Source organism: Sphingomonas sp. NPDC092440, assembly GCF_044754985.1.
In the GTDB taxonomy this organism is placed as follows: Bacteria; Pseudomonadota; Alphaproteobacteria; order Sphingomonadales; family Sphingomonadaceae; genus Sphingomonas.
In genome coordinates this window covers 230,671-282,451 of record NZ_JBIVQA010000003.1, presented here as the reverse complement: position 1 = coordinate 282,451, position 51,781 = coordinate 230,671, and the positions used below count along the sequence as shown (strand labels likewise).

The 51,781-nt window shown below is 67.9% G+C and carries 67 protein-coding genes and 2 other RNA genes (2 of these 69 running past the window's edge); 28 read left to right on the top strand and 41 right to left on the bottom strand.

All coding sequences use genetic code 11. From position 1 onward, the window contains the following. From ACIQCS_RS06765 to ffh, 8 genes are all read right to left on the bottom strand, one after another. On the bottom strand, nt 1–182 hold the beginning of the coding sequence (locus tag ACIQCS_RS06765; protein WP_345851268.1) for a TIGR04222 domain-containing membrane protein. The gene continues 646 nt to the left of window position 1, outside the view; only the first 182 of its 828 coding nucleotides appear in the window; its start codon is at nt 180–182; the stop codon falls past the left edge of the window. Between the two features lie 6 nt (nt 183–188). Beyond that, nucleotides 189–767 carry a hypothetical protein gene (locus tag ACIQCS_RS06760; protein ID WP_345851267.1) on the bottom strand — a complete coding sequence of 193 codons (579 nt, stop codon included), beginning with the start codon at nt 765–767 and terminating at the stop codon, nt 189–191. Nucleotides 768–826: 59 nt separating this feature from the next. Beyond that, complete coding sequence (locus ACIQCS_RS06755; RefSeq protein WP_345851265.1) at nt 827–2,344, bottom strand: serine hydrolase domain-containing protein; 1,518 nt, start codon at nt 2,342–2,344, stop codon at nt 827–829. Nucleotides 2,345–2,384: 40 nt separating this feature from the next. Continuing rightward, nucleotides 2,385–2,681 carry a hypothetical protein gene (locus tag ACIQCS_RS06750; RefSeq protein WP_345851264.1) on the bottom strand — a complete coding sequence of 99 codons (297 nt, stop codon included), beginning with the start codon at nt 2,679–2,681 and terminating at the stop codon, nt 2,385–2,387. Nucleotides 2,682–2,756: 75 nt separating this feature from the next. Next, the gene (locus ACIQCS_RS06745) at nt 2,757–3,482 is read right to left on the bottom strand and encodes a metallophosphoesterase family protein (protein WP_345851263.1); all 726 of its coding nucleotides are present in this window, start codon (nt 3,480–3,482) and stop codon (nt 2,757–2,759) included. Then, complete coding sequence (rimM, locus tag ACIQCS_RS06740) at nt 3,479–3,970, bottom strand: ribosome maturation factor RimM (protein ID WP_280278614.1); 492 nt, start codon at nt 3,968–3,970, stop codon at nt 3,479–3,481. Before rimM ends, ACIQCS_RS06745 begins: the two co-directional genes overlap by 4 nt. A gap of 3 nt (nt 3,971–3,973) precedes the next feature. Next, a complete protein-coding gene (gene rpsP, locus ACIQCS_RS06735) occupies nt 3,974–4,516 on the bottom strand; it encodes a 30S ribosomal protein S16 (protein WP_345851262.1) in 543 nt (180 codons plus the stop codon). Between the two features lie 89 nt (nt 4,517–4,605). Further along, entirely contained in the window at nt 4,606–6,108 is a 1,503-nt protein-coding gene (gene ffh / locus ACIQCS_RS06730; RefSeq protein WP_345851261.1) for a signal recognition particle protein, read from the bottom strand. Between the two features lie 300 nt (nt 6,109–6,408). Here ffh and ACIQCS_RS06725 point away from each other — a divergent pair, with 300 nt between their 5' ends. Further along, entirely contained in the window at nt 6,409–8,040 is a 1,632-nt protein-coding gene (locus tag ACIQCS_RS06725; RefSeq protein ID WP_345851260.1) for an EAL domain-containing protein, read from the top strand. A gap of 51 nt (nt 8,041–8,091) precedes the next feature. Here ACIQCS_RS06725 and ACIQCS_RS06720 read toward each other — a convergent pair whose 3' ends face one another. After that, on the bottom strand, nt 8,092–8,532 hold the full coding sequence (locus ACIQCS_RS06720) for a VapA/VapB family virulence-associated protein (protein ID WP_345851259.1): 441 nt from the start codon (nt 8,530–8,532) through the stop codon (nt 8,092–8,094). A 281-nt stretch (nt 8,533–8,813) separates the two neighbouring features. On the opposite strand from ACIQCS_RS06720, the gene ACIQCS_RS06715 reads away from it, so the two are divergent. Beyond that, nucleotides 8,814–9,752: a hypothetical protein gene (locus tag ACIQCS_RS06715; protein ID WP_345851258.1), complete on the top strand. Its 939-nt coding sequence runs from the start codon at nt 8,814–8,816 to the stop codon at nt 9,750–9,752. On the opposite strand, the gene ACIQCS_RS06710 is transcribed toward ACIQCS_RS06715, so the two are convergent. After that, on the bottom strand, nt 9,727–10,302 hold the full coding sequence (locus ACIQCS_RS06710; RefSeq protein WP_345851257.1) for a DUF924 family protein: 576 nt from the start codon (nt 10,300–10,302) through the stop codon (nt 9,727–9,729). The genes ACIQCS_RS06715 and ACIQCS_RS06710 overlap by 26 nt on opposite strands. Between ACIQCS_RS06710 and mtaB the strand changes: the two genes are divergently transcribed. The 4 genes from mtaB to ACIQCS_RS06690 are packed head-to-tail and all read left to right on the top strand — an operon-like array spanning nt 10,303 to nt 14,814. Then, nucleotides 10,303–11,520 (top strand): tRNA (N(6)-L-threonylcarbamoyladenosine(37)-C(2))-methylthiotransferase MtaB, encoded by a 1,218-nt coding sequence (mtaB, locus tag ACIQCS_RS06705; protein WP_345851256.1) that lies wholly within the window; start codon nt 10,303–10,305, stop codon nt 11,518–11,520. Continuing rightward, nucleotides 11,517–12,452 (top strand): signal recognition particle-docking protein FtsY, encoded by a 936-nt coding sequence (gene ftsY / locus ACIQCS_RS06700; RefSeq protein ID WP_345851255.1) that lies wholly within the window; start codon nt 11,517–11,519, stop codon nt 12,450–12,452. Before mtaB ends, ftsY begins: the two co-directional genes overlap by 4 nt. Continuing rightward, on the top strand, nt 12,445–13,059 hold the full coding sequence (locus tag ACIQCS_RS06695; protein ID WP_345851254.1) for a septation protein IspZ: 615 nt from the start codon (nt 12,445–12,447) through the stop codon (nt 13,057–13,059). The genes ftsY and ACIQCS_RS06695 overlap by 8 nt, the downstream gene beginning before the upstream one ends. A 9-nt stretch (nt 13,060–13,068) precedes the next feature. Then, complete coding sequence (locus ACIQCS_RS06690; RefSeq protein WP_345851253.1) at nt 13,069–14,814, top strand: chloride channel protein; 1,746 nt, start codon at nt 13,069–13,071, stop codon at nt 14,812–14,814. 62 nt (nt 14,815–14,876) lie between these two features. On the opposite strand, the gene ACIQCS_RS06685 is transcribed toward ACIQCS_RS06690, so the two are convergent. The 4 genes from ACIQCS_RS06685 to pspF all read right to left on the bottom strand — a co-directional run bounded on the left by ACIQCS_RS06685 (nt 14,877) and on the right by pspF (nt 17,659). Next, the gene (locus ACIQCS_RS06685; protein ID WP_345851252.1) at nt 14,877–15,224 is read right to left on the bottom strand and encodes a hypothetical protein; all 348 of its coding nucleotides are present in this window, start codon (nt 15,222–15,224) and stop codon (nt 14,877–14,879) included. Nucleotides 15,225–15,295: 71 nt separating this feature from the next. Continuing rightward, nucleotides 15,296–15,586, bottom strand: coding sequence for a hypothetical protein (locus ACIQCS_RS06680; protein ID WP_345851251.1), 291 nt, complete (start codon nt 15,584–15,586; stop codon nt 15,296–15,298). Between the two features lie 110 nt (nt 15,587–15,696). Next, on the bottom strand, nt 15,697–16,320 hold the full coding sequence (locus tag ACIQCS_RS06675) for a superoxide dismutase (RefSeq protein ID WP_280278601.1): 624 nt from the start codon (nt 16,318–16,320) through the stop codon (nt 15,697–15,699). A gap of 298 nt (nt 16,321–16,618) precedes the next feature. Further along, entirely contained in the window at nt 16,619–17,659 is a 1,041-nt protein-coding gene (pspF, locus tag ACIQCS_RS06670; protein ID WP_345851250.1) for a phage shock protein operon transcriptional activator, read from the bottom strand. Here pspF and ACIQCS_RS06665 point away from each other — a divergent pair. The 11 genes from ACIQCS_RS06665 (at nt 17,637) to ACIQCS_RS06615 (ending at nt 21,534) form a co-directional block, all read left to right on the top strand. Next, complete coding sequence (locus tag ACIQCS_RS06665; protein ID WP_401530380.1) at nt 17,637–17,945, top strand: hypothetical protein; 309 nt, start codon at nt 17,637–17,639, stop codon at nt 17,943–17,945. The genes pspF and ACIQCS_RS06665 overlap by 23 nt on opposite strands. Before the next feature lie 113 nt (nt 17,946–18,058). Next, nucleotides 18,059–18,727 (top strand): phage shock protein PspA, encoded by a 669-nt coding sequence (gene pspA / locus ACIQCS_RS06660; RefSeq protein ID WP_280278599.1) that lies wholly within the window; start codon nt 18,059–18,061, stop codon nt 18,725–18,727. Nucleotides 18,728–18,730: 3 nt separating this feature from the next. Then, a complete protein-coding gene (pspB, locus tag ACIQCS_RS06655; protein ID WP_280278598.1) occupies nt 18,731–19,003 on the top strand; it encodes an envelope stress response membrane protein PspB in 273 nt (90 codons plus the stop codon). 1 nt (nt 19,004) lies between these two features. Beyond that, nucleotides 19,005–19,379: an envelope stress response membrane protein PspC gene (gene pspC / locus ACIQCS_RS06650; protein WP_280278597.1), complete on the top strand. Its 375-nt coding sequence runs from the start codon at nt 19,005–19,007 to the stop codon at nt 19,377–19,379. A gap of 33 nt (nt 19,380–19,412) precedes the next feature. Continuing rightward, complete coding sequence (locus ACIQCS_RS06645; RefSeq protein ID WP_401530377.1) at nt 19,413–19,721, top strand: hypothetical protein; 309 nt, start codon at nt 19,413–19,415, stop codon at nt 19,719–19,721. A 25-nt stretch (nt 19,722–19,746) separates the two neighbouring features. Next, nucleotides 19,747–20,067 (top strand): hypothetical protein, encoded by a 321-nt coding sequence (locus tag ACIQCS_RS06640; RefSeq protein WP_345851248.1) that lies wholly within the window; start codon nt 19,747–19,749, stop codon nt 20,065–20,067. A gap of 16 nt (nt 20,068–20,083) precedes the next feature. Next, nucleotides 20,084–20,350: a hypothetical protein gene (locus ACIQCS_RS06635; RefSeq protein WP_345852089.1), complete on the top strand. Its 267-nt coding sequence runs from the start codon at nt 20,084–20,086 to the stop codon at nt 20,348–20,350. Between the two features lie 49 nt (nt 20,351–20,399). Next, a complete protein-coding gene (locus tag ACIQCS_RS06630; RefSeq protein WP_256924105.1) occupies nt 20,400–20,525 on the top strand; it encodes a hypothetical protein in 126 nt (41 codons plus the stop codon). A gap of 32 nt (nt 20,526–20,557) precedes the next feature. Beyond that, nucleotides 20,558–20,830 (top strand): hypothetical protein, encoded by a 273-nt coding sequence (locus ACIQCS_RS06625; protein ID WP_345851244.1) that lies wholly within the window; start codon nt 20,558–20,560, stop codon nt 20,828–20,830. Nucleotides 20,831–20,916: 86 nt separating this feature from the next. Further along, nucleotides 20,917–21,102 carry a hypothetical protein gene (locus ACIQCS_RS06620; RefSeq protein ID WP_345852087.1) on the top strand — a complete coding sequence of 62 codons (186 nt, stop codon included), beginning with the start codon at nt 20,917–20,919 and terminating at the stop codon, nt 21,100–21,102. Between the two features lie 24 nt (nt 21,103–21,126). Next, the gene (locus tag ACIQCS_RS06615; protein ID WP_345851242.1) at nt 21,127–21,534 is read left to right on the top strand and encodes a SufE family protein; all 408 of its coding nucleotides are present in this window, start codon (nt 21,127–21,129) and stop codon (nt 21,532–21,534) included. Between the two features lie 131 nt (nt 21,535–21,665). Here ACIQCS_RS06615 and ACIQCS_RS06610 read toward each other — a convergent pair whose 3' ends face one another. From ACIQCS_RS06610 to ACIQCS_RS06560, 11 genes are all read right to left on the bottom strand, one after another. Further along, entirely contained in the window at nt 21,666–21,971 is a 306-nt protein-coding gene (locus ACIQCS_RS06610) for a (2Fe-2S) ferredoxin domain-containing protein (protein WP_345851241.1), read from the bottom strand. Continuing rightward, a complete protein-coding gene (locus ACIQCS_RS06605) occupies nt 21,968–22,504 on the bottom strand; it encodes a J domain-containing protein (protein ID WP_345851240.1) in 537 nt (178 codons plus the stop codon). The genes ACIQCS_RS06610 and ACIQCS_RS06605 overlap by 4 nt, the downstream gene beginning before the upstream one ends. A gap of 58 nt (nt 22,505–22,562) precedes the next feature. After that, an RNA gene (gene rnpB, locus ACIQCS_RS06600) (RNase P RNA component class A) lies at nt 22,563–22,929 on the bottom strand. A 40-nt stretch (nt 22,930–22,969) separates the two neighbouring features. Further along, the gene (locus ACIQCS_RS06595) at nt 22,970–23,248 is read right to left on the bottom strand and encodes a hypothetical protein (RefSeq protein ID WP_345851239.1); all 279 of its coding nucleotides are present in this window, start codon (nt 23,246–23,248) and stop codon (nt 22,970–22,972) included. A gap of 96 nt (nt 23,249–23,344) precedes the next feature. Next, nucleotides 23,345–24,046, bottom strand: coding sequence for an N-acetylmuramoyl-L-alanine amidase (locus tag ACIQCS_RS06590; protein WP_345851237.1), 702 nt, complete (start codon nt 24,044–24,046; stop codon nt 23,345–23,347). A 32-nt stretch (nt 24,047–24,078) separates the two neighbouring features. After that, nucleotides 24,079–24,924: a protein-glutamate O-methyltransferase CheR gene (locus ACIQCS_RS06585; protein ID WP_345851236.1), complete on the bottom strand. Its 846-nt coding sequence runs from the start codon at nt 24,922–24,924 to the stop codon at nt 24,079–24,081. Continuing rightward, nucleotides 24,921–25,904 (bottom strand): chemotaxis protein CheB, encoded by a 984-nt coding sequence (locus tag ACIQCS_RS06580; RefSeq protein WP_401530508.1) that lies wholly within the window; start codon nt 25,902–25,904, stop codon nt 24,921–24,923. The genes ACIQCS_RS06585 and ACIQCS_RS06580 overlap by 4 nt, the downstream gene beginning before the upstream one ends. A 130-nt stretch (nt 25,905–26,034) precedes the next feature. Then, nucleotides 26,035–26,400 carry a response regulator gene (locus ACIQCS_RS06575; RefSeq protein ID WP_086129096.1) on the bottom strand — a complete coding sequence of 122 codons (366 nt, stop codon included), beginning with the start codon at nt 26,398–26,400 and terminating at the stop codon, nt 26,035–26,037. Between the two features lie 80 nt (nt 26,401–26,480). Beyond that, entirely contained in the window at nt 26,481–26,906 is a 426-nt protein-coding gene (locus tag ACIQCS_RS06570) for a chemotaxis protein CheW (RefSeq protein WP_345851231.1), read from the bottom strand. After that, nucleotides 26,906–29,230: a chemotaxis protein CheW gene (locus ACIQCS_RS06565; protein WP_345851230.1), complete on the bottom strand. Its 2,325-nt coding sequence runs from the start codon at nt 29,228–29,230 to the stop codon at nt 26,906–26,908. The genes ACIQCS_RS06570 and ACIQCS_RS06565 overlap by 1 nt, the downstream gene beginning before the upstream one ends. Nucleotides 29,231–29,288: 58 nt before the next feature. Then, on the bottom strand, nt 29,289–30,380 hold the full coding sequence (locus ACIQCS_RS06560) for a serine hydrolase domain-containing protein (protein WP_345851228.1): 1,092 nt from the start codon (nt 30,378–30,380) through the stop codon (nt 29,289–29,291). A gap of 186 nt (nt 30,381–30,566) precedes the next feature. On the opposite strand from ACIQCS_RS06560, the gene ACIQCS_RS06555 reads away from it, so the two are divergent. Next, a complete protein-coding gene (locus ACIQCS_RS06555; protein ID WP_345851226.1) occupies nt 30,567–31,925 on the top strand; it encodes a glycosyl hydrolase family 28-related protein in 1,359 nt (452 codons plus the stop codon). Nucleotides 31,926–31,988: 63 nt separating this feature from the next. Here the strand turns inward: ACIQCS_RS06555 and ACIQCS_RS06550 are convergent, their stop codons facing one another. Then, nucleotides 31,989–32,633, bottom strand: coding sequence for a histidine phosphotransferase family protein (locus ACIQCS_RS06550; RefSeq protein WP_086129092.1), 645 nt, complete (start codon nt 32,631–32,633; stop codon nt 31,989–31,991). 115 nt (nt 32,634–32,748) lie between these two features. Between ACIQCS_RS06550 and ACIQCS_RS06545 the strand changes: the two genes are divergently transcribed. Further along, complete coding sequence (locus ACIQCS_RS06545) at nt 32,749–34,059, top strand: serine hydrolase domain-containing protein (RefSeq protein WP_345851223.1); 1,311 nt, start codon at nt 32,749–32,751, stop codon at nt 34,057–34,059. On the opposite strand, the gene ACIQCS_RS06540 is transcribed toward ACIQCS_RS06545, so the two are convergent. Beyond that, complete coding sequence (locus ACIQCS_RS06540; protein ID WP_345852085.1) at nt 34,037–34,183, bottom strand: lmo0937 family membrane protein; 147 nt, start codon at nt 34,181–34,183, stop codon at nt 34,037–34,039. The genes ACIQCS_RS06545 and ACIQCS_RS06540 overlap by 23 nt on opposite strands. Before the next feature lie 151 nt (nt 34,184–34,334). Between ACIQCS_RS06540 and ACIQCS_RS06535 the strand changes: the two genes are divergently transcribed. From ACIQCS_RS06535 to ACIQCS_RS06525, 3 genes are all read left to right on the top strand, one after another. Then, nucleotides 34,335–36,320 (top strand): ATP-binding protein, encoded by a 1,986-nt coding sequence (locus ACIQCS_RS06535; RefSeq protein ID WP_345851221.1) that lies wholly within the window; start codon nt 34,335–34,337, stop codon nt 36,318–36,320. A gap of 72 nt (nt 36,321–36,392) precedes the next feature. Continuing rightward, a complete protein-coding gene (locus tag ACIQCS_RS06530) occupies nt 36,393–37,901 on the top strand; it encodes a PQQ-dependent sugar dehydrogenase (protein ID WP_401530367.1) in 1,509 nt (502 codons plus the stop codon). Nucleotides 37,902–38,061: 160 nt separating this feature from the next. Next, nucleotides 38,062–38,514, top strand: a complete 453-nt coding sequence (locus ACIQCS_RS06525) for a hypothetical protein (RefSeq protein ID WP_345851219.1) — start codon at nt 38,062–38,064, stop codon at nt 38,512–38,514. Between the two features lie 4 nt (nt 38,515–38,518). Here ACIQCS_RS06525 and ACIQCS_RS06520 read toward each other — a convergent pair whose 3' ends face one another. Next, nucleotides 38,519–38,899 carry a M67 family metallopeptidase gene (locus ACIQCS_RS06520; protein WP_345851218.1) on the bottom strand — a complete coding sequence of 127 codons (381 nt, stop codon included), beginning with the start codon at nt 38,897–38,899 and terminating at the stop codon, nt 38,519–38,521. 275 nt (nt 38,900–39,174) lie between these two features. On the opposite strand from ACIQCS_RS06520, the gene ACIQCS_RS06515 reads away from it, so the two are divergent. The 4 genes from ACIQCS_RS06515 to ACIQCS_RS06500 all read left to right on the top strand — a co-directional run bounded on the left by ACIQCS_RS06515 (nt 39,175) and on the right by ACIQCS_RS06500 (nt 42,467). Further along, entirely contained in the window at nt 39,175–40,122 is a 948-nt protein-coding gene (locus ACIQCS_RS06515; RefSeq protein WP_280278579.1) for an RluA family pseudouridine synthase, read from the top strand. A gap of 58 nt (nt 40,123–40,180) precedes the next feature. Continuing rightward, nucleotides 40,181–41,083, top strand: a complete 903-nt coding sequence (gene rpoH / locus ACIQCS_RS06510; RefSeq protein WP_086129404.1) for an RNA polymerase sigma factor RpoH — start codon at nt 40,181–40,183, stop codon at nt 41,081–41,083. 167 nt (nt 41,084–41,250) lie between these two features. Further along, complete coding sequence (gene mtgA / locus ACIQCS_RS06505; RefSeq protein ID WP_345852084.1) at nt 41,251–42,054, top strand: monofunctional biosynthetic peptidoglycan transglycosylase; 804 nt, start codon at nt 41,251–41,253, stop codon at nt 42,052–42,054. A 14-nt stretch (nt 42,055–42,068) separates the two neighbouring features. Next, nucleotides 42,069–42,467: an NUDIX domain-containing protein gene (locus ACIQCS_RS06500; protein WP_401530363.1), complete on the top strand. Its 399-nt coding sequence runs from the start codon at nt 42,069–42,071 to the stop codon at nt 42,465–42,467. 41 nt (nt 42,468–42,508) lie between these two features. On the opposite strand, the gene ACIQCS_RS06495 is transcribed toward ACIQCS_RS06500, so the two are convergent. From ACIQCS_RS06495 to ACIQCS_RS06485, 3 genes are read right to left on the bottom strand one after another with little or no spacing between them, the layout of a single operon-like run. Next, the gene (locus ACIQCS_RS06495) at nt 42,509–42,790 is read right to left on the bottom strand and encodes a hypothetical protein (protein ID WP_345851215.1); all 282 of its coding nucleotides are present in this window, start codon (nt 42,788–42,790) and stop codon (nt 42,509–42,511) included. Nucleotides 42,791–42,850: 60 nt separating this feature from the next. Further along, nucleotides 42,851–43,174: a YbaB/EbfC family nucleoid-associated protein gene (locus ACIQCS_RS06490; RefSeq protein ID WP_280278576.1), complete on the bottom strand. Its 324-nt coding sequence runs from the start codon at nt 43,172–43,174 to the stop codon at nt 42,851–42,853. A gap of 9 nt (nt 43,175–43,183) precedes the next feature. Continuing rightward, nucleotides 43,184–44,815 (bottom strand): DNA polymerase III subunit gamma/tau, encoded by a 1,632-nt coding sequence (locus tag ACIQCS_RS06485; RefSeq protein ID WP_345851213.1) that lies wholly within the window; start codon nt 44,813–44,815, stop codon nt 43,184–43,186. A gap of 74 nt (nt 44,816–44,889) precedes the next feature. On the opposite strand from ACIQCS_RS06485, the gene ACIQCS_RS06480 reads away from it, so the two are divergent. Next, the gene (locus tag ACIQCS_RS06480) at nt 44,890–45,975 is read left to right on the top strand and encodes a hypothetical protein (RefSeq protein WP_345851212.1); all 1,086 of its coding nucleotides are present in this window, start codon (nt 44,890–44,892) and stop codon (nt 45,973–45,975) included. A gap of 95 nt (nt 45,976–46,070) precedes the next feature. Here the strand turns inward: ACIQCS_RS06480 and ffs are convergent. The 5 genes from ffs to ACIQCS_RS06455 all read right to left on the bottom strand — a co-directional run bounded on the left by ffs (nt 46,071) and on the right by ACIQCS_RS06455 (nt 49,122). Further along, nucleotides 46,071–46,168, bottom strand: an RNA gene (gene ffs / locus ACIQCS_RS06475) — signal recognition particle sRNA small type. A gap of 83 nt (nt 46,169–46,251) precedes the next feature. Next, nucleotides 46,252–46,470, bottom strand: coding sequence for a hypothetical protein (locus tag ACIQCS_RS06470; protein ID WP_086129082.1), 219 nt, complete (start codon nt 46,468–46,470; stop codon nt 46,252–46,254). 155 nt (nt 46,471–46,625) lie between these two features. After that, a complete protein-coding gene (locus ACIQCS_RS06465; RefSeq protein ID WP_345851210.1) occupies nt 46,626–46,961 on the bottom strand; it encodes a 2Fe-2S iron-sulfur cluster-binding protein in 336 nt (111 codons plus the stop codon). Then, nucleotides 46,958–48,049, bottom strand: coding sequence for a cysteine desulfurase family protein (locus tag ACIQCS_RS06460; RefSeq protein WP_345851209.1), 1,092 nt, complete (start codon nt 48,047–48,049; stop codon nt 46,958–46,960). The genes ACIQCS_RS06465 and ACIQCS_RS06460 overlap by 4 nt, the downstream gene beginning before the upstream one ends. Beyond that, nucleotides 48,046–49,122, bottom strand: a complete 1,077-nt coding sequence (locus ACIQCS_RS06455) for an aminotransferase class V-fold PLP-dependent enzyme (protein WP_345851208.1) — start codon at nt 49,120–49,122, stop codon at nt 48,046–48,048. The genes ACIQCS_RS06460 and ACIQCS_RS06455 overlap by 4 nt, the downstream gene beginning before the upstream one ends. Before the next feature lie 97 nt (nt 49,123–49,219). Between ACIQCS_RS06455 and ACIQCS_RS06450 the strand changes: the two genes are divergently transcribed. Further along, complete coding sequence (locus tag ACIQCS_RS06450; RefSeq protein ID WP_086129079.1) at nt 49,220–49,876, top strand: alpha/beta hydrolase; 657 nt, start codon at nt 49,220–49,222, stop codon at nt 49,874–49,876. Between the two features lie 233 nt (nt 49,877–50,109). Here the strand turns inward: ACIQCS_RS06450 and ACIQCS_RS06445 are convergent, their stop codons facing one another. The 5 genes from ACIQCS_RS06445 to ACIQCS_RS06425 form a co-directional block, all read right to left on the bottom strand. Beyond that, a complete protein-coding gene (locus ACIQCS_RS06445) occupies nt 50,110–50,316 on the bottom strand; it encodes a DUF2093 domain-containing protein (RefSeq protein ID WP_345851206.1) in 207 nt (68 codons plus the stop codon). A 5-nt stretch (nt 50,317–50,321) separates the two neighbouring features. Next, nucleotides 50,322–51,197: an alpha/beta hydrolase gene (locus tag ACIQCS_RS06440; protein ID WP_345851205.1), complete on the bottom strand. Its 876-nt coding sequence runs from the start codon at nt 51,195–51,197 to the stop codon at nt 50,322–50,324. 195 nt (nt 51,198–51,392) lie between these two features. Further along, the gene (locus ACIQCS_RS06435) at nt 51,393–51,560 is read right to left on the bottom strand and encodes a hypothetical protein (RefSeq protein ID WP_345851203.1); all 168 of its coding nucleotides are present in this window, start codon (nt 51,558–51,560) and stop codon (nt 51,393–51,395) included. Then, entirely contained in the window at nt 51,560–51,736 is a 177-nt protein-coding gene (locus ACIQCS_RS06430; protein WP_345851201.1) for a hypothetical protein, read from the bottom strand. The genes ACIQCS_RS06435 and ACIQCS_RS06430 overlap by 1 nt, the downstream gene beginning before the upstream one ends. 4 nt (nt 51,737–51,740) lie before the next feature. Next, a protein-coding gene (locus ACIQCS_RS06425) for a pyridoxal-phosphate dependent enzyme (protein WP_345851200.1) crosses the window boundary here: on the bottom strand, nt 51,741–51,781 show its 3' portion. 928 nt of this gene lie beyond the right edge of the window; 41 of the gene's 969 nt are visible here — the last part of the coding sequence; its start codon lies beyond the right edge, outside the window; its stop codon occupies nt 51,741–51,743.

Below are 51,781 nucleotides of genomic sequence, written 5' to 3'. Positions count from 1 at the left end.
GCAAGGCGCGTGCCGCCGCCGGCCAGCCAGGCGAGATCGTCGGTATCGATGCGGCGCGGGGTACGGCCTTCGGGCCGAAGCCAGCGCGGGATGGTGAAGCCGGCGATGATGGTGAGGATCAGCAGCCCGCCATAGAGGATGAGAAACGGCCCGCCGGTGAGATCGAAGGGTCCGAGCGACATAAGGTCCTAGCTCCTCAGGAAATACCCCAGGACCAGGGCGGAGAGCACCGCGAACAGGATCGGCAGCGCGGTCCGGAATGGCCTCCGGGGTATGATGAATGCGTCGCGCGGATGCACGCGGCGCGCCTTGTGGTCCTCGAGCAGTCGCCGCCCCGCGTCGGGCCACAGATCCGCGGGCGGCGTGCCGAAGACCTGCTCGTAGCTGCGCAGCGTCTCGGCATATTGGGTGAAATAGCGATGCCCCTCCGCACGTCCGCCGGCGGTGGGGCCATGATGGAGCGCGCGGCCGAGCACTTCGGGACAGAAGCGCTCCCAGTAATCACGGCTATAGGTGAGGTGCAGGTGCCAGGCCTGGTCGACCTGGTCCGACGGCGTGACCGGATGTTCGGCGGTGACCGCGAGGAAGCAGAAGCGCTTATATTCCTCGATCACGCGCTCGGCCTCGGCGCCGGTCCAGCCATTCTCGCGCGCCAGCCGCGCCGCGAAGCTCAGCTCCGCATCCTCGGGACCGATGGTGTAGTGGGAAAGCGCCGTCCAGACCGGGTGTCCGGTAGCGGTTCGAGACAGACCGGGGGCCTTGCTCATCTGAATTCCCACTAACATAGTAGGTTTAAAATGTCAAGCACCCCGATCGCGTCGCCTGCTCACGGCTTCGCGGCGGGTTTCGGCCGGAAGCGCAAGGCCTGGATGGTAGCCGGCCGGGTCGGCGCCAGCAGCACCGTGCCGTCGAGCAGCCCCTTGTCGCAGTGCCAGCGAAAGGCGACGGAGAGCGCGCCGTTCGGAAACAGCGGCTCGGCCTTGCCCGTGCACGCGCCCAGCTGCGCCCGCAGACCCGCGAGATCGCTGCGCCATCCTTCGGCCGAACGGTCCATCAGGAAGTTCATCGCCAGGGCGGAGCCCGCGACGGAGACGTCGCCCGCCGCATAGATGGCGCGCGCGGTCTCCTGGGCCGCAACCTGTTCCGGGGTCGCCGGCGGCTCGGCGAACTGGAGCACTCCCGCCTTGTCGAGCGCGAACATCGCGTCCCAGGCCGTGCCCGCGGCACCGGTATAGGTGCGGTTGGTGAAGACGAAGATGCCGATGCCCGCCTCGGGCAGCAGCAGCATGTGCGAGCCATAGCCGGGATAGCCGCCGCCATGATGCAGCATCAGCCCGAGCTGGCAATCCTGCGAGACGCGCAAGCCCTTGCCATAGGCGGCGGCCTGCATGCAGTCGTCCTTGGCGACGGTGCCCATGCGCGGAGCCACGCGCATGAAGTTCAGCCCCTGCGCCAGCTCGCGCACCGTGGCGCGCTTGACCGGCCCGGCATCCAGCCCGTCGCGGGGCGGCCATGCCGAAAGCAGGAAGGCGATCCACTTGCCATAGTCATTGGCGCTCACCTGCAGCCCGCCCATCGGGCCGAAGGCGCCGTTGCGCATGGTCGGCTCCTCGCGCCATGCGCCGTCCTCGAAGCGATAGCCGATCGCACGACGCACGATCGGCCACTCGGACACTTCGAAGCCGCTCGAGCCCATGCCCAGCGGCTTGAGGATCGTGCGCTCGACATAGGTGCGATAGGGCATGCCGGACGCATTGGCGACGATCCGGCCCAGCAGCGCATAGCCGAAGTTCGAATATTCGTGCGCGGTCTCCGGCACGCGGCTGAACGGAACGCCGGCGCGGAGCAGCTTCGCGAACTCGGCCTCGGGCATCGGCGTCTGCCGGTCTCCCCAGGGATCGTCGGTGACGAAGCCCGCAACATGGGAGAGCAGGTCCCGGATCCGGATATGAGGGCTGTCCGTGGTCGGATATTTCCAGCCACGCATCTCGGGGACGTATTTCTCGGCGAAGTCGTCGAGCGAGAGCTTGCCGGCATCGCGGAGCGACAGGATCGACAGCGCCGTGAAGGCCTTGGTCATCGAAGCGATGCGGAACAGCGTGTCGGCGGTGACCGGGCGCTTCTCCGCCAGGTCCTGCACGCCGAAGCCGCGGACATGGACGAGGCGCCCTTCCGCGACCAGTCCATAGACCAGGCCCGGCGTGGGCGTGTCGCGCTGGAAAGCCTCGAACTGGCGGTCGATCGCGTCGAACCGGGGCTTGAGCGCCGCTTCCGTCGTCTGCGCGGCGGCCGGCATGGCGAAGCAGCATAGCGTTGCGGCAAGCGTGGTACGGCGCCAGTTCATTACATGCATCCCCCAACTTCACGGGGAGGATAACCGGCCCCTAGCGGGCGCGCCAGCCGAACCATTCCTCGAGCATGAACCAGGCCAGCAGCCCGACGATTGCCGCACTCGCTCCACTGCCGATGCAGAGGACCAGGAAAATCAGCGCCCATTCGGGCGGCCATTCGGCACGCGAGTCGGAAAGGCCGTACCAGGTGGCGATCCCCGCGATCAGCGTCGGCAACACGGCAGTGGTCAGCAAGCGGCCGGCATGCCCCAGCCGGAAGAAGAAGGCCGCCGCGGCCCATAGGCCCGAGGCGAGCGCAGCGTAGCCGAGATACCAGGCGATCCATGTCATGATCGCAGGATGCCGCCCGGGCCCGCGTGCAGCCAATCAAGTTCGCGTGAGCATTCGGTGCAGAAGTGCGGACCTTCAGCCCATCCGCCCGGTGGCGAGTGCGATCGCCCAGTCCGGGCGCCCTTCCGCTTGCGCCTTTCGCGCGGCGGCGCGATGGTCATAGGCGACGGCGTGGAGCCCGATATCCTTCCCATGGATCACCGCATAGCGGGCGAGCGGGTCGCCATTCTCCACGCGATAGGGCCGGGGATGATCGTCGTCATAGGCCTGGAGCCCGACGCTGCCCGGATTGAGCACCCGGCGCCCGCCGGGAAGCGTCAGCAGGCGCGGAACATGGGTGTGGCCGCACAGGACGCGCCCCTCCCCGCGCCCCGCCAGCCGCCCGGCGAGCTCGGCTTCGCTCGCGGCGCGCAGGCGCGCTCCCTCCAGCGTCTCGGTGAGCGGCGCGACATCGCTGGCCGGCGTGCCATGGCACAGGAACATGCCATCCAGCGCCAGCGTCGCGGGCAGCCCCGCCAGCCAGGCCAGCGCCTCCGGACCCAGCGCGGCCCTGGTGAAGCGGTCGGAGGCGTTCATCCGCCCGGGAGGATCGGTGAGCACCTGCCGCTCGTGATTGCCGGCGATGGTCGGCCAGTCGCGCGCCATCAGCCATTCGGCGGTCTCGGCCGGCCAGAGCGGGCCCGAGAGAATGTCGCCCAAATTGAGGAAGCGCGTGCAGCCCCGCGCCCGGGCATCGGCGACGACTGCGATCAGGGCCGGCAGATTGCCGTGGATGTCGGAAAGGACCGCGGTCCGCGTCATTCGACGAAGGCGGCGCTCACCACCAGCCGCTCGGCATCCCATTCGGGCACGGCGGCGGGGATCATCGGCACCATGAAGCGCTTGGCCTTGCCGCTCTCGTCGGCCGGCCGCTCGATCTCGAGCACGTCGCCCGCGCCGAAATTGTCGATCGCCACGACCTTGCCCAACGCCGCGCCCTCGTCGGAGACGGCGGGGAGCCCCAGCAGGTCGACATGATAATATTCGCCCTCGCCGAGCGGGGGCAGCGCCGAGCGCGGGACGCTGAGCTCGGTCCCGCGCAGGGCCTCCGCCGCATTGCGGTCGGCCACTTCGGCGAAGCGCGCGATCGTGCCGTTCGGCCCGCCGCGCACCGATTTGAGCGTCAGCGCACCGCCATTGAACCGGCGGTGCGTCGACAGGTCCTCGGCGAAGACCTTCAGGCGGACCTCGCCCGTCACGCCGTGCGCGCCGATGATGACGGCGAGCGTAACGGGCTGATCACCGGACAAAGCTTACGCCTCGGCCGGCGGGGTCTCTTCGGCGGTCGCCTCGGCGACCTGCTCGGCTTCCGCCGTCGGCTCTTCGGTCGCCGCTTCGACTTCGGCGGCCATCACGGCCTCGGTTTCCTCGTTCGAGCCCTCGGCCGGAACTTCCTCGGCGGCCGGAGCCGGCGCGGCGGCGGCCTCGGCCTTCGCCTCGGCAGCGGCTTCCTCGGCGGCCTTCAGCTTCTCGGCACGCTCCTCGGCGCGCTCGACGGCCTTCTCGCCCGGCTTGCCCTTGTTCGGGTTGTTCTTGGCGGTGCGCTCCTTGAGGCCGGCGGCGTCGAGGAAGCGGGCGACGCGGTCGGTCGGCTGCGCGCCGACGCCCAGCCAGTAGGTGGCGCGCTCATTGTCGAGCACGACGCGCTTGGCATCGTCCTTGGCGAGCAGCGGGTTGTAGGTGCCGATCTTCTCGATGAACTTGCCGTCGCGGGGCGAGCGGGCATCGGCAACGACGATGCGGTAATACGGACGCTTCTTCGAGCCGCCGCGCGACAGACGCAGGGAAATAGCCATTACAATCTTCCTTCTTCGTATTCGTCAGCCCGGCGATCACCGGGTCTGGTCTGGTTGTTGCCCCGCCGCCTGACGGCTGGGCGGGGTAATCACTTCTTCTTCAAAAAATTCTCGAAACCGGGCGGAAGCTGGGGCGCGCCGGGGCCGCCCAGGCCGGGAAGCCCGCCCGCGCCGCCGGGACCGTCCAGCTTGCCCATCATGTCGCCCAGCCCGGCACCGCCCAGCGCGTTGCCGACGCCGCCCATGCCGCCACCGGGGCCGCCCTTGCCGAGCATGCCCATCAGGCCCTTGAGCCCGCCCATCTTCTTGAGCCGCTTCATCGCGGTCTGCATCTCGAGATGCATCTTCAGCAGCTTGTTGACGTCCTGCACGGTCGTCCCCGAGCCCTTGGCGATGCGGATCTTGCGCTTGGCGTTGATCAGGTCGGGCTTGGCGCGCTCCTTGGGCGTCATCGAGGTGATCATCGCGTCCATGCGGATCAGCACCTTGTCGCCGCCGACCTGGTCGACCGCCGCCTGTGCCTTCTTCATCCCCGGCATCATGCCGGCAAGCGCGCCCAGCCCGCCCATGCGGCGCATCTGGGCAAGCTGGCCGCGCAGGTCGTTCATGTCGAACTGGCCCTTGGCCAGCCGCGCCGCCATCTTCTCGGCGTCTTCCTCCTGGATCGCGGCCGCCGCCTTCTCGACCAGCGACACGACGTCGCCCATGCCGAGAATGCGGCCGGCGACGCGCTTGGGATGGAAGGGCTCGAGCGCGTCGAGCTTTTCGCCCATGCCGGCGAACTTGATCGGCTTGCCGGTGACCGCGCGCATCGACAGCGCCGCGCCGCCACGGGCATCGCCGTCCATCCGGGTGAGGATCACGCCGGTGAGCGGCACCTGTTCGGAGAAGCTGGTCGCGACGTTCACCGCGTCCTGGCCGGTGAGCGAGTCGACGACGAGCAGGATCTCGTTCGGCCGGGCGATGTCCGCGACGGCCTTCATCTCGTCCATCAGCGCCTGGTCGACGTGCAGGCGGCCGGCGGTGTCGAGCATCAGGACGTCATAGCCCTGGAGCTTGGCCGCGCTCAGCGCGCGCCTGGCAATCTCCACCGGCTGCTGGCCGGCGACGATCGGCAGCGTCTGCACCTCGGTCTGGGTGCCGAGCACCGCGAGCTGCTCCTGCGCAGCCGGACGGTTCACGTCCAGCGACGCCATCATCACCTTCTTGCCCTGGCTCTTGAGCAGCCTGGACAGCTTGGCGGTGGTGGTCGTCTTGCCCGAGCCCTGGAGGCCGACGAGCATGATCACGGCCGGCGGCGTCACGTCGATCGCAAGCTCGGCCGTGTCCGGGCCCAGCATGTCCACGAGCGCGTCGTGGACGATCTTCACCACCTGCTGGCCCGGCGTGACCGAGCGCAGCACCTCGTGGCCGATGGCCTTCTCGGTCACCTTCTCGACGAAGTCGCGCGCCACCGGAAGCGCGACATCGGCCTCCAGCAGGGCGATCCGCACTTCGCGCATGGCGGTGCGGACATCGGCTTCGGTCAGCGCGCCACGACCGCGCAGGCGCTCGAATACGCCACCCAGCCGTTCGCTCAGACTTTCGAACATCGACCCAAAACTCCAAATCCGGCCATAACTCGCCAAACGCAAAACACGCCGGCGGACGAAACCTCGTCGGCCAGCGTCACCCCTTGGGGCGGCAAATGTCTCGCGTTCGAAGAGAACGGTCGCGGCGGCCCCTACCCCATCGGGGCACGAGAGGCAAGCCGGCTGATTCCGGGCGAGCCCCGCCAGCGGGAGCGCATGACGATAGCGCGAAATATTGCGCGAGCATGTCGCCGGCTTAACCCGTTCTATACCGAGTGCATGAGAAACGGACCCGATTGTAGTTGGGGGATCGTTCCCGGCATGTCGCTGGACCACGAAGAACAAGCCTTATCGCGAAGCGCCCCGCGCCCGGCCCTGCTGTCGGGCGCGATCAGCGTTGCCGCGATTCTGCTCTTCATCGGCACCGGCAGCGCCGTGCTCTCCAAGACGCTGCAATATTATTTCGAAGGCGGCGCTCCGGCCGACCGCACGCTCGTCATCGCATTGCTGCTCAACGTCGCGCTGATCCTGTTCGGCTGGCGCCGGCATTCGGAGCTGAGCCACGAGGTGCAGGTCCGCGCCGCTGCCGAGGAACGCGCCCAGCAGCTGGCGAATCGCGATCCGCTGACCGGCTTCTACAACCGCCGCAGCCTTGCCGAGGAAGGCGCGGCGATGTTCGTCCGGGCCCAGCGCCGCCGCAAGGCCATGGCGATGATCATGCTCGACCTCGATCATTTCAAGACGATCAACGACATGCACGGCCATGCCGTGGGCGATGCGCTGCTGCGTGCCGTCGCTGCCGAGATCGCGCATGTCATGCCGCCGATCGCGCTCACCGCGCGGCTGGGCGGCGACGAGTTCGCCTGCGGCTTCCTGTTCGATCCCAGCGAGCCCATGGTGGTGGAGCGCATCGCCGAGCGGCTCGTCAGCCGCATGGCCCAGCCCTTCGAGGCGGAGGGCCTGCGCCTGCACATCTCCTGCTCGCTCGGCATCGCGCGCTCGGACTTCGACTGCGCGAGCATCGACGCGCTGATGCGCTCGGCCGACATCGCGATGTACGCGGCCAAGAAATCGGGCCGCAACCGCTATGCCTGGTTCGATCATTCGATGGAGCGCGAGCTCCAGATCCGCAACGAGCTGGAGAGCGGGCTGCGCACCGCGATCCCGCGCGGCGAGATCGTTCCCTATTTCGAGCAGCAGGTGGATCTGACCACCAACCGGCTGCACGGTTTCGAGGTGCTGGCGCGCTGGGAGCATCCCACGCGCGGGCTGATTTCTCCCGAGCTGTTCATTCCGATCGCGGAGGAGACCGGCATGATCGCCGATCTCTCGCTCTCGATCATGCGCCAGGCCTTCCTCGCCGCGCGCGACTGGGACCCCGCGCTCACGCTGTCGATCAACATCTCGCCCTGGCAGCTGCGCGACGCCTGGCTGGCGCAGAAGATCATCAAGGTGCTGGCCGAGACCGGCTTCCCGGCAAGCCGGCTCGAGGTGGAGATCACCGAAAGCTCGCTGTTCGACAATCTGGCGCTGGCCCAGTCGATCGTCGGCAGCCTGAAGAACCAGGGCGCCCGGCTGGCGCTCGACGATTTCGGCACCGGCTATTCGTCGCTGGCGCATCTGCGCGCCTTGCCCTTCGACCGGATCAAGATCGACAAGAGCTTCGTCATGTCGCTCAACACCAGCGCCGACTCGGCCGCGATCGTCAACGCGATCGTCAGCCTGGGCGAGAGCCTCAACCTGCCGATCACCGCCGAAGGCGTGGAGGACGGCGCGATCGAGGAACGGCTGCGCGCCGCCGGCTGCGCCAAGGCGCAGGGCTGGCACTATGGCAAGCCGTTGTCGGTGGCCGGGGCGCGCCGCCTGCTCGCCGAGCGCCGGCTGATCCTGACCGGCGGTGCCTCGCCCACGACGCCCGAGCCGCCGGCGGACGATCGGCGGCTCGCGGGCTGAGGAGTGAAACGAGCGGCCGCGGGAAGCGGCCGCCCGTCCGTTCCCGGCAGACTACCTCCAGGACCCGGTGCCACCGCCGGTGCAGACCAGATTCGACAGCCCGCCCCCGTGCAGATGGCCGAGGAATTGGCTGTTTCCGTCGAAGAAATTCACATTCACATAGCCGCCGATGAGGACGGCGACTGCGTTGACGTTGAACCCCGCCGAGGTCTTCAGCAGCTTCGCCACGTCCTTCGTGTAGCAATGCCCCCAATATTTCCCCAACGAGATCAGGCTGGTCGCCCCGGCATTTCCCTCGAAGAACCAGTCCTTGCCATCCACCCTCATGTTGACGGTGACCTTCAGATAGCCACCAATGCCCGCAACGATGACCTCGACATAGTACCGGTTCTCATGCCCGGTGAGGAACTCGATCGCGGCAGCGGCCTCGGGTTTCGAAATACCCTCGCCATGCGTCGCAACAAAGGCTTCAGCATCCTTACGTTCCGTCATTGCATTCATCCCTATTCAATTTGAGAATTAAACAATTGAAATCAACGCACATCATGCGCCCCGGCAAAAACTGCTGGATCAAATTTCAGCTGTTGGGTGATTGGCCGCGCCGCACCGCGATTTCCTAACCGGTAATCGGCGAGATATTTTGGACCAATTTTGAAGGGATTTGCCTTTCCGCCGGCCCAAATTTGTAGCTATCGTATCTTCATCGGGGGTTGCCGGACGGTCGGGGGCGCGATCCGTCCCGGCTGGGGATTTGCGGGGCGGGTGCCGGGAGCATGGCGGAACATCTCGACATCCGCGCGCATGATGCGCTGTTCGCCAGCCGCACTTCGCCCGAGGAATGGACGCGGATCGCCGCCTTTCGCGATCATCCGGCCTTTCTGGACGGAGTCCGCCGCCACGAGAACGTGATGCAACCCTTTTTCGCGCACAACCTGATCCTCAATCGGGTCGTGACCGAAGTCTGGCGCTTTCAGATCCTGGTGATCCTGCTCTACCTGCACGATACCCGCGATGCGCGCGATCCGCGAACGGGATTGACCATCACCAACCTGCAGCGGAGCTGCGCCAGGCTGGACCTGGCCAGCCCGGGGCGGGTCCATGCCTTTCTCAACATCATGAAGCTTGGCGGATATCTGGTGGCGGCGCGCTCCCCGATCGATTCCCGGGTGGTGCATCTCGAACCCACGCCGCGCTTCATGGCGATCGTCGAGGAGTGGAACGACCAGATCTTCGCCGCGATCGACGCGGCCGTGCCCCAGGGTGCGCTGACGGGCCTGCGCGCCCGCCACCCGGAACTCGGCCGGCACATGCGCACCAGCGGCGCCGAAGGGCTGATCGCCGGCTGGGACCCGCTCGGGCCCTTTCCGGAGGTCTTCCATTTCGCGTCGTCGGACGGCGGGTGGCTGATGATGGAGCACCTGGTGCTGCGCGCGATGCAGCCCGACAACCGCGTCCGCATCGAACCGGTCGCGCTCAACATGCGCGCCACGGCCAAGCAGTTCGGCGGCTCGCGCTCGAACCTGATCCGCATGCTGGAAGCCGGCTATGAACTCGGCCTGCTCGAGCTGCCGCCGCGCAGCGGCAGCTGCATCATGCTCTCATCGCGCATGACTTGTGCGTTCCTGGCCTTCATGGCTTCGTTCCTGGGCTATTTCCAGCACCATAGCGGCATTGCCCTGGCCAGGATCACCACCCCGCCCCATCCCGGCTGAGGAACTCCCTTTCCTCCGATGTCGATTCACGCCCCAGCGCGGCATTCCGGCTGGGAAAACGTCCAAACTTTACGATCACCTCGGCATGCTTCACGGCGAAATCGAGGATGTACGCATCGCCGAGCGAGGCAAATTTCTCCACGCTCAGCTTCTGCATCGCCGGATCCTCGGCATGTTCGAGCGGCAGATAGAAGAACTGGCGCTCTTGCGCCGCCATTGCCTCGTCCCAGCGCAACTCGATCCCCTGAAGGGCGAGCTCCAATGCGAGCGGATCGGCGGCATAGGCCTCCGCACTGTCGCGATGGATGTTGCGGCTGAACTGGTCGAGCAGGATGATCGCCGCGAGCACGGTCTCGGGATCGTCGCGCCAGCCCTCGGCGCCCGAGCCCAGCACCACGTCGCGCAGCTGCCCGAAGCGCGACTTGATCTCCGCATCGAGCTTCGCCGACTTGACGAAATGCTGCTCGGGCGTGAGCGCGAACCAGAAGCCCAGTATTTCGCGGGTCCTCGCGTGGACATCGCGTGTAGCTGCGCCTAGATCACCGGCCAAATGTCATCCCCTCACGTCATCAGTCTGGGTTGCCGGCTCAACCTCGCGGAGAGCGAGACGATCCGTACTCTGCTGTCCGATCGTGACACGATCGTGATCAACAGTTGCGCGGTGACCAACGAAGCCGTCAAGCAGACCCGCCAGGCGATCCGCCGCGCGCGCCGCGAGCGGCCAGGCGCCGAGCTGGTGGTGACCGGCTGCGCGGCGCAGATCGACCCGCAAGCGTTCGCGGCGATGCCCGAGGTGGACCGGGTGATCGGCAATGCCGAGAAGCTGCGGCCCGATGCCTGGCTGTCGCCCGAGCCGGTGGTGGTGCAGGACATCATGGCCGTGCGCGAGACGGCGCCGCATCTCGCCGCCAGCTTCTCCACGCACGCCCGCGCATTCGTGGAGGTGCAGAATGGCTGCGACCATCGCTGTACCTTCTGCGCGATCCCCTATGGCCGCGGCAACAGCCGCTCGGTGCCCGCGGGCGCGGTGATCGACCGCGTCGCCCAGCTCGCCGAAAGCCATGCCGAAGTGGTGCTGACCGGCGTGGACCTGACCAGCTATGGCCCCGACCTGCCCGGCGCGCCGAGCCTCGGCCAGCTGGTCGAGCGCATATTGGCGCATGTGCCGGAGCTTCGGCGGCTCAGGCTTTCCTCGCTAGACGGGATCGAGGTGGACGACCGGCTGTTCGACCTGCTCACCGGGGAGCCGCGCCTGATGCCGCACGTCCACCTCTCGCTCCAGGCAGGGGATGACATGGTCCTGAAGCGCATGAAGCGCCGGCACGGTCGCGCCCAGTCGGTTGCGCTGGTCGAGCGGCTGCGCGCGGCACGCCCCGAGATCGCGATCGGCGCCGACCTGATCGCCGGCTTCCCGACCGAGAGCGAGGCGATGTTCGAGAACACGCTGGCGCTGATCGCGGAATGCGGCATCGTCCATGCCCATATCTTCCCCTACAGCCCCCGTGCCGGCACCCCCGCCGCGAAGATGCCGCAGGTCGAGCCCGAAGTGGTGAAGGCCCGCGCCGCGCGCCTGCGCGCCGCTGCGGCCGGCACGCGGGGCGCCTGGCTGCGAAGCCTGGTAGGCAGCACCCAGCAAGTGCTGGTAGAGCGCCCCGGCGACCGGGGCCATGCCGGCAATTTCGCCGAGGTTCGCCTCGCCCCAAGCCAAGTCGGAGAGATTGTGAGCGTTAAGATCGTGGACGTCCGGGACGGGAAGCTGATCGCATGAGCGGCCCCAGCTGGCACGAGCGCCTTCTCGGCGGCTTCCGCAAGACGTCCGACCGGCTGATCGGCAACCTTGCCGGCCTGGGCCTGGCCCGGCTCGACGACGCGACGCTCGACGAGATCGAGGAGGCGTTGATCGCTTCCGACCTTGGCCCGACCACCGCCGCGCGCGTGCGCCAGCGGCTCGCCGAGGGCCAGTTCGAGCGCAACATGGAAGAGCTCGGCATCCGGCTGGTGGTGGCCGAGGAAGTCGCCAGGGTGCTCGAGCCGGTGGCCAAGAAGCTGGAGATCGAGGCCTTTCCCCGCCCGCAGGTGATCCTCGTCATCGGCGTCAACGGCTCGGGCAAGACCACGACGATCGCCAAGCTCGCCAACCTGCTGATGGAGCAGGATTATTCGGTGATGCTCGCCGCCGGCGACACCTTCCGCGCCGCCGCGATCGGCCAGTTGCGGACCTGGGCCGAGCGGATCGGCGTGCCGATCGTCTCCGGCGCCGAGGGCGGCGACGCCGCCGGCATCGTGTTCGAGGCCGTGAAGAAGGCCACGGAGATCGGCACCGACGTGCTGATCGTCGACACCGCCGGGCGCCTCCAGAACAAGCGCGAGCTGATGGACGAGCTGGCCAAGATCCGCCGCGTGCTCGGCCGGCTCAATCCGGCGGCGCCGCACGACGTGGTGCTGGTGCTCGACGCGACCACCGGCCAGAACGCCCTGAACCAGATCGAAGTGTTCAAGGAAGTCGCCGGCGTGACCGGCCTCGTCATGACCAAGCTCGACGGCACCGCGCGCGGCGGCGTGCTCGTCGCGGCGGCGGAGAAATACGGCCTGCCGATCCATGCGATCGGCGTGGGCGAGAAGGTGGACGATCTGCGTCCGTTCAACGCGCAGGAAGTCGCGCGCATCATTGCGGGCGTGGAGGAGCTTACCAATGGCTGAGAAGAAGGCCGCCACGCCCGGCGTGCGGATGCTGATCGACTATGGCCCGCTCGCGGTGTTCTTCCTGGTCAATTCGCTGGCCCAGGGGCCGGTGCTCGCGCGCGTGTTCGCCGCGACCGTGGCGTTCATGGTCGCGATGGCCGCGGCGATCGCGCTGAGCTGGTGGAAGACTCGCCACGTCTCGCCCATGCTGTGGATCACCGCGGCCTTCGTGCTCCTGTTCGGCGGCCTGACGCTCTATTTCCACGACCAGACCTTCATCCAGATCAAGCCGACGATCATCTATGCGATGTTCGCGATCGTGCTCGGTTACGGCGTGATCGCCGACAAGCCCCTGCTCCAGATGCTGCTCGAACAGGCCTATCCGGGCCTCTCGGCCAAGGGCTGGCGGCTGCTGACGATCAACTGGGCGCTGTTCTTCGTTGCCGCCGCGGTCGCCAACGAGGTGGTTCGCCAGCTCGTCACCTGGGACCAGTGGGTGCTCTTCAAGACCTGGGTGATGATCCCGGTCACGCTGGCGTTCGCGATGCTCAACATCCCGCTGCTGCTCAAGCACGGACTGCAGCTGGAGAAGCCCGAGGACGCGCCCGTCCCGCCCCAGGAGTGAGCAGGCGCGGTGTCGCAGGCGCGCTATCGCACAGTCCGCGCGGCCAATTGGCTGCGCCGGCAGATCCGCTCCAACGCCCTGTGGTTCCTGGCGCTGGCGCTGCTCGTCGGGCTCGGCGCCGGCCTCTGCGCGATCGCGCTCGGCCAGATCGCGCGGGGCACCCAGCGGCTGCTGTTCGGGCTGGCGCAGGGTGAGCATCTGAGCGCCGCGGAGGCGATCGCGCCCTGGCGGCTGATCGCCCTGCCCATCGGCGGCGCGCTGCTCGGCCTGGCCCTATGGTGCCTGCGCCGGCGCCAGGCGGTCGACATTGTCGAGGCCAATGCGCTGCACGGCGGCCGCATCCCCGCGCGCGACACCGCCATGGTGGTCGGCACCACCCTGCTCTCCAACAGCTTCGGCGCCTCGGTGGGGCTCGAGGCGGCCTATGCCCAGGCCGGCGGCGGCCTGGCATCGCTGCTCGGGCAGCGGATCAAGCTCCGGCGGAGCGACCTGCGCACGCTGATGGCCGCCGGCGCGGGCGCGGCGGTCAGCGCCGCATTCGGCGCCCCGCTCGCCGGCGCCTTCTACGCCTTCGAAGTGGTGCTCGGCGCCTATAGCACCGCCACCGTCGCCCCGGTGATGCTCGCCGCGCTCGCCGCCGCGGTGCTGGCCCGCGCGATGGGCATGACGCCCTATGTGATCGCGGCCGGCGGCATGCACCCGATCGGCACGGCCGATTACATGCTTTATGCGATCCTCGGCTTGCTCTGCGCGGGACTGGGCATCGCCTTGATGCGGCTGGTCTCGCTGGTCGAGCGCGCGGTGCATCGCTCGCCCTTGCCCGCGCACTGGGCGCCGCTGGCCGGCGGGCTGCTGCTGGTGCCGCTCGGCCTGCTCTCGCACCAGACGCTTTCGGGCGGCCACGGCGCGCTCAATCTCAACCTGATGGCGGAAGTCACCATCGCCGGGCTGGCGCTGACGATCCTGCTCAAGATGCTCGCCTCGGCGGTGTCGCTCGGCTTCGGCTTTCGCGGCGGCCTGTTCTTCGCCTCGCTGTTCCTCGGCTCGCTGGTCGGGCGGCTCTACCAGGTGGTGCTGGCGCAGATCCCCGGACTCCACATCCTCGCCCCCGACGACGCCACCGTGGTCGGCATGGCCGGGCTCGCCGTGGCGGTGGTCGGCGGCCCGCTCACCATGTCGCTGCTGGTGCTGGAAGTGACGCACGACTTCAGCATCACCGGCGTCGCCGTCGCCGCCACCCTGATCTCCTCCACCGTGGCGCGCGAGACCTTCGGCTACAGCTTCTCCACCTGGCGGCTGCATCTGCGGGGAGAGACGTTGCGCAGCGGCCGCGACGTCGGCTGGATGCGCGCGCTCACCGCCGGGCAGATGATGCGCCGCGACGTGCCCCAGCTCGCCGCAGACGCCAGCGTCTCGGCGTTCCGGGAACGCTTTCCGCTGGGATCGACCACGCGCGTCGTGCTGCTCGACGGGAAGGGCCATTATGCCGGCATCGTCGAGACGGCCGCGGCCTGGTCGCCCGATGTCGAGCCGGTGGCGGAGATCGGCACGCTGGGGAAACTGTCCCAGGCCAGGCTCGTACCCGAGCTGGGGATCGGGGAGGTGCTGGAAATGTTCGACCGCGTCGCCGCGGACGATCTGGCGGTGGTCACCCCCGATGGCCGGGTCCTCGGCCTGATCACCGAGCGGCATGCCCGCCGCCGCTATGCAGAAGAGCTGGAGCGCTCGCAGCGCGAACTGTACGGCGAGACTTGAGGCGCTTCACTCTCTATCCGTCATCCCCGCCTTCGCGGGGATGACGAAGAACGGCGGACGGATTACTTTCGCGCGCCGGTCCGCTTGGCGATAACGTCGTTGCGCAGCGCCTCGCGCCGGGCGAACAGTTCGGCTTCCTCGGCGGGGCTCAGCCCGCCGGCGGCGTAGCGCGCTTCCAGCGTGTCGATCTGAAAGGCTTCGCGCTTGAGCTGCTTCGCCTGGCGGCGAGTCAACTGCCCGCTGTCACGGCCGTCCCGGATGTCGCTGCGGATCCTCGCCGTCTCGGCGGCGCTCCGGTCATGGCCCATCGAGCTGCCCGAGGGCCCCTGCATGGTCGGCCCGCCCCAGATCTGGGCGGAAGCCGGCGCGGCGGCGATGAGCAGGGGTATCGGGATCAGATAGCGGCGCATCACGACTTTCCCCAAAGCAGTGTTGGCGGGAGGGTCGGGCTCGTTGGTTGAATGGGCGCTGAATGCGAGCCTCAGGCCAGTCGCGCTGCCAGCCTCGACAGCAGATCATCAAGCGCGTTGACCGGGCAACCTATGGCGAAACAGTCGATGGACGGTTCGAGCGTAAAACCTGGCCGTTCTGAAAGCCCCAATTCCGTGAAGAGCAGCCCCTCTCCCGAGCCATCCGGAGCATTGGATATGAATACCGCGCAGCGATCCTCGTCATCACTGAAACTGACCAGCACCTTGGCACGGCCACAGGACCAATGCTGTTGGCGACCAAAAATCTGCCCTGCAGGCTGTTCTCTATCGAGATTGAGCATGGATAACGGATACTACCTCACGGTAGGTGACGGCAAGAACAGTGCGCGGAACGGAAAAGGGGCGCCCGATCGCTCGGACGCCCCTTCCCTAAATCGATGTTCGCGAAGGATCAGCTGTCCTGATCCGCGCGGCTCACGCCGGCGCCGTCGAGATTCTGCGACACGAAGTCCCAGTTGATGATGTTCGCGGTGATCGTCTCGAGATACTTCGGACGCAGGTTGCGATAGTCGATGTAATAGGCGTGCTCCCACACGTCGATCGTGAGCAGCGGCTTCATGCCCTCATAGACCACCGGCGTGTCGGCGTCGTGCAGCGAGGTGACCTTGAGCGCGTCGCCGTCGAGCACCAGCCAGCCCCAGCCGTTCGAGAAATGGTTGGTCGATTCCGCGATCAGCTTCTTCACCAGCTCGTCGGTCGAGCCGTATTGCGCATCGATCAGCTCGGCGAGCTTGCCGCTCGGCGCAGTCTTCTCGCCGGTCAGGCCCTGCCAGAAGAAGCTATGGTTCCAGATCTGCGCGGAGTTGTTGAACAGGCCCTTGTCGCCCGTAGCCTTGGCATGCGCGATCACTTCGCTGAGCTTGCGGCCCTCCAGGCCCTTCTCTGCGATGAAGCCGTTGGTCTTGTCGACATAGGCCTTGTGATGCTTGCCGTGATGGAACTCGAGCGTCTCCGCCGACATGTGCGGCGCCAGCGCGTCCTTGTCGAACGGAAGCGGGGGAAGTTCGAAAGCCATGCGGGTCTCTCCAAGGTCACCAGGGGGTTCACCCGGCCAACGAACCGCCGGGCGATGCGGTCCCTCCCCTAGCGCGCAAAATTCGCCGCTGTCGCGGAAAAATCGTTGCGTCGCGCAAATGAAAATTCCGATCGCGGGCGATTGGCGGAATTACTGTTGCAAACGCTAATCATTAGCTTGATTTTGCTGGACTTGTTTCCTCTGACGAGCCGCCGCGCCGAACCCCATCATCCCCGCGCAGGCGGGGATGATGAGAAGGCAAAACGGGGATGAGGAACAGGGCAGCGCGAGAGAGCCGTCAGCCCCCCACCTGGAGCAGCTCATGCCGCTTCAGCGCATGGCGAAGCTGGTCGTAGGTCAGCCCCAGCGCCTCCGCCGTGGCACGCTGGTTGAAGCGGTGGTCGGCGAGCGCACGCTGGAGCAGCTCCTTCTCGAAGCGCGCTACCCGGCCCTTGAAGTCGGCCGCCCCCGCGACGATCGCAGGCTGTTCTTCGAGCACGATATGCGCGGGGCCGGCCGGCGCGGGCGCCGGTGCGGACGAGGCGCTGCCCTGCATCGGGCGCATGCGCCAGGGCGACTGGAAGGGATCGATCTCGATCGCGTCGATCGGCCCATCCTGCTCCCAGCGATAGACCGCGCGCTCGACGACGTTGCGCAGCTCGCGGACATTGCCCGGCCAGTCATAGTGCGTGAGAATATCGAGCGCGTGCGGGCCCCAGCCGGGCCAGTCCACCCAGCCGATCTCGGATGCCATGCGCCGGCCATAGAATTCCGCCAGCACCTCGACATCGCCGCCGCGATGCCGGAGCGGCGGCAGCGTCACCACTTCGAAGCTCAGCCGGTCGAGCAGATCGGCACGGAAGCTGCCCTTCTCCACGCGCTCGGGCAGATGCTCGTTGGTCGCCGCGACGATGCGGACATCGACCTGCACCGGCCGCGACGAGCCGATCCGCGTGATCTCACCATATTCCACTGCGCGCAGCAGCCTTTCCTGCGCGCCCATCGACAGCGTGCCGAGCTCGTCCAGGAACAGCGTGCCGCGATGCGCCTCCTCGAACCGCCCCACCCGCGCCTTGGTCGCACCCGTGAAGGCCCCCGCCTCATGGCCGAACAGCTCGGCCTCGATCAGGGTCTCCGGCAGCGCCGCGCAGTTCATCGTGACGAGCGGCTGGTCCCAGCGCGGGGACAGGCGGTGAAGGCGCTCGGCGACCAGTTCCTTGCCGGTGCCGCGCTCGCCGATCACCAGCACCGGGCGATCGAGCGCCGCGGCGCGGCTGGCGCGTTCCAGCGCGTCGAGAAATGCCGAGGACTGGCCGATGACCTGGGTTATGCGCTCCATGCCAAATCCTTGGTGTATTTTCCCAACACTTGGCAAGTGCAATCCCGCACCTGAACGCCAAATGAATGGCAAAAATGGCGGATTTCTGCGGTTTTCACAAATTGGCACGCCCCCTGCAAAGCTTTGGACAAGCCCGCTGACGGGCCAGGAAAAACGCCAAGGTTCAAGGAACAGGAACATGACCGCCAACGCCGCCTACTACCGCAACGCCTTCTTCTCGGTGGCTCTTTCGGTAGCCGCCAGCCTGGTCATCATGGCCGGCACGGTCGGTCCGGTGATGGCCTGAACGAAACGACAAGGGTCTCCCGCTCGCAGCCCCTCGCGAGCGGAAACCTGACGGGAGGGGTCACCCCCTAGGCCCCTCCCGGCAGGAAACAGAAACGAAGGAGTAACGACGAAATGGGTATCTTCTCGCGAACCCGTGACATCATCGCCGCCAACGTCACCGATCTGCTCGACAAGGCGGAGGATCCGGCGAAGATGGTCCGCATGATCATCCTCGAGATGGAGGAAACCCTGGTCGAGGTCCGCGCTTCCGCGGCCCGCACCATCGCGGACCAGAAGGAGATGCGCCGCCACATCGCCAAGCTCGAGAAGCTCCAGGAGAGCTGGACCGAGAAGGCGGAGCTGGCGCTCTCGAAGGGCCGCGAGGATCTGGCCAAGGCCGCGCTGGTCGAGAAGCAGAAGGCCGCCGACATGTGCGAGCAGCTTTCGGAGGAGATCTCGGTGCTCGACGAGGCGCTGCGCGCTTCGGAGGAGGACATCAACAAGCTCCAGACCAAGCTGCGCGAGGCTCGCGCCCGCCAGAACTCGATCGTCACTCGCATGGAGAGCGCCAACAACCGGGTGCGCCTGCGCGAGATGACCAATGGCAGCCGCATGCAGGACGCCTTCTCGCGCTTCGACGTGCTGGAACGCCGGGTCGACCTGGCCGAGGGCCGCGCCGATGCCGCCGGGCTGGGCGCCGCACCGAAGACGCTCGACGAGGAAATCGCCGAACTCCGCTCGTCGGAGAAGGTGGATGCCGAGCTCGAAGCCCTGAAGAAGCGCCTCGGCAAGGGAGAATAAGCGATGGAAGACGTCTTCCTTCCCATCGTCATCGTCGGGATGCTCTTCATCGGCCTCCCCTGGGTGATCATGCACTACATCACCAAGTGGAAGCAGTCGGGCACGATCACCAACGAGGACGAGAAGCTGCTGGACGAGCTGCACTACACTGCCCGCCAGCTCGAGGAGCGCCTGCTCACGATCGAGCGGATCATCGCCGCCGACAACCCCGATTTCCGCCCTGTCCGCGACGTTCGCTCCGAACAGAGCCCCTATGATATTTCCCGGAGGAACTGAGATGTCGAGCCGCACCAGATTCTATCTCGACAAGGCCAATGGCAAGTGGCTGGGCGTCTGTTCGGGCCTGGCGGACTATACGGGCATCGACGTGCTCTGGCTTCGCCTCGGCATGGTGCTGGTCACCTTCAGCACCTTCCCGATGGGCCTGGTCGCCTATCTGCTGATCGCCTGGCTGGCCCCGGCCAAGCCCAATGGGCTCTACCAGGGGCCCGAGGAAGCCAAGTTCTGGCAGGGCGTGCGCAGCAACCCGAGCCGCTCGACCGCCGAGGTCCGCTCGAAGTTCCGCGACATCGACCGCCGCCTGGCCGATATCGAGATGTACTATACGAGCCGCAACACCCGGCTCGCCGACGAGATCGACAGCCTGCGCTGAGCCCATCGCCAGGTAAGTCAACAGGAGGAAGAGATGAGGGAGTTGAGTTGGCTCGTACCGGTGCTGATCGTCGCTGCGGTGATGGCATCCCGGGCCTTCCAGACCTGGGTCCGCGCCAAGCATGGCTACCCGATCGAGGATGAAGATGGCCGCCGCGGCCGCCGCAGCTTCCGGGGCCAGGCCGGAGACCTGGAAGCAGACCGCAAGATCGCGCTGCTCGCCTCGGAGAATGAGCGGCTGACCGGCCAGATCAGCCGGCTGGAGGAGCGGATCGCGGTCCTGGAACGGATCGCCACCGACCCCGCCGAGCGCGTGGCCCGCGAAATCGACAGCCTGCGCTGAGCAACGGCCCAAGGAGAGAAAAAAGATGGAAAAGGTTCAACTCTTCACCGCCTTCGCCCCGGCGATCACCATCGTCGGCATCGCGGGGATCCTTGGCTGGGTGCTCACCACCTGGATGCGCGTGAAGCATGGCTATCCGCTCGACGGTTCGTGGGGCCAGGCGATCTACCCGCAGAACAGCGACGAGGCGATGGAGCGGATCAAGCTCCTGAGCCAGGAAAATGCCCAGCTCCGTGCCGAACTGGGCGCGATCAAGGACCGGCTCGCCAATGTCGAGCGGATCGTGACCGACGGCGCGCACATGCTCGACCGCGAGATCGAGCAGCTGCGCGGCCCGCATAACTGAGGAGGTTCAGATGTCGATGGTCCCCCTGCTCATCCCGATCCTGGGCATCTCCTGCGGCCTGCTGGCGATCCTGGGTGGTGTGTTCATCAAGCCCTGGATCGCGCTGCAGCAGCGCAAGCTGGAGCTCGAGGCGCAGATGGTCGCCGAAAAGGCCGCCCAATATGCGGCGCAGACCGAACGGCTCGAACAGCGCGTCCGGGTGCTGGAGCGGATCGTGACCGACAAGGGCATCGACCTCTCCGACGAAATCGAGAAGCTGCGGGATGTCCCGCCGCTGAACTGAGAGTTCCCACGCGGCGCACCGCGCGCCGCCAGTAAGAGGAAAGTCCGACATGATTGCCATCATAGTGTTCGCAGTGCTGACGGCACTGTGCGGGGGAGCTATTGTCCTCGCCGAAAAGCGGGACCGCCCCGTCCGCCGCGCCGAGCGGCTCGCCCGGGCCGCCCAGCAGAACTGATCCCACGCAGCGCGTCTGAAGGAGTAGTGGAAATGCAGTGGGCCGAAATGATTGTCGCAATCGTCGTGATCGTCACGATCGGCAGCGTCATCAAGGCGCGCTACGGCATCGGCAACGACAAGGACGGCAACGAGGTCCATCGCGGCAGCGCCGCCACGGACAGCTCCGCCGCCGAGAATGCCCGGCTCCGCGACGAGATCCGGGCTCTCAAGGAGCGCGTCCAGGTCCTCGAACGCGTGATCACCGACACCGAAGGCAGCCTTCGTCTCGACCGCGAGATCGAATCGCTGCGCGACAAGAACTGAATGCGTCAGACCAACGGAGGCATGACGTGACCCAGGATCCAACTCTCTATCTCACCCTCGCCCTTTCCGGCCTTGCCGGGCTGGGCATGATCGTTGCGGCAGGCCTTTCGGGCTGGCGCGGCTGGCTGGCCCTGAAGCAGCAGGAGCTCGATGCCCATCATGCGCCGGAAACGGTGCCCGCGATGCCTACCGCGGCATCGCGGATCGAGATCGCCGATCTCAAGGAGCGCATCCGCAAGCTCGAAGCAATCGCGGCCGGGGTGGACCTCTGAGGTCCACCCGGCTAGCGGCGGGGCATGACCAGCCTCGACGACTTGGCAGAAGAATATGCGTTCCTCGAAGCCGATGACCGCTATCGCCTGCTGATCGATCTGGGCCGCGGGCTGGAAGCAATGCCCGACGTGCTCAAGACCGACGCCACCCTGGTCCGCGGCTGTTCAGCCGCGGTCTGGGTCTATCCCACCCGGCGCGACGACGGCCGGCTCCATTTCCTCGCCGATTCGAACGCGGCGATCACCAAGGGCATCATCGCGCTGGTGCTGCTGACGGTGCAGGACCAGGCCCCGGCGGAAATATTGGCGACCGATATCGAAGCCGCGCTCGCGCCGTTCGATCTCCGCAACCAGCTCAGCTCCAACCGGACCCAGGGCATCCCCAACATGATCGCCTTGGTGCGCGAGACGGCGCAGCGTTACGCGGGCTGAAACTCCCCTCCCTGGACAGGGAGGGGCCGGGGGTGGGTCAAGGCCGGACGTACGGCAACCGATCGCCCGGATCTCACCATATCGCGTACATCCCCCTAACCCCTCCCTTCCAGGGCGGGGAATGCCAATGGTCAGCCCCGCCCCAGCCCCAGTTCCCCGGCCACCAGGTCCAGATCCGTGCCCTTCGGCACGAGCAGCCACTCCCTCGGGCCGCCGGCATCGACCACCGTCACCGCGCCGCGCGGGCAGACGCCCATGCACTTCACCTCGACGATCCCCGCCTCGGCCTTGCGGCCCTTCCTCAGGCCGAGATGCTTGCGCAGCGCCTTGGCGAGCGGCGTACGCCCCTTGGGCCCGAAGCCGCCCTTCAGCTTCTTCGAGCATTTCGCGCAGACCAGGATCGTTTGCCCCCAGTTGGCGGGGACGCGGTGCTTCAATCGCCCTTCCACGTCCGCCGTTCCTCGGCCGCCTTGAGCACGTCATAGGCCGCCTGGATCGCCTGGAAGCGCTGGGCCGCCTCGGCGTCACCCGGCTTCACATCGGGGTGGTTCACCTTGGCGAGCCGGCGCCAGGCACCACGCACCGCCTCGAAATCGGCATCGACCTCGAGCTCGAGCACCTCGAGCGCGCGCATCTCGTCGCGCGAGCGGCTGCCGTCGCCCGGGCCCGCCCAGCCATTATACTTCGCCTCGGCGAAGCCCGACGCGTCGCGTCGCTCGTCCGCCTCGCGCTTGGCCGCCTCTTCCGCGGTCAGGCCGGCGAAATAATCCCAGTTGCGGTTATACTCGGCGGCGTGCGCCTCGCAGAAATACCAGCGCTCGCGGCTGTTGGGCGATTTGGGCGCGGGCCGATCGCCCGGCTGGTCGCAACCATGGCGATCGCACATGCGCACCTGCACGGCTTCCCGCTCGGCGCCGTACGCGCGCCAGCGCGGGAATCCCCAGTCGGTCGATCGCGTCTGCCTTGCCATGCCGCCCAGATAGCCCCTCGTTCGGTCGGCGCAAGCGCGATGGCGCTCCGTAAAGTGAAATGCCAGAGGGTCTATAAGCCGGGTTCTGTCCTCGCCTGACGGCGATGTGCGACCATTCCTCTAGGCGACGGATCGCTCCGCCGCTCCAGCAACCAACCCGGGCGACGGGCCGGAACCAGGCCCATGCGCCGCCCCTATTCGGTCTTGCTCCCGGTGGGGTTTGCCGTGCCGCTTCCGTTACCGGTCGCGCGGTGCGCTCTTGCCGCACCCTTTCACCCTTGCCGCTCCTTGCAGGAGGTAGGCGGTCTGCTCTCTGTGGCACTTTCCCTGGGGTCGCCCCCGCCGGGCATTACCCGGCACCGTGTTTCCGTGGAGCCCGGACTTTCCTCGCGTGCTTGCGCACCCGCGGCCGCCCGACCCTCTGGCGAGGACCGCTCTAGCGAAGCCGCGCGCGACTGCAAGGGTTCAGGATGTTTTGCCCGGTTCGGCGGCACGCAGCACGGCGGTGCCCCAGGCCATCACCTCGACCCGCCAGGTAACGTTCAGACCCGATGCCAGCGCGATCTTGCGATAGTCCGATCCCAGGCCGGTCACGCCGTCGGCGCCGCGCACCCGCGCGATCCGCTGCACGGCCTCGGTCGCCTCGCTCACGGTGGGGATATTGACGGAAGCGGGCACGCCCCCGCGCGCGTCGGCGCGGGCGACGCCGGAAAGATAGGCCTGGACCGGGCCCAGGGACGTCAAGCCGATATTGCTGCTCAAGGCGTAACCACCTCCGCCTTCCTATAGATCATCCTATACTTGCAATAGTCTGCATGAAAATGGTGCACGCCTGCGTAACTAATCGTCGCCCTGGGGCTTGGGCAGGAGCAGCGCGAGCAGCAGGCAGCGGCATTCCATGTCGATCTCGCCGTCGATCATCTCGGGCCGGAAGCGGCGCTGAAAGGCGATGACCGCGGCCTGCTCGTCGATCACGTCATAGCCGAAACGCTCGAGCGCCATGATGAAGCCGGCATCGGGCCAGCCTGGATCCATCAGGTTCTTCGTGGGCCGCGGCAGCGCCAGGCGCAGGCGGGCGAGCGCGTGCCAGTTGAACAGCTCGCCCGGGTCCTGCTTGCGCGCCGGCGCCACGTCCGAATGGCCGACGACGTTGCCGCGCGTGATGCCGTAGCGCGCCTTCACCTCGGCGACGAGCGGGATCAGCGCCCCCATCTGCTCGGCCGGGAACGGGCGATAGCCATGCTCATGGCCGGGATTGACGATCTCGATGCCGACCGAGGCGGAATTCACATCGGTGATCCCGCGCCAGTGCGAGCGGCCGGCATGCCAGGCGCGCTTCTGCTCGGGCACCAGCCGGTGGATCGTGCCATCCTCATCGACCAGATAATGAGCGGAGACCTTCGCCGCGGGATCGCGCAGCCGGTCGAGCGCCGCGGCGGCGCTCTCCATGCCGGTATAGTGCAGCACGATCATCGTGACCGGCAGCGCCCGCTCGTCGAAATTGGGCGAGGGCGCGTCGAGAAAGGCCAGGCCGTTGTGCATCGCGCGAGGCTAGCCGCGCAGGGCCGCCGCGATCAACCCGCCGCGCGCAACGTTCCCGGCGTGTCGACCGGACGATAGAAGCCGCGATAGCGCTCGCAAGGCACGAAATGATCGGTCTGGCCGATCACCGTCTCCCCCGCCCCCAGCGCCAGCAACCCGCCGGGCCGCATCGCCGAAGCCAGGCTGTCGAACACCTTGCGGCGCACCGCGAGTGAGAAATAGAGCATCACGTTGCGGCACAGGATGATGTCGAACATGCCCGCCGGGGCAGGATCGAGGGTCAGGTTGTGCTGGCGGAACTGGAGCTTGCGCACCAGCTCGGGCTTGGCGGCCCAATCGGCGCCCACCGTGTCGAACCAGGTCATCATCCGGAGCACGGGCAGGCCGCGCTGGATCTCGAACTGCGAGAAGCGCCCGCTTCGCGCCCGCGCCAGGGCCGCGGGGGAGACGTCGGTCGCCACGATCTCGGGATCGGGCAGGCCGCGTTCGGAAAAAAGCATGGCGAGGCTCAGCGGCTCCTGCCCGGTCGAGCAGCCGGCGGACCAGATGCGCAGCCGGCGGCTACCCGCCTCGGCCTGCATCGCCTCCGCCGCGTCCACGATCATGTCGAGCACGGCGGCGTCGCGGAAGAAGCTGGTCTCCTGGTTGAGCAGCGCATCGACCACCAGGTCCGCCAGTTCCCCGGTCCGTGCCGCGATCAACTGCGCCACCAGTTCGTCGAGGCTGGCCAGCCCGCGCGCGCGCAGGATCGGCTTCAGCGCCGTCTCGATCCGCCAGGTGCGGTTCGCGGCGATCTGCTGGCCGGCGCGCTGCTCGAGCAGTGCCGCAATCATGTTCATCGCGCCTGCCGAGGCGATCGGCGTGGAGCCCGGGATCATGCCCCGCCTCCGCCGCGGGCGATCAGCCGCCCGATCTCGTCCGGCGGCAATATCGCGCTCGCCCGCCCGGCATTGGCGACCGCGCCGGGCATGCCCCACACCACCGAGCTGGCCCGATCCTGCGCCAGCACCCGCGCGCCGGCATCGATCAGGTCCCTGGCGCCCTCGCAGCCGTCGCGGCCCATGCCGCTCAGCACCACGCCCAGCGCGCGGCCGCCGAACACTTCGGCGACGCTCTCGAACATCGGATCGACCGAGGGCATGCAGCCGCTCGGCGCCTTCTCATGGGTCAGGCGGATCGCCGCGCCGTCGGAAGTGCGGACCACGCGCATATGGGCGTCGCCGGGAGCCACGATGATCCGGCCGGGCCGGATGCGCATCCGGTCGGCCGCGACTTCGCAAGGCCGGCCGCCGAGCACGGCGAGCTGGGTGGCGAAATAGCTCATGAACGAGACCGGCAGGTGCTGTGTCACCAGGATCGGCACCTGGAAGCTCGCCGGGATCGCGCGCAGCAACTGGCTGAGCGCATGGATGCCGCCCGTCGACGCGCCGATCGCAACAAGGTCGAAGCCCTCGGGCGCCTGGGCGGGAAACTGATATTGCGGATGCGGTGCCGCCGGCTCGGGCTGCGCATGGGCATGGGCCTGGGCTTCGAGCAGGCGGGAAAGCCGCTCCTCCAGCACCTCGGCGAAGCGGCCGCCGAACGCGCCGATGCCGGGCTTCACCAGCGTGTCCGCCGCCCCCAGCGCCAGCGCCTGCACGGTCACCGCCGCACCCTGCTCGGCCGCCGAGGACACGATCAGCACCTTGGCGCCCCGCCCCGCCGCGATCACATCGGGCAGCGCGGTGATGCCGTCGATTCCCGGCATCTCGATATCGAGCAGGATGATGTCGACGCTGTGCGTCTTGAGATAGTCGAGCGCCGCGCGCACGTCGCTATAGGCGGCCGCGACGCGGAAACGGCGCGTGCCTTCCACCATCCGCCCCAGCACCGACCGCGCGACGACCGAATCGTCGACGATCAGCACCTGCGCCGGCCCGGCGGGAGTGCCGCCGTATCCGGTGTCCGCAAGAGATGCCTGCGCCACTTGTGGCTCCCTCATGCGCCGCTCAGGCGACGCCGACGATCTGCAGCTTGCTTTCCAGCGTCTCGCGGTCGAACGGCTTCATGACATATTCGTCGGCGCCCGCCTCGATGGCGGCGCGGATATAGGCCATGCCGTTCTCGGTGGTGCAGAACACCACCTTGGGGCGCTGCGGCAGCCCCGAATCCTTCAGCGCGCGCAGGAAATCCATGCCGCTCATCACGGGCATGTTCCAGTCGAGCAGGATCACGTCCGGCGGCGTCTGCAGGCAGGAGTCGAGCGCCTCGCGGCCGTCACCGGCCTCGCGCACTTCGAAGTCGAGCGTTTCCAGGATGTGCCGGGCGACCTTCCGGATCACCTTGGAATCGTCGACGACCAGACAAGTCTTCATTTTCCCCTGTTCCCCGCTTTCAGCGCTCTAGGTGGAGTGGACAGTGCACGAAAGGCGTAAGCGCCACGTTAATCGCGAGATTAATTCAGCCCGGCATGGCCGGGGACGAGGCTGGCAAGGTCGATCGCGAGGATCGGCTCCCCGTCGCGCTCAACGATTCCCCGCCCCGCCCCGCGCCAGGCGGGATCGAGCGTGACGCCCTGCGCGAGCGGCAGCAGCTCGAACGGCGCGACATCGTCGAGCGCGTCGACCAGCATCGCATAATGATGCCCCTCGACATGGGTGATCACCGCGCGGCGCGCCGGGCTGCCGCCCGCCATGCCGAGCGCCGACTGGGTGTCGACCACCGTCACCACGCGGCTGCGCAGCGCGGCAAGCCCGCGGACATGCGCCGAGGCGCGCGGCACCGCCGTCACCTCGCCGATATCGACCACCGATTCCACCTGCTCGGAATCGATCGCCACGGCGCGCCCGGCGATCTGGGCGATGAGATAGAGATGCGACATCAGCGGCCTGCCTTGCCGGAAACCCGGGCTTCGAGCGCGGAAAGCAATCCCGCACGATCATATCTATAGACGCTGTCGTCGCCCGAGCCGCCCGCGGCGCGCTTCTTGCGCAGCCGCACGACCGGCGCGGGCCCGCCCGAAGCGCCCTGATTCTCCTCGGTGGAGAGCACGACGGCCGGCGTCTCGCCCGGCGCCAGGCGCAGCGCGACGCGGTAGCCCGATGCCTCCAGCAGCGGTTTGACGAACGACGCCATCCAGCCATCGTCGTCGCCCGCGATCAGGCAGAGCGGCGGGCTGTCCTCCACTTCACGCTCGGCATGCTCGTCGAATATCCACAGCATGTCGACCAGTTCGATCTGCTCGCCGTCCACCAGCACCACGCCGGCGATCGGCCCCGGCTCGCGGGCCGGCGCGATCTCCTCGGGCAGCATCACGATGTCGGCAGCTTCCTCGATCGCGTAGCTCACTTCGTTGGTGCCGTCCTTGAGCCGCAGCACGTTGATCCGCTCCAGCCCGTTCAGGTCGCCATGCGCGGCGAGCGGCAGGATGCGGTCGTCGATCGTCACGCGGAAGCGGCCCGCGGCGAAGCGGACATTGCCGGCATCGACTTGCTCCACCCGATCGACCGCGGCCAGCGGCACTGCACGGCGCACGCCGTCCAGGTCGCGGAACAGCAAGGCGGGCAGCCCCGGGGCGACTTCGGCTTCCTCTTCCTCCTCGAAGATCTGCTGGCCGTCGCGGCTGAAATCCAGGCTCGCGGCCTTGGCCATGCCGGCGCAGTCGAGCAGCAGCATCGGCAGGCCCGAATCCGGCAGCGTCTGGCCGGCATAGAGGCCGGTCGACATCACCGCGGGCGAGGCCGGCTTGATCACCAGTTCCTCATTGTCGAGCACCGTGTCGACCGCGAGCGCATAGCTGCCCTCGCTCACGCTGACGATGGCCAGCATCTGGCAGCCCTCGTCGCGCGGCACGGCGGCGGGCAGGCCCAGCATGTCGGCAAGATGGATCAGCGGCATCCGGCGCTCGCGCACGGTCGCGACCGGGGAGCCGCCGACCAGGTCGATGCGGATCGCCTCGCCGCGCTCGGTCACGATCTCCTCGATCGACTGGCGCGGAATCGCGAAGCGCTGGCCGTCCACTCCCACCACGATCGTCGAGATGATCGAGAGCGTCAGCGGCACATGGATGGCGATGCGCAGGCCCTTGCCCGGCGTGCTGTCCAGCTCGACGCGGCCGCCGATCTGCTCGATCGCGGCGCGCACCACGTCCATGCCCACGCCGCGGCCCGAAATCTCAGTCACCACGTCCCTGGACGAAAGCCCCGGCTCGAATACCAGGTCGAGCTTGGCGCGGGCCGAAAGGCCGCGCAGCTTGGCCTCGTCGCGGCCATTGGCGGCAAGCTTCTGGATCAGCCGCTCGGTATCGATGCCGCGGCCATCGTCCGCGATCTCGATGATGATCTGATTGCCCGACTGGCGCGCGGAGACCGACAGCCGGCCATTCTCGCGCTTGCCGCCGGCGCGGCGCTCGGCCGGCGTCTCGATGCCATGGTCGATCGAGTTGCGGATGATATGGACCAGCGGATCGCGCATCACCTCGATCATCTCGCGGTCGAGCTCGACGTCCGAGCCGTCGACCTGGAGCATCACCGACTTGCCCAGCCCCGCCGCCGTGTCGCGCACCATGCGCGGCAGCGCGGAGAAGAGCGCGTCGATCTTCTGCATGCGGGTGCGCGTCACCGTGTCGCGCATCTCGCCCACGGTGAGCGACAGGCGCTCGAGCGCGGCCTCGATGGCAGGATCGATCTCGCCGTTGCGCAGCCGGCGCGCGAGTTCATTGCGCGCGAGCACCATGTCCGACATGCCGGACATCATCCGGTCGAGCAGGTCGACGTTCAGGCGCACGCTGCGCGCGGGCGCGCGGCTGACGATGGGGCCGGCATGGGCGATCTCCCCGGCGCCTTCGGCCAGCGCGGCGACCAGCAGGTCGTCGCCGCTGTCGTCCAGGCTCGTGCCCGATTCGATCGCCTCCACCAGCTCACCGATCCGGTCGACCACCGCGAGCACGGCGTTGACCAGCCCGCGATCGGGCGCGCGCCTGCCCTCGCGCACCTGCGCCAGCACGTCCTCGGCGGCGTGGCTGAGCCGGCCGAGGCGCGGCAGGTCGAGAAAGCCGCAGCTTCCCTTCACCGTGTGCACGAAGCGGAAAATGGCATCGAGGCGGGCGCGGTCCGCGGGATGCGCCTCCCACGCGACGATCTCGCCCGAAAGCGCTTCGAGCGTCTCACGCGTCTCGGCGATGAATTCCTGCAGCAGGTCGTCCATGGGGCCCCGGAAAGCAAATTTGCGGGGCAGTTGTGCGGGATGGGTGGTTAAAAGGGCGTTAGTGCTCGGGCGATTGCCGCGCGCCGTCCGCATAGCTCGCATCGAGCAGCGCCGTGCCAAGGTCCCCCAGCTTCTGGTAATCGAAGCTCGCATTGGTGAACACGATCACCGTATGCCCGTCGGCGAGCACGCGGCGGGCGAGCATCCGGAAGCCGCCGTTCGAGCCATCCTCCCATGCCGCCGCGCGCTCCCGGCCCCCGATCGGCTCCACGCGCACCCGGCCGCCCAGCGCATAATGCTGGTCCGGCATCAGCGTGGTCGTCAGCGCCCGGCGCGAGGCGGGGCTGAGCAGCTTGCCGTCCAGCACTGCGTTCATCAGCGTCATCAGGTCGGGCGCGCTGGTGTAATAGCCGCCCGCCATCGCCATGAAATCGGGCACCGGATTGGGCTTGCGCACCGGCTCGGGATCGAGCCCGGCATAGCCCTGCGCCATGCCCTTCACCGCGCCGGAATCGCCGCGATAGACGCCGCTGTCCTTCAGCCCCAGCGGTTTTACCAGCAGCCGATCGACCAGCGCCGCATAGGACCTGCCGGATACGCGCTCCACGATCGCCTTGGCGATCAGCCAGTTGGAATGCGAATAGTCCCAGGCGGTGCCGGGCGCGAAGGCCAGGTCGCCACTGGCATAGCGTCGCACTGCTTCCATCTGGTCCAGCTCGATGCCGCGCGTCGCCGGATCCTTGCGCGCCGCCAGGATCTGGTTGGGCACGCCGCTCGAATGGCTCATCAGGCGCCGCAACGTAAGCCTGGCGCCGGTGTCGGCGCGATAATCGGGCAGGTAGCGGCTGATCGGCGCGTCGAGATCGAGCTTGCCCTGGTCCACCAGCTTGAGGATCACGATCGAGGCGATCCATTTGGACACCGATCCGGTCTCGAAGCGCGTGTTCGGCAGCATCGGCACGCCGTTCGCGGCATCGGCGCGCCCGAATCCTTCGACCGCCGCAATCCGGCCGCCCTTGCCGACCAGCATCACGCCGTTGAACCCGTCGGCCTCAGCGGAGGCATCGGCGATGTCATGATAGGATTGCGCGGCAGCCGGCGCCGTGCCGGCCCCCAGCAGGATTGCAGCGAGCAGTGCAAGTCGCTTCACGGGCAGGCTCCGACAGGATGATCTTCCGACGATGGCATGCGCCAGTGTATCATTCAAGCAAGACGGTTAGCATGCCTCGCTCCCGACGCTGGAATTGTAGGATCCCGCCAGATAGTTCCCTTTTTGTTCCGATTCGGTTCGGAACCTCGGACACCGCCCAAGGTGCCGCTCAAAGGAGAATTACGAATGATTTCGGTCAAGGATTTCGGCGCGCTGGGCGACGGCACGACGAACGACACCGCTGCCCTCAATACGGCCTTCTCGCAGGTCGGGCGGAGCATCTACATCCCCAAGGGGTGCTATCTCCACGATCAGCTCGATCCACCGGTCTGCGCGCAGATCATCGGCGAGAGCGAATATTGCGCGATCCTCAAGCCCAGGGCCGGCGTCGCCATCGGGCTATCGATCGCCGGGGGTGAGCACTATCCCGCAAAGCTGGCATCGTTCCAGATCGACGGATCGCTTACCTCAGGCGCTATCGGCCTGTTCCTGGGGCAGGCCTCCAGCGCGGTGCAGGCGGACGGCGTCCGGGTCTTGAACTTCAAGGGAACCGATGCGGTCGGCGTGCGGGTCGGCGACCTGCTCAAATCGACCATTCGCAAGCTGACCGCGCAATGCAATACGCTGAACCTGCATGTCGAGCAGGTCGTGGACCTGTTTCCGACGACGCTTCATTTCGATTCATGCGTGTTCGCCGATGCGTGCACCCATGGCGCCAAGCTGGTCGACGGGTGGAACATCCTGTTCACCAATTGCGATTTCGAAAGCTCCGCCCTGGAAGGCACGCTGCTCGCGCCTCGCGACCAGGGCAATCTGGACCAGATCGTCTTCGACAGCTGCTGGTGGGAGAAGAACTATTTCTCGCATCCGGATCGCTACCAGTTCGTGGCGGGCGACGGCACGCCCCGCGCCGGCGCGGTCATCCATGCCACGCTGCGCAACCCCCGCTTCTCGACCGACACCAACTCCGCCAAGGCGGTGCACATGAACGGCCCGGCCGTGCAGGGCTTCGTCATCACCAACCCGACGATCTACTCGGCCGTGAACGGCGCGATCTCAATCGAGAACGGAGCCTTTGGCGAGATCAACGAATGGCAGGTGATCCGCGGCATGCTGTTCGACAGCGTCGTGCATGACCCGGACAACAAATGCGCATCGAGCGGCTCCGCCGGCTTCAGGTCCTGGACGCCGACGTTCAGCGTCCCCGGCGCAGGCCCGGCGGGCATCGCATCCTCCACCGTCGCGATCGCCGACTACCGATTGGAGGGTGCCAAGACGATGCTCCAGCTCGATTTCACCGTGGTCCTGGCATCGACGGCTCCGCCGACGGCGGTGGTGGCGACGCTGCCGCCCGGGCTCACTCCGGCCCAGTCGGCCGTGTGCTTCGGGTTCGTGATGGAAGACAGCGGCAGCGGCCCGGCGTACGCTCCCGGCGTCCTCGCCGCGTTCACCGATGGCAAGCTATATGCGCGAAAGGCCGACAACGCGGCGTTCGCCGCTGGTGCCACAGTCAACTTTCGCGGCGTGGTAATCTACGAAAACTAGCCCGGCGCTCGGCGACGGCTGCCTTCCCGGAAACACCGGGGAAGCAGCCGTTCGGCCCCGCGCTCACCCCACCCGGAACGACGCCCCGAACAGCAGGACCTCGGCATCGGGCGGGCTTACCTGGAGCATGCCGCCGCCCTGGGTGACCAGCGCGTGGATCAGATAGGCCGCCGCCGCGCGCGGCGTGATCGGCATGTCGTCCTTGCCGCCGGCCAGCGCGCCGCGCAGCTCGGGGTCGAGCACGATGCGCGGGCCGTCGGCGCGCACCACGATCTCGATCTGGCCGTCGACGATCTCGGCGCCGATATCGAGCTGGCCGCCGCGGATCAGCGCATCGCCGCCGATCAGCGCCAGGTTCATCAGCACCTTGATCGCCTGTTTGGGCAGCACCGGGTCCTCGACCATCCAGCCGACATTGACGCGGTGGTTCTCGCCGAACAGCCCCTCGATCGCCGCCTGCGCCTCGCGCGTGTCGACCGTCTCGCCGAAACCGCCCGCCGCGCCAAAGGCCAGGCGGAAGAACTTCAGCTTGTTGGCGCTCGCCTTGGCGCTCTCGTTGAGCAGCTCCAGGCAGCGGGCGCGCATCTCGGGATCATGCTCGTCGGCGAGCAGCTCCAGCCCGTTGTTGAGCGCGCCCACCGGGCTCAGCAAATCGTGGCAGAGCCGCGAGCAGAGCAGGCTGGCGAAATCGGTCGGGCTGATGTTCAAGATGCTTGCTCCCCCGCAGGTGCAGCCTCTTTGGCGCAGGGCGCGCCATGCTGCAAGCGCGCCTGTACGCGCCATCCGGGCAACGCTACCATTCCCGGAAAACACGGGAGAGACCATGCGATCGGCCCTGCCCCTGCTCGCCGCCCTGCTGCTGGCCGCCCCCCTGCCCGCACCGGCGCAGGAACGGGCCGCCGCCGGCACGGATCTCCGCATCGACAAGGCCCGCATCGATCGCGCGCTGGCCGACATGGTGGCGAGCGGCCGCGCGGCCGGCGTCTCGGCGCTGGTGTGGAAGGACGGGCGCGAAGCCTATTTCGGCGGCGCCGGCCTGGCCGATCGCGAAGCAAGCCGGCCGATGCGGCGCGACACGCTCGTCCAGATCTATTCGATGACCAAGCCGGTCACCGGGGTCGCGCTGATGCAGCTATGGGAGCAAGGCCGGTTCGGCCTCGACGATCCCCTGTCCCGCTACCTCCCCGAATTCGCGACCATGCTGGTGCAGGACGGCACCGACGCCGCGGGGCGGCCGCTCTGGCGCCCCGCGAGCCGCCCGGTGACGATCCGCGACGTGCTGCGCCACACCGCCGGCTTCGCCTATGGCGACGGGCCGAGCGCGGCGGAGAAGGCCTTCGCCGCCGCCGATCCGCTCGGCCTGGATCACGACCTGAGCGAATTCGGCCGCCGCCTCGCCCATGTGCCGCTGCTCTTCGATCCCGGCAGCGCGTGGCGATACAGCTCGGCAGTGGACGTGCAGGCGCTGCTGGTCGAGCGGCTCTCGGGCCGGAAGTTCGAGGAATATGTCCGCGAGCACGTCCTCGAACCGCTCGGCATGAAGCAGGCGGGCTGGACCCAGCCGATGGAGCGGCTCGACCGGTTCGCCGCCACCTATGTGCTCGGCGCGGACGGCAAGCTGGTCCGCGAGCCCGACGCGGTGACCCGCGCGCGCAACTTCCCCCGGCCGGCGATGACGATGGGCGGTGCCGGCATCGTCGCGCCGATCGACGACTATATGCGCTTCGCCCGCATGCTGCTGGGCCAGGGAAGCCTGGACGGCGTGCGCGTCCTGCGGCCTGCCACCGTGCGGCTGATGGCGACCGATCAGCTCGATCCGCGCATCGCCGACAGGTCCTGGCTGCCGGGCAAGGGCAATGTCGGCTTCGGCATCGATTTCGCGGTGCGCACCGGCCGGGCGAGGACGCCCGACGAGAATCGCGGCACGGTCGGCGAGTTCTTCTGGGACGGTGCGGCCTCGACGCTGTTCTGGGTCGATCCGGCGAACCGGCTCGCCGCAGTGCTCTTCGTCCAGACCAAGCCCTTCCAGGCGACGCTGCACCGCGACTTCCGCCGCGCAGTCTATGGCGACGCCTATCTGGGGCCGGCCGGCGACGAAGCGCCCGAGGACCCTAGACCACTTTCCGCCCGGTGAAGAGCTGGATCAGGCCGACCACGACGGCAATCACCAGGAGAAGGTGAATGATCCCGCCGGCAACGTGGAAGGTGAAGCCCAGCAGCCAGAGGATCAGCAGGACGACGACGATGGTCCAAAGCATCTGCATGCTCTCCATTTAGCGTTCGTCCGTCAACGGGTTGCGCCGTCGAAACGTTCCCCGGCGACCTGCGGTTTTTCCGGATTACGCACCCCGCGCCGCTTGCTGCTACAATGCGGCCGGGCAGGCGGTGGCCCGGTACCTGGAACGATCCATGACTAGCAGGGCCGCAGACAGGGAGAACAGGACGATTCCGGACCCGGCCCGGCCCGGTCCCGGCGCGGCCGCCCTGCCGCAATGGATGACCGGGATCGGCTGCATCGTCCTGTCGCTGCCGCTGCTCGGCTGGCTGCTGGACCTGCCGGTGCTGCGGGGCTTCGGCGATTCCCATTATGCCGTCGCCCCGCTCAGCGCGATCAACGGCTGCAGCGTGACCCTGGCGGCGTTCCTCGCGGTCAGCGGCCATGCGCGGCTGGCGCGCCTCGCCGTCGCCCCGGCGGCGATACTGCTCAGCCTGATCACCTTCCAGTATCTCACCGGCGCCATCGCCATCGAGCGCCTGTTCTTCTTCGAGGCGGTGCAGCGCCTGGGCGTGCGCAACGACGGCCTCAGCCCGGGCGGCACGGTGGCGGTGCAGGCGCTAGGCGGGCTCGCCGCGCTTGCCGTCACCGTGGATCGCCGGATCTACCGCGTCATCGGCATCATCCTGGCGAGCGGAACGGTGGCGCTCACCCTGCTGGCGACGACTGCGCTCGTCAGCGAGCCGGGCGGCATCTCGCCAGCCTTTCTCGGGCGCTCGGCGATCTCGAGCGCGCTCGCCCTGCTCCCTGCCGCAGGGCTCATCCTCTACGCGATGCGGCACGAGCCCAATGAGCGCGGATGGCACCTGCTGGTGCGGCTGGCGCCGGCGGTCATCATCCTGCCCGCCATCCCCTCGCTGCTCGGCTTCGCGGCCTATCAGGCGGACCTGCTCGGCTTCGGCGCGGCCCAGTTCGTCGTGCTTGCCGCCAATGTCGTGATCCTGGCGGGCGTGCTGATGCGCGCGATCGGCCATGCCGACGCGCAGCGCCGGGCGCTGGCGATCCGCGAGGCGAAGCTGAGCGCGGTGCTGATGATGGTGCCCGACGCCGTGATCCTGATCGACGAGGAAGGCACGATCCTCGACTTCAGCCCCGCCGCCGAGCGCCTGTGGGGCTATCGCGCCGGGCAGGTCGTCGGCGAGACGGTCACTCTCCTCTCGCCGCCGGCGCATGCCGAGCGCACCCGCCAGGAACTGGCGGACCTGCGCGAGCGCGAGCTGGATCCATGGAACGCCGAGCCGCTCAGCGCCGTCGGGCTGCGCAGCGACGGCTCGCTCTTCCCGCTCGAGGCGCGCGCCGGCCGGGTGCAGGCGGAGGACATGGCGTGCCTGACCATCTTCGTGCGCGACATGTCGGCGCAGTTCGGCGTCGAGGATCAGGTCGCCCAGCTCAACGCCGAGCTTGCCCATCTCGCGCGCCAGAGCGCGATGGGCGAAGCCGCGGCCGATCTCGCGCATGAGCTCAACCAGCCGCTCACCGCTGCCGCCAACTATCTATCGGCCGCCGCCATGCTCGCACGGAGCACCGGGGCCGAGGGCCCGGGCACCGAGATGGTGGACCATGCCCGCGAGCAAGTTATGCAGGCCGGCGAGATCATCCGCCGCGTGCGCAGCTTCACCGAGCGCAACGACACCGAGCGGAGCGTGGAGCCGCTCCGCCCGATGATCGAGGACGCGGCCCGGCTCGTGCTGGTCGGATCGAGCCGCCTCGCCGCCCAGATCGACTGCGACGTCGCGCCGGACGGCCTGTGCGCCTTTGTCGACCGCATCCAGATCCAGCAGGTGCTGGTCAACCTGATGCGCAATGCCGTGGAAGCGTTGCGCGCGAGCGGGCAGCGGGATCCGCGCATCTGGGTCACCGCCCGGCAGGCCGACGGCCCCATGGTCGAGCTGCGCTGCCGCGACAATGGCCCCGGCCTTCCGCCCGAGACGCTCGCTCGCCTCTTCCAGCGCTTCTCCGCCAGCCGGACGAGCGAGGGCATGGGCATCGGCCTGTCGATCTCGAAGCGCATCATCGAGCTGCACGGCGGCGTCTTCTCCGCCGAGAACGCCCCCGGCGGCGGCGCCATCTTCACCTTCACCCTGCCGACCCTGGATCGCGAGGACCTGGCGAAAGACTGACGGCGAAATTGCCGAACCCCGCTTCCACCCGTCTGCGGTACCCGGTATATCCGCCGGGAAAGAGGGGGAATCATGCGGAACCTGTTTCTGGCGTCCTTGAGTGCGGCCTTGCTAGCATCCTGCAGCGGCGGCAATGGCGGCTCGACCCCCTCCCCGACCCCCACGCCCGCTCCGGTGAACCAGCCGCCCAGCTTCACCTCGGCCGCCGCCGTCAGCGTGCCCGAGAACACCAGCGGCACCATCTATACCGCCACCGCCACCGACCCGGAGGGCGCGCCGGTCACCTTCTCGTTGACCGGCGGCGACGACGTCTCGCTCTTCACGCTCACCGGCGCCAATCTGTCGTTCAAGACGCCCCCCGATTACGAAGCCCCGGCCGACCTCAATCACGACAATGTCTACCAGGTCGAGATCACCGCTTCGGACGGCACGAACAACGTGAAGCTGCTGCTCACCGTCACTGTCACCGATATCGGGCCGTCGGGCTATTCGCTCAAGGTGATGGGCCGGCCCTTCACCGGCGTCGATCGCCTCACCGCGGGCGCCATCGCCGAAGATGTCGGGGCTTACCGGTGCTATGATTATGCCAACGCCCGTTATGACGCGCGGCTGTGCAACAGCCTCGTCAGTGGCGGCGTCGGCACTTCCGACTTCTCCTATCAGGAGGAGCGCGGATTGCTCGGCTGGGCCCCGGCGCCGCGCGCCCCGGACTGGGCGGGCCTTGCCACCGACCGCTATACCGTTATCGTCTATACTGCGGCGAACGGCGATCTGATGGTCGTATGGGCCGCGATTCTCGACACGATCCTGCCTTCCACCAGGACTTCGATCCGGCCCATCCCGGGCCGCCCGCCGATCTGGCGAATCCCCAATACCGCCACGCGCAATCTCGGCGGCTGGGCGCAGTTCGGCCGCGACGGCTATCTCTACATCATGTTCGGCGACGGCACCGATTCGAGCCGCGCGCAGGATCCCAATTCGCCCTTCGGCAAGATCTGGCGGATCGATCCCTACAAGGATGACTATCCGGCCGATGCGGATCGCAATTTCGGCGCGCCCGCGACCGGCGGCATGCTCGCGGCGCTCGGGCTGCGCAGCCCCGACCGGTTCAGCATGGATGCCAACGGCAACATCATCCTCGGCGATCGCGGCGAAAGCGCGCGCGAGGAGATCAACGTCCTGCTCGCCGGCGAATCGAACGTGAATTTCGGCTGGCCCTATCGCGAGGGCAGCCTGGTCCGCCAGACGGGCGAGCCGGCGGGGCTGCGCGCACCGGCGATCGAGCTGGAGCACGGCACCGGCCCCGTGCAGTCGAACCGGATCGTATCGGGCGCGATCTATACCGGCAGCGCCGCGGCCATTCGCGATCAATATGTCTTCGGCGACACCAGCGGGAAGCTGTGGATGATACCGGCCGCCAGGCTCCTGCTCGGCCATCTTACCGGCGCCGACCTCACCCGGACCGAGGAATTGCTGTTCTCAAGGGGGCATCCGCTCGAGAATCTGGTCTCGATCGTCGGCTCTTCCACCCTGACCCTGACCGACGATTCCGGCCTCTATTACGCACTCAGCGCGCCCTAGGGCGGACCGGCGGGCGGGGCAATGAGCCCCGCTCGCGCGGCGCCGCGGGTGCCGCCGAGCCGACAAGTTGCGACAATTTCGCCCCCCGGCCGAGAAACCTTCGCGACAGGTGCCGCCTATCCCTTTCCCCACCCAGACGTCACTGGGGCGGAGAAAAGGCATGAAGAGACTCAAGCTCGCCGCGCTGCTCGCTGCTGGCGCGATCACGTTCGGCGGAGGCGCCGCAATGGCCGCCCCGGCGCAGCAGGACCAGGCGGCACCCACGGCCCAGACCGCGCGTCGCCCTCATCACAATCCGATGGACGCCAACAAGGACGGCATGATCAGCCGCGACGAGTGGATGAAGGCCGCCGCCGCGCGCTTCGATCGCTTCGACGTCAACAAGGACGGCAAGATCTCGCGCCAGGAACTGCGCTTCGGCCGGTTCGAGGAACGCATGCACCGCCGCCATCGCCATGGCTGGCAGCATGGCGGACCGCATCGCGGCCCCGGCTTCGGGCCCGGCCGCGAAGGCCCGGGCGGCCCCAATGGCCCGCATCGCCGCTTCGGCCCGCCGCCGCCCCCGCCGTCGGGACAGCCCGCGGCGCCGGCCACCCCGGCCCCCGGCAACTGAGCGGTCAGTCGATCGCGACCGGATCGAAGCGCCCGTGGAGCGCTCCCCCCTCCACGGCGCGCCAGGCGGTGACGGTATCGCCCCCGACGATCAGCCAGAGCTTGCCGTCGGGGGCAGCCATCGCCGCATCGGTGACCGATGGGGCCGCGTCGCCGCTCGGATGCGAATGCCAATAGCCCTGAAGCTTCGGCCCACCCCCGCGCTCGGCTCGAAGCGCTGCGAACAGCGCGGCAGGATCGATCTCGAAATGCCTATCCGGCGCTTCGTCCACATTTTCAACAGCTTGATAGCTGGTGATTGCGCTGTCCCAACCGAACAGCAATCCACACGCCTCAAGCGGCGCGGCAAGGACGGCTTCCCGTCGGATCGCATCGAGCACGGCCATGGGAATTCGAAGGTGCATCGGCGTCCACGATAGGACATGGCCCGGCGCTCGTCATCCGGGGCGGAGCTTTGCACGCCAGGACGCGATCGGGGTGGGCGAGGCCGGTCTTTTCTAAACCACCCCTCGCCCTTCCTTGCCGGGAGGGGAATGTTGAATGCCAACATGCCTCAGGGATTCCAACATCTTGACAGGACACCGAAACCCGCGGAAATCTGTCGGATACCGATCGGTACAGATCTTGAAATCGCGAACCTCGTCCCCATCTAAGGTCAAACATGAATCCGGGGGTTTCCATCATCGAGGCACGTATCGCGGACACAGCCGATGGCTGGCGTCTGGATCGTGCGCTCGCCGACGCGGTGCCGACGCTGTCGCGCGAACGGCTGAAGGCGCTGATTTCCTCAGGCGCGGTCACCGGTCCGCAGGGGCTGGTGCGCGATCCGGCAAGGAAGGCGCCGGCCGGCACGCTGTTCAGCGTCGCGGTGCCCGAGCCCGAGCCGGCGCACAACGAAGCGCAGGAGATTCCGCTCAAGGTGGTGTTCGAGGACGAGCATCTGATCGTGATCGACAAGCAGGCCGGGCTGGTCGTCCATCCGGCGGCAGGCAATCTCGACGGGACGCTGGTCAACGCGCTGCTCCACCATTGCCGGGGCTCGCTCTCGGGCATCGGCGGCGTGGCGCGGCCGGGGATCGTCCACCGGATCGACAAGGACACGTCGGGCCTGATGGTCGCGGCGAAGACCGACCGCGCGCACGAAGGATTGGCGAAACAGTTCAAGTCCCATTCAATTGACCGGCGCTATCGTGCGATCGTGTCAGGACTTTTGAGACTATCCGAAGGTACGGTGGATGCGCCGCTCGCGCGTTCGCCGCACAATCGCAAGAAGGTCGCGATCGTGAAGAACGGGAAGCGCGCCGTCACGCATTGGCGCAAGCTTCGCGAACTTCAGGACGCGACATTGGTCGAATGCCGGCTGGAAACGGGCCGTACCCATCAGGTGCGTGTCCATATGGCTTCTTTGGGCCATCCGCTGGTCGGCGATCCGGTCTATGGCAGTGTCCGCAAGGGGCACCGTCAACTTCTGGAAACCTTGAATTTCCGGCGCCAGGCCTTGCACGCGGCCCATCTGGGGTTCATTCACCCCATCGATAGCACCGCTTTGGCGTTCGAAAGCGAAATCCCTGCCGATATGCAGGAACTGTTCGATAACCTCATCGTATGATTTCAGGCGGCGCTGGCCTCGGCCACGCGCGCCCTTTAAGTGAAAGGGAGAAATGATCATGGCAAGCGGAAGCAACGTCCCGGCGACGATCCCCGCGCTTGGTGGTGAGGCCAGCCTCAACCGCTATCTGGCCGAGATCAAGAAGTTTCCGATCCTGAGCCCCGAGCAGGAGTTCATGCTCGCCAAGCGCTTCCAGGAGCATGGCGACACCGATGCCGCGGCCCAGCTGGTCACGTCGCACCTGCGCCTCGTGGCGAAGATCGCCATGGGCTATCGCGGCTATGGCCTGCCCGTCTCCGAGCTGATCTCGGAAGGCAATATCGGCCTGATGCAGGGCGTGAAGAAGTTCGAGCCCGATCGGGGCTTCCGCCTGGCGACCTATGCCATGTGGTGGATCCGCGCCTCGATCCAGGAATTCATCCTGCGCAGCTGGTCGCTCGTGAAGATGGGCACCACCGCGGCGCAGAAGAAGCTGTTCTTCAACCTGCGCCGGATGAAGGCCAAGCTCGACGCGTTCGAGGATGGCGACCTTTCCCCCGAGCATGTCGCCAAGATCGCCACCGATCTGGGCGTCACCGAGGAGGAAGTCACTTCGATGAACCGCCGCATGGCGATGGGCGGCGACACGTCGCTCAACGTGCCGATGCGCGAGGATGGCGAGGGCCAGTGGCAGGATTGGCTCGCCGACGAGGACCAGCTCCAGGACGAGCGCGTCGCCGAGGCCCAGGAAGCCACCGTCCGCCACGAGATGCTCGTGTCGGCGATGGAGGACCTCAACGAGCGCGAGCGGCACATCCTGACCGAGCGCCGCCTGACCGACGATCCCAAGACGCTCGAGGAGCTGTCGCAGGTCTATGACGTCAGCCGCGAACGCGTCCGTCAGATCGAAGTGCGCGCGTTCGAGAAGCTGCAAAAGGCGATGATGCGCATCGCCGGCGAGAAGCGCCTGCTGACCGCCTGACGAGCGCCATGGGGGATCAGGATCGCGATACCGGCGCGGAGCCTCCGCGCCAGCCAGAGGCGCCGGCGGACATCCCGCCGGCGCCTTCCGCATCCGCGCCGCGTCCGCGCGACTGGACGCCGCGCGCGACCACGGCGCAGCAGCCCCCCGGGCTGGGCGCGCCGCCGATGCCGGATCTCCGCCCGCTGGGTGAGGAGGCCGACCCTTTCGCGTCTCGCGGCGAGGCGCCTCCACGAGCTTCTCCCCGGCCCTCGCCGGGGAAGGAAGAGCGTGCACCCAAGCCCCGCAAGCCCCTGCTCCGCCGCATCGCGTTCTGGATCCTGAAGGCCATCCTGCTCTTCCTGGCCGTCTCGATCGGCATGGTGGTGATCTACAAGTTCGTGCCGCCGCCGATCACCTGGACCCAGATCGGCGACATCTTCGAAGGGCATGGCGTCACCAAGCGCTGGATGCCGATCTCGCGCATCGATTCCAACATGACGCGCGCCGCGATCGCCGCCGAGGATGCCCGCTTCTGCACCCATCACGGCTTCGACCTCACGGCGATCGAGCAGGCCTATGCCCGCAACCAGAAGGGCGGCCGCATCCGCGGCGGCTCGACGATCAGCCAGCAGACCGCGAAGAACGTCTTCCTGTTCCAGGGCGGCGGCTATGCCCGCAAGGCGCTGGAAGCCTATTTCACTGTCCTGATCGAGAATATCTGGGGCAAGCGGCGGATCATGGAAGTCTATCTCAACGTCGCGGAGACCGGGATCGGCACCTATGGCGTCAATGCCGGCGCGATGCGCTATTTCAAGCACGACGCCTCACGCCTGTCCCCTCGCGAGGCCGCCCAGATCGCCGCGGTCCTTCCCCTTCCCAAGAAGCGCGCCGGCATCGATCCGCGTGGCTTCACGCGCCGTTACGGAAACGCGATAACCGCCCGGATCGGCACCGTGCGCGGTGACGGGCTGGACGATTGCGTCCGCTGATGCCGGAGAGGGAGATGCCGCCGATCCGCATCGCCGCCGCGCTGATCGACGACGGCGCGGGCCGCATGCTGCTGGTCCGGAAAACCGGGACTTCGGCCTATATGCAGGCCGGCGGCAAGATCGAGCCCGGCGAGACGCCGCTCGACGCGCTGCGCCGCGAGCTGGCCGAGGAGATCGGCCTGGTCCCGGTCGAGGAGCCCGCCTATGTCGGCCGCTTCCAGGCCTCCGCCGCCAACGAGCCGGGCCGCGTGGTGGAGGCGGAGCTGTTCCACCTCACCGCCGCGCACCGGCCCGCCGCCGCGGCGGAAATCGCCGAGGCGCTATGGGTGCCGATCGCCGAGGCCGAGGCGCTGCCGCTCGCCCCGATGACCCACACCCATGTGCTGCCGATCGCCCTGAAACTGCTGGACTGACCCCATCCCTCCCCGAGCTCGTCTGAGGGAGGAATGAAAAGTCACTGGATCTTGTTCGCGGCGCTCTTCGCCGCGTCGCCGACATCCTTGGCCGCATCGCCCACCTTGTCGGCAGCGGTGCTGACTGCATCGGTCTTCGCATCCTCGCGGCTATTCTGGTTGAACAGATAGATGGCGCCGACCACCACCGCGATCAGCAGCGCCAGCCCGATCAACAGGCCACCGCCGCCACCGCGGCGCTCGATCACCACCGTGCTGCCTTCCCTCTCGGTGACGCGCTCGGCAGTCACGCCGTCGCTGCGCTCGGTTACGCGTTCGACCATTGCACTCCTCCTCGAACTTGCCCGTCAGCAACCGAGAAGGCGTTGGAATGGTTCCAAAAATCAGAAGGGCAGCTTGAAGCCCGGCGGGAGCGGCAGGCCGCTCGTCATCTTCGACATCGCCTCCTGCGAAGCCGCGTCGGCCTTGGCCCGGGCATCGTTGAACGCAGCCGCGAGCAGATCCTCGAGCATGCCCTTCTCGGCCGGGTTGAGCAGCGAATCGTCGATCTGGATGCCGATGATCCGGCCCTTGGCCGAAGCCTGGACCTTGATCAGGCCGCCACCCGAGGCGCCTTCCACTTCGATCTTGTCGAGATCGGCCTGCGCCTTGGTCAGCTCGGCCTGGACGTTCTGCGCCATGGCCATGATGTCTTCGAGACTCTTCATAGATACTTCCTAACTTCCAGTCTTGCTCCAGCCGATCAGCTCGGCATCGGGAAAGGCTTCCATCGCGGCGGCGACCATCGGCGAGGCCAGCACGGCATCGCGCTCGGCCTGCTCGCTCGCCGCCTGCTCCTCGCGCAGCGTCATCGCCTGGGCGGGCACGTCGACGCATAGCAGCTTCCAGTTGGTGCCGGTCAGCTCCTTCAGCGCTGCCCCCAGCTCCTTGAGGAAATCGAACGGCAGCGGCCGCGCGGCGGCGAACTCCACCTCGGTGCCCGCGAAGCGCACCGGGCGGAGATAGTCGCGCACCTGGGTGGCGAGCTGGAAGCGGCGCTTCTCCTCGAGATAATCGGCGAGCTGGCCCAGGCTGGTGGGCATCGCCGAGCCGTTCGGTCCCGCCGCTGCGGGCGCCGCGCCACCCGAGATGGTGACGCTGCCACTGGCGATCTGGCGGGCGAGCTCGCCAGGATCGGGCAGTTGCGAGGCATGGATGACCCGCAGCAGCGCCATTTCGGCCGCTTCGATCGGCAGCACCGCCCGCGCCACTTCGTCATGCCCGCGCAGTACCAGCTGCCACAGCCGGTGGAGCGCCGGGAAGCTCAGTCCCGCCGCCCAGCGCTCGAGCGCCTTCAGCTCCTCGGCCGACTGGCCCGAACTGGCATCGGTGCCGAGCTTGGCAAGGGTGACGGCGTGCACCGTCTCCAGCAGCGTGCGCAGCACCGCCTGGGGATCGACGCCAAGGTCGTACTGTCCCCGCAGCGACGCCAGCGTGCCGGGGGCATCGCCCTCCAGCAGCAGCCCGAACAGCGTGCGGATCGCCCCCCGGTCCGACAGGCCCAGCATCTGCCGCACCGCTTCGGCCTTCACGCCCTCGCCTTCCAGGCCGGCATGCGCGATCGCCTGGTCGAGGATCGAAAGCCCGTCGCGCGCCGATCCCTCGGCGGCGCGGGCGATCAGCGCCAGCGCCTCGGGCTCCGCCTCGAAGCCCTCGGCCTGGGTCACCCTGGCGAAATGCTCGGCGAGCAGCTCGGCCGGGATGCGGCGCAGGTCGAAGCGCTGGCAACGCGACAGCACCGTCACCGGCACCTTGTTCACCTCGGTGGTGGCGAACAGGAACTTCACATGCGCCGGCGGCTCCTCCAGCGTCTTGAGCAGCGCGTTGAACGCGCTTTTCGAGAGCATATGGACTTCGTCGATGATGTAGATCTTGTAGCGCGCCGAGACGGCCGAATAGCGCGATGCCTCGATGATCTCGCGCACGTCGTCGACGCCGGTATGGCTCGCGGCGTCCATCTCGATCACGTCGATATGGCGGCCCTCGGCGATCGCCCGGCAGGGCTCGCACACGCCGCAGGGATCGATCGTCGGCCCGCCCTGCCCGTCCGGCCCGATGCAGTTGAGCGCCTTGGCGATCAGCCGCGCGGTCGACGTCTTGCCGACGCCGCGCACGCCGGTGAGCAGGAAGGCATGCGCCAGCCGGTCGCGCTTGATCGCATTGCCCAGCGTGGTGACCATCGCATCCTGGCCGATCAGCTCGGAAAAGGTCTGCGGCCGGTATTTGCGCGCCAGCACGCGATACGCCCCAGAATTACCTGAGCCGCGCGGCTGCGGAGGTTCGTCGAGGCCAAGCAGGGAATCGGACATCGGTTCCTATCTAGCGCGCCACATTGGCGATTGCGACCACCACGCCTATGACGTCGCGCAAAAGGGGGAGTGCCATGACGCTATCGTACGCGGCCGCCGCGCTGGCCGCCGGAGCCTCGCTCATCGCCGGGGCCAACGCGCGGCAAGTGGCGCCGAAGCCAGATCTGATGGCCGCGATCGACGCGATGCCGCTCGATCGCCTGTGCACCACCGAACAGGCACTGGGCTATCGCTTCGGAGCGATCGATTATCCGCCCAGCGTGATCCAGACGCCCGGAATCGAGCGCCACAAGCTCGACGCGGCCGCCGCGCCGTTCGAGACGGCCTCGTTCACCGGCTCCAAATGGTCGGCCCGCTATGTCGGCGCGATCTATACCTTCGCCGCCGGCGACAAGCAGACGGCGCTAGCGGCGATCCAGCGCATCGCGAAGCGCTTCCGCCAGCGCGGCTGGGTCGAGCGCCAAGGCGGCATCGAGGAAGACGGTCCGATCATCGACTATCCGCCCGGCCCCGGCGAAGTGAATTTCTATTCGCGCGCCGAGGCGATGCGCGGCCCCAGCCGCCAGGGCGTGCGGGCCAGCCTGCGCTATCTCGGTTCGGAGGTCAGCTTCGCCTGCGAGGACATGGCGATGGTAGAGACGCACGCCCGCGAAGTGTTCGGCGACCTGCCGCCGGGCACGCCCCGACCGGCGGCACCGACAGCCCCGCGCCCCAAGGCGCTCGATCCCGCCCTGTGCGCAACGGCGGAAGGACGCGCCGGCATCGACGCGGCCACCAACCTCCGCACCCAGGATGCGCTCACCCGGTTCATCGTCGAGCGCATGAACTACCGGGAGCGGATCGTCGTCTGGAAGACCGATCGGCTCGAGAAATCGGGCAAGGTCTCGAAGGCGCGGATGCTGGAGCTCGCTACCTCCGGCTTCGGCGGCAAGCTGGCGGGCAACCCGTTCGCGGGGCTGAACATCGTGATGGAGATGCTCAAGTTCGCCGAGAAGGCCGAGGACCTCAGGGCGGCAGGCGATCCGGCCGGCGCCTGTCGCGCCACGCTGCAGGCGATAGGCGGCATCGAGAAGGTCGAAACGGTGACCGCGGCGCAATGGGCCGGCATGGAAAGCGCTATCGATGCGGAGGCCACGCGACTGGGCATCAGCCTGGACTGACGCGCGCCGCTTCCACCGAATCCACCGCCATGGCGGAAACGGCGCCGTCGCCATGTCGAGCGACCAGCGGCCGAGGACAGGTGGCGCTTCGAAGGCGCGGTGGGAGCCGGAACGACCCGCAGCGAAATCGTTGTGGCTGCTTCCTTCCGGATCTGACCAGGTTGGCGACGACTGCGTCCGCCCGACTCCCGCGGCGCATATGGGCAAAGTCAGGCGGTTAGGCAAGGGCGGGAACGCAGATGCGCTCCCGCCCGAAACCCTTGGCGTCCGAAACCCTTAGCGGACGCGCACCTTGCGGCACACGCGCTGGCGATGGCCATGGTGCCACTTGGTCTTGCACACGGTGCGCCACTTCGGGCGCTTGTGGTGCGGACGGTGGTGCTGGATGTCCGCCTTGCCGGCGATCGCCGGTGCCGCCGGGGCAGCGGCGGCATTGGCGGCCGGGATGGCGAGGGTCGCGGCAGCGGCGGCCGCGAGGATCGGAAGCAGTTTCATATCTTCTCTCTCCTGCTTGCGGGGGAAAGAGCCCCCCGATGTCGGAAACCGGAACGATCGTTTCGGTTCCATGCCGGATCCTGAAATTGAACCGATTTCGACAGGCTGAACGGATCGCTCAGCAAGGAGTCATCCGAAATCCCCGGCAATATGCCTCAGCGCCCCTGCATGTCGCGGTGCCCGGCTGGCATGTGCACCACCAGCCCGTCCAGGTCCGGCGTGAGCAGGATCTGGCAGGCGAGCCGGCTGGTCCGCACCGCGCCCACCGCCAGGTCGAGCATGTCTTCCTCTTCCTCCGCGGCGCGGGGCAGCCGGGCGAAATATTCCGGGTCGACGATCACATGGCAGGTCGAGCAGGCCATCTGCCCCTCGCATGTGCCTTCCAGCGGCTGGCCGTCATTCTGCGCCACTTCGAGCAGGCGCAATCCCGCCTCCGCCGTCACTTCGTGCCGGTCGCGCCCATCGGCGCTGACGAAGGTGACGCGGATCATGCCGCGCGGCTCTGGAGCCGGGCGGCGGCGACGATCCGGTCGATCGCGTGGAGCAGCGCGTCCTCGGTGGTGTAGCGCCCGAAGCCGATGCGGATGCTCGCGCGGGCCTCGACATCGGAGAGGCCGATCGCCTCGAGGACATGGCTCGGCCGCCCCGATCCGCTCGCACAGGCCGATCCGGCGGAAAAGGCGATGTCGCGCAGGTCCGACATCAGCCGGGCGACGTCCAGCCCGTCATGACGCAGGTTGAGATTGCCCGGATAGCGATCTCCCTGCGCGCCGTTCAGCACCCAGTCGCCCGGGATGCGCGCCAGCGCCGCGCGGAAGAGCTGCTCGGCATGGGCATGATCGGCGCCGAAGCGCTGCTTGGCGAGCCGGGCGGCCGCGCCGAACCCCGCGCACAGCGCCGGCGAGAGCGTGCCCGAGCGGCCCGCCGGCTCCTGCCCGCCACCATGCAGCAGCGGCTCCAGCGTCACGCCGTCACGGATCCACAGCGCGCCCACGCCCTTGGGCCCGTGGACCTTGTGCGCCGAGACCGCGATCAGGTCGCAGCCATCGGGGATGCGCACCCGGCCATAGCCCTGCACCGCGTCGCACAGGAACAGCGCGCCGGCGGCATGCGCGAGGTGCGCCAGCTCCTCGACCGGCTGGATCACGCCGATCTCGTTGTTGACCAGCATCGCCGCGACCAGGCCGACGCCCGGCCGGATCGCCGCCCGTGCGGCGGCGAGGTCGACCAGCCCTTCGGTGCCCACCGGCAGCACGACGACGTCCCTGCCCCCGCGCCCCGCGGCCGCCACGGTGTCGAGCACGGCAGCATGCTCGGTGGCGATCGTCACGATCCCGCCGCCCGTGCCCTTGATCGCCCAGTTGAGCGCCTCGGTCGCGCCGCTGGTGAAGCTCACCGTCCCGCCCGGCGGGAGCAGCGCGGCAACATCGTCACGCGCCGCCTCCACCGCCGCCCGGGCCGCCCGGCCCGGGGCATGGGCGGAGTGCGGATTGGCGAACTGGGTCTCCAGCTGGGGCAGCATCGCGGCCAGCGCCTCGGGCGCGAGCGGGGTGGTCGCCTGATAGTCGAGATAGGTCATGCGGCCCTGTTTCTGGCCTCGATCGCGATCCGGCGCCAGAGCGTCGTGAAGGCATCCACCTCCGCTTCGGTGGTGCCGCGCCCGAAACTCACCCGCACCACTTCGCGCAATGCCGGCTCCTCCCAGCCCATCGCGGTGAGGACATGGCTGGGCCGCATGCTGCCCGAGGAACAGGCGCTTCCGGCCGAGACCGCGATGCCGGCCAGATCGAAGCGGATCAGTTGCGCGGCAGCGGAGACGCCCGGCATCCGATAGGCCCCGATCAGCGGGCTGCGCGGACGGTGCGCGGCCACCGGATCGCCACCCGCCGCGACGATCGCCGCCTCCAGCCGAGCCCGCAGCGCCGCCATTCGCGCCAGATCCTCCGGCAGCTGGACGGCCGCCGCATAGCCCAGCGCGCCGGGGAGATTCTCCGTGCCCGCGCGATAGCCCTTTTCCTGCCCGCCCATCGGCAGCAGCACGCCGAAGTCGCGCACCAGCAGCGCGCCGATCCCGGGCGGGCCGCCGCGCTTGTGCGCGGACACCGCGACAAGATCGGCATGGCGCAGCACCGCATCGTCGGCGCGCGCGGGCATCTGCGCGGCGTCGACCAGCAGGATGGCACCCGCGGCGTGCACGATGTCCGCGATCTCGGCGATCGGCTGGCACACGCCGGTCTCGCTGTTCGCCCATTGCACGCCGACGAGCGCGCGTGGCCCGGCCGCCAGCGCGGCGTGCAGCGCGTCGAGGTCCAGGATCCCGTCGCGGTCGACGGGCAGCACCTGCGCGCCCTCCGCATGGCGCAGCACCGAATCATGCTCGACCGCGCTGATCAGCCGGCGCGGCGCCATCGAGCGGCCAAGCGCCATCTGCAGCGATTCGCTGGCGCCGCCGGTGAAGATCAGCTCGTGCGCCCAGCCATAGGCGGCGGCGGCGTCGCTGCGCGCCTTCTCCAGCGCGGCGCGGGCGGCCCGGCCCTCGGCATGGGGCGAGCTCGGGTTCGCCCAATGGCGCATCCCCGCCTCCACCGCCGCCAGCGCCTGGGGCAGCATCGGAGTGGTCGCGGCATGGTCCAGATAGATGCGGTCGGCCAAGCGAATCTCGTTGTAATTGCGCAAAGGCGCGCGCTGCCTATATAGCGCCCAACGCACCGCGCTCCACCGCGCGCCTCCAATTCAAAGCAGGTCTGCCTTGCCCGAAGTCATCTTTCCCGGCCCCGAGGGGCGCCTCGAAGGCCGTTTCGCTCCCGCTCCCAAGCCGCGCGCGCCGGTCGCCATGATCCTCCATCCGCATCCCAATGCGGGTGGCACGATGAACAATCGCATCGTCCAGGAAGTCTACAAGACCTTCCAGCGCCGCGGCTTCGCGACGCTGCGCTTCAACTTCCGCGGCGTCGGCAAGAGTCAGGGCACCTTCGACAACGGCATCGGCGAGCTGTCCGACGCCGCGTCCGCGCTCGACTGGGTGCAGAGCTTCCATCCGGAGGCGAGCAGCACCTGGGTTGCCGGCTTCGGCTTCGGCGCCTGGATCGGCATGCAGCTGCTGATGCGCCGCCCGGAGATTCGCGGCTTCATCTCGATCGCGCCGCCGGCGAACATGTTCGACTTCACTTTCCTCGCCCCCTGCCCCTCCTCGGGCATCATCATCCAGGGCGAGAATGACGAGGTGGTCACGCCGGGCGCCGTGCAGAAGCTGGTCGACAAGCTGCGCACCCAGAAGCACATCACCATCCATCACGACACCATCCCGAGCGCGAACCACTTCTTCGAGCACGAGATGGACGACCTGATGAAGAGCGTCGACCGCTATCTCGACATGCGGCTCGACCCCAACTCGCCGATCCGCTGATTCCCGCGCCCCGTCACCCCGGCGAAAGCCGGGGTCCCTGGCGGCCAGGCTGAGAACTCAAACAAACATTTGATATTCCTTCGTCATCCCGGCCTTGAGCCGGGATCCCGCTTCCGCTTGCGCTGACGAGATAGCGGGACTTCGGCTCAAGGCCGGGGTGACGAAGGAAGAATATGAGCCTCCATAGCGCAGGCTCGTGGCACGAGATCCCGGCTTGCCGCCGGGATGACGGCTTATTTCTTCAGCTTCCCCGCCCCGCCCGCGAGCATCGCGGCGGTCGCCTCGACCGCGCTGCGATAGGCTTCCTGGAACTCGGCGCTCCAATATTTGAGCTGGTCGAGCGGGATCGGCTCGCCGCTCACCGCGCACAGCACATAGCTGCCGGGGCGCAGGATATCGAACTCGGGCGTGTCGTAGTGGATCTGGGCGGGGCCGTTCATGCCGCCTATCTAGGGATGCGAGCGCCCGCGTCCAACACTCGGCGCGCCAGAACCGAGTCGATCCACCGATCCACCACCGCCGTCGCCGGATAGCCGGGATCGCCCAGCGCGCGGTTGATCTCCATATGGCCGCGCAGCCCCTGGCCCGCAAAGCCCTCCACCGTCACCCGCGCGCCGGCGGCCGCGAGCGCACGCCCCAGCGCTTCGGACTGGCGCGTGCCGTCCGCCCGCGCCACATGCAGGATCAGGAAGTCCCGGGCATTGGGCGCGGCGGCCTGCAAGGTCGGCGAGAGCGCGCGCTGGCGGGCGGGATCGCGGCCGAACGCGGCATCATAGGTGCCGCCCATGATCCGCGGGCCATCGGCCATCTGCGTGGGCACGTCATAGGCAGCACCGTCGAGCAGCACGACGCCGGCCAGCTTGTCGAGGCCCCAGCCCGCCTTGCGCAGATAGGCGGGATCGGTCGCGACCAGCGCGGCCAGATGCGCGCCCGCGCTGTGCCCCATCACCACGATCTTGCCCGGATCCACGCCCAGCGCGCCGGCGTGTCCCGCCAGATAGGCCAGCGAATCGGCGACGTCCTGCGCCTGCTGCTCCACCGTCGCGCCCGGCACGAGCCGGTAGTTGACGCTGGCGAAGGCGAAGCCGCGCCCGGTGAAATGCGCAATTTTCGCCGCGCCGGTGGCATTACCCTTGTCGCCCCGTTGCCAGCCACCGCCATGGATGAACACCACCAGCGGCGCCGCATCCCCCGCACCCCTGTAGAAATCGAGCCTCTGCAGCTGCGCTGCGCCATAGGCGATCTCGCGCGGCGGCGCGGATTGCGCGGACGCGGGCATGGCGGCGAGCAGGAACGGCAGCAGGATCAGAGACTTGCGCATCACGCACCTCATCGACCGGGCAAGCGCAGGATATGCAGGCGCTGCGGGAGCGTCCAACGATCTTGTGTAACGAGATGTGTCAGCGGCCATGGGCTGGGGGTGAACGCACTCGATCGCCCTGCTTACCCCGCCATCGCGGGGATGACGGCATCCAGTGATCGGGGCGCGACCCTGGGCCGCCCCGCGGAACCACCTTCAGATCCGCAGGATCAGCAGGTTGCCGAGGATCACGAACGCGCAGATCCACATCAGGATCGCCTTGGTGCGGTCCGCCCGGAATTGTTTCCACCCGCCCCAGACGAGCGCCCCCATGGCGATCACCGCGATGCTGAGCCAGAGCGGCTCGAGGCCTGGATCAGGCATCAGCCGGCAATCAGCCAGACGAACAATGCGCTCGCCCCGATCACGCCGCCGAACAGCGCGATCATCCGGGGGTCGCCGCGATAGGCGATGCGCAGCACGCCCCAGAGGAAATAACCGAGCGCCCGCGCGCCGACGCTCATGACGTTCGCGATCACGGCGCCGAGGCGGCTGGCCACCGGGTCAGTCTTTCCCGGCAAGGACTTGGGCATAGGCATCGGGAT

Coding starts and splice junctions, on each gene's coding strand:
- ACIQCS_RS06480 (WP_345851212.1), top strand. CDS start 44,890: ATGACGCTATCGTACGCGGCCGCCGCGCTGGCCGCCGGAGCCTCGCTC.
- ACIQCS_RS06545 (WP_345851223.1), top strand. CDS start 32,749: ATGCGATCGGCCCTGCCCCTGCTCGCCGCCCTGCTGCTGGCCGCCCCC.
- ACIQCS_RS06435 (WP_345851203.1), bottom strand. CDS start 51,560: ATGCCTGATCCAGGCCTCGAGCCGCTCTGGCTCAGCATCGCGGTGATC.
- ACIQCS_RS06520 (WP_345851218.1), bottom strand. CDS start 38,899: ATGGCCGTGCTCGATGCGATCCGACGGGAAGCCGTCCTTGCCGCGCCG.
- ACIQCS_RS06620 (WP_345852087.1), top strand. CDS start 20,917: ATGATCGTTGCGGCAGGCCTTTCGGGCTGGCGCGGCTGGCTGGCCCTG.
- ACIQCS_RS06515 (WP_280278579.1), top strand. CDS start 39,175: ATGAATCCGGGGGTTTCCATCATCGAGGCACGTATCGCGGACACAGCC.
- ACIQCS_RS06675 (WP_280278601.1), bottom strand. CDS start 16,320: ATGGCTTTCGAACTTCCCCCGCTTCCGTTCGACAAGGACGCGCTGGCG.
- ACIQCS_RS06460 (WP_345851209.1), bottom strand. CDS start 48,049: ATGACCTATCTCGACTATCAGGCGACCACCCCGCTCGCGCCCGAGGCG.
- ACIQCS_RS06445 (WP_345851206.1), bottom strand. CDS start 50,316: ATGAACGGCCCCGCCCAGATCCACTACGACACGCCCGAGTTCGATATC.
- ACIQCS_RS06580 (WP_401530508.1), bottom strand. CDS start 25,904: ATGGTGGAAGGCACGCGCCGTTTCCGCGTCGCGGCCGCCTATAGCGAC.
- pspA (WP_280278599.1), top strand. CDS start 18,059: ATGGGTATCTTCTCGCGAACCCGTGACATCATCGCCGCCAACGTCACC.
- ACIQCS_RS06605 (WP_345851240.1), bottom strand. CDS start 22,504: ATGGCAAGGCAGACGCGATCGACCGACTGGGGATTCCCGCGCTGGCGC.
- ACIQCS_RS06625 (WP_345851244.1), top strand. CDS start 20,558: ATGCAGTGGGCCGAAATGATTGTCGCAATCGTCGTGATCGTCACGATC.
- ACIQCS_RS06485 (WP_345851213.1), bottom strand. CDS start 44,815: ATGTCCGATTCCCTGCTTGGCCTCGACGAACCTCCGCAGCCGCGCGGC.
- ACIQCS_RS06540 (WP_345852085.1), bottom strand. CDS start 34,183: ATGCTTTGGACCATCGTCGTCGTCCTGCTGATCCTCTGGCTGCTGGGC.
- ACIQCS_RS06645 (WP_401530377.1), top strand. CDS start 19,413: ATGAGGGAGTTGAGTTGGCTCGTACCGGTGCTGATCGTCGCTGCGGTG.
- ACIQCS_RS06750 (WP_345851264.1), bottom strand. CDS start 2,681: ATGACATGGATCGCCTGGTATCTCGGCTACGCTGCGCTCGCCTCGGGC.
- ACIQCS_RS06585 (WP_345851236.1), bottom strand. CDS start 24,924: ATGATCCCGGGCTCCACGCCGATCGCCTCGGCAGGCGCGATGAACATG.
- ACIQCS_RS06680 (WP_345851251.1), bottom strand. CDS start 15,586: ATGCTCAATCTCGATAGAGAACAGCCTGCAGGGCAGATTTTTGGTCGC.
- rpsP (WP_345851262.1), bottom strand. CDS start 4,516: ATGGCTATTTCCCTGCGTCTGTCGCGCGGCGGCTCGAAGAAGCGTCCG.
- pspF (WP_345851250.1), bottom strand. CDS start 17,659: ATGGAGCGCATAACCCAGGTCATCGGCCAGTCCTCGGCATTTCTCGAC.
- ACIQCS_RS06760 (WP_345851267.1), bottom strand. CDS start 767: ATGAGCAAGGCCCCCGGTCTGTCTCGAACCGCTACCGGACACCCGGTC.
- ACIQCS_RS06570 (WP_345851231.1), bottom strand. CDS start 26,906: ATGTCGCATCTCTATCTCATCGCCCAGATCGCCGGGCGCGCCGTGGCG.
- ACIQCS_RS06470 (WP_086129082.1), bottom strand. CDS start 46,470: ATGAAACTGCTTCCGATCCTCGCGGCCGCCGCTGCCGCGACCCTCGCC.
- ACIQCS_RS06440 (WP_345851205.1), bottom strand. CDS start 51,197: ATGCGCAAGTCTCTGATCCTGCTGCCGTTCCTGCTCGCCGCCATGCCC.
- ACIQCS_RS06535 (WP_345851221.1), top strand. CDS start 34,335: ATGACTAGCAGGGCCGCAGACAGGGAGAACAGGACGATTCCGGACCCG.
- ACIQCS_RS06575 (WP_086129096.1), bottom strand. CDS start 26,400: ATGAAGACTTGTCTGGTCGTCGACGATTCCAAGGTGATCCGGAAGGTC.
- rpoH (WP_086129404.1), top strand. CDS start 40,181: ATGGCAAGCGGAAGCAACGTCCCGGCGACGATCCCCGCGCTTGGTGGT.
- ACIQCS_RS06590 (WP_345851237.1), bottom strand. CDS start 24,046: ATGCACAACGGCCTGGCCTTTCTCGACGCGCCCTCGCCCAATTTCGAC.
- ACIQCS_RS06695 (WP_345851254.1), top strand. CDS start 12,445: ATGGCTGAGAAGAAGGCCGCCACGCCCGGCGTGCGGATGCTGATCGAC.
- ACIQCS_RS06720 (WP_345851259.1), bottom strand. CDS start 8,532: ATGACGGAACGTAAGGATGCTGAAGCCTTTGTTGCGACGCATGGCGAG.
- ACIQCS_RS06725 (WP_345851260.1), top strand. CDS start 6,409: ATGTCGCTGGACCACGAAGAACAAGCCTTATCGCGAAGCGCCCCGCGC.
- ACIQCS_RS06665 (WP_401530380.1), top strand. CDS start 17,637: ATGACCTGGGTTATGCGCTCCATGCCAAATCCTTGGTGTATTTTCCCA.
- pspB (WP_280278598.1), top strand. CDS start 18,731: ATGGAAGACGTCTTCCTTCCCATCGTCATCGTCGGGATGCTCTTCATC.
- mtaB (WP_345851256.1), top strand. CDS start 10,303: ATGTCATCCCCTCACGTCATCAGTCTGGGTTGCCGGCTCAACCTCGCG.
- ACIQCS_RS06685 (WP_345851252.1), bottom strand. CDS start 15,224: ATGCGCCGCTATCTGATCCCGATACCCCTGCTCATCGCCGCCGCGCCG.
- ACIQCS_RS06635 (WP_345852089.1), top strand. CDS start 20,084: ATGGTCCCCCTGCTCATCCCGATCCTGGGCATCTCCTGCGGCCTGCTG.
- ftsY (WP_345851255.1), top strand. CDS start 11,517: ATGAGCGGCCCCAGCTGGCACGAGCGCCTTCTCGGCGGCTTCCGCAAG.
- ACIQCS_RS06500 (WP_401530363.1), top strand. CDS start 42,069: ATGCCGCCGATCCGCATCGCCGCCGCGCTGATCGACGACGGCGCGGGC.
- ACIQCS_RS06715 (WP_345851258.1), top strand. CDS start 8,814: ATGGCGGAACATCTCGACATCCGCGCGCATGATGCGCTGTTCGCCAGC.
- pspC (WP_280278597.1), top strand. CDS start 19,005: ATGTCGAGCCGCACCAGATTCTATCTCGACAAGGCCAATGGCAAGTGG.
- ACIQCS_RS06745 (WP_345851263.1), bottom strand. CDS start 3,482: ATGACGCGGACCGCGGTCCTTTCCGACATCCACGGCAATCTGCCGGCC.
- ACIQCS_RS06495 (WP_345851215.1), bottom strand. CDS start 42,790: ATGGTCGAACGCGTAACCGAGCGCAGCGACGGCGTGACTGCCGAGCGC.
- ACIQCS_RS06490 (WP_280278576.1), bottom strand. CDS start 43,174: ATGAAGAGTCTCGAAGACATCATGGCCATGGCGCAGAACGTCCAGGCC.
- ACIQCS_RS06640 (WP_345851248.1), top strand. CDS start 19,747: ATGGAAAAGGTTCAACTCTTCACCGCCTTCGCCCCGGCGATCACCATC.
- mtgA (WP_345852084.1), top strand. CDS start 41,251: ATGCCGGATCTCCGCCCGCTGGGTGAGGAGGCCGACCCTTTCGCGTCT.
- ACIQCS_RS06615 (WP_345851242.1), top strand. CDS start 21,127: ATGACCAGCCTCGACGACTTGGCAGAAGAATATGCGTTCCTCGAAGCC.
- ACIQCS_RS06630 (WP_256924105.1), top strand. CDS start 20,400: ATGATTGCCATCATAGTGTTCGCAGTGCTGACGGCACTGTGCGGGGGA.
- ACIQCS_RS06755 (WP_345851265.1), bottom strand. CDS start 2,344: ATGAACTGGCGCCGTACCACGCTTGCCGCAACGCTATGCTGCTTCGCC.
- ACIQCS_RS06555 (WP_345851226.1), top strand. CDS start 30,567: ATGATTTCGGTCAAGGATTTCGGCGCGCTGGGCGACGGCACGACGAAC.
- ACIQCS_RS06565 (WP_345851230.1), bottom strand. CDS start 29,230: ATGGACGACCTGCTGCAGGAATTCATCGCCGAGACGCGTGAGACGCTC.
- ACIQCS_RS06530 (WP_401530367.1), top strand. CDS start 36,393: ATGCGGAACCTGTTTCTGGCGTCCTTGAGTGCGGCCTTGCTAGCATCC.
- ffh (WP_345851261.1), bottom strand. CDS start 6,108: ATGTTCGAAAGTCTGAGCGAACGGCTGGGTGGCGTATTCGAGCGCCTG.
- ACIQCS_RS06465 (WP_345851210.1), bottom strand. CDS start 46,961: ATGATCCGCGTCACCTTCGTCAGCGCCGATGGGCGCGACCGGCACGAA.
- ACIQCS_RS06525 (WP_345851219.1), top strand. CDS start 38,062: ATGAAGAGACTCAAGCTCGCCGCGCTGCTCGCTGCTGGCGCGATCACG.